This is a genomic window from Citrobacter sp. XT1-2-2 (assembly GCF_023516235.1).
GTDB classification, from domain to species: domain Bacteria; phylum Pseudomonadota; class Gammaproteobacteria; order Enterobacterales; family Enterobacteriaceae; genus Citrobacter; species Citrobacter werkmanii.
In genome coordinates this window covers 3387839-3445509 of the sequence record NZ_CP097324.1, presented here as the reverse complement: position 1 = coordinate 3445509, position 57671 = coordinate 3387839, and the positions used below count along the sequence as shown (strand labels likewise).

Sequence of the window (57671 nt, the reverse complement as noted above, 5' to 3'; positions counted from 1 at the left end):
ACGCTGATCTTCTTTTTCCAGGGAGATGAGCGAAGCATAATTCGTGCTGCGCTAACGTTAATGACACCAGAGAAGGCTATGTATTTCTATCAACCATCACAGGGACACGGCTTACCGCACGACCCGCTAAATGCCATCATTGGACCGCGCCCCATTGGCTGGATTGCGTCGCGCGACAGTAACGGGCGACATAACCTGGCGCCATACAGTTTCTTTAATTGCTTTAACTACCATCCGCCGATTATTGGTTTTGCCAGCAGCGGCTGGAAAGACAGCGTGCGGAATATTGTCGAAACCGGTGAGTTTGTCTGGAACCTGACCACCCTTGAACTGGCTGGCGCGATGAATGAAACGTCTGCCAGCTTGCCGCACGGCGAGGACGAGTTTTTTGCCGCTGGGCTGAGTAAAGCCGACAGCCGGATTGTCAGCGTGCCGCGCGTGGCGCAAAGCCCGGTTAATTTTGAGTGCCGTTTATCGCAAACTCTGCAACTGACCACTGCTGACGGCGCGCCTGTAGAAACCTGGCTGGTGCTGGGAGAAGTGGTGGGCATCCATATAGATGAAACGCTACTGGAAGAAGGCATCTACCAGACGGCGAAAGCGAAGCCGGTACTGCGTGCGGGTGGACCCACGGCGTACTATTCAATCAGTGAAACACACCGTTTTGATCTGGTTCGCCCGGACGCCCGTTTGCAACGCTAAGCATGCAGACCGACGCCCGGTTTGCGCGTCGGTCATGATTTTCAGTATCCAGCCTTGTCGATAATAAACTGTTTACCGCAGTTACCCGGATGCGGCTGCGGTAAGAATGACTGCGCAGATAGCGGTTGATTGATGGTGTCGGCTTTCAGGGATAGCTGGATCTCTGTGAGATAAGCCGGATTGCCGTGGCAGCTTAGCTTCACGGCTTTGACGTTCTCTTTGCCCCAGCTTTTGGCGATAGCGGCGTCAAATGCGTTGCGGCTGACGGTTTTGCCGTAGTTATCCGCGAGGAACTTGCCCGCTTCACTGTTTTTGAATTCATTATTCAGCCGCACCATCGTGCCAAAGTACACGTCGGGATCAAAACCAAAACAGGCGCCGTGTTTGGCATACTCGTAGCGTTCCAGGCAGGATGTTCCGCCAGCGCCTGGCATCACCGCGCTCAGTTTCGCCGCACTCTCCAGTGACAGGCCGGTTTCAGGCGCTGCACATTTACGGCTGGCGCGCGCTTCAGGCAGGTTAGGAATGGGACGCGTTGCGCAGCCAAAACGCATCCAGCGGCGGTTATCTACTCCGCGAGCGGCGATCGATTTTGGCAGGCTGGGCCACAGGCCGTGAACGGTCAGAAAATCCGCTTTGTCTGCAATCTCTTTTTGCAGACGACATTCGTCGGGTTCCTGACGATTACGCTCGTGTTGGCTTTGACAGAAACCGGTTTGCCAGGAGAGGGCCAGCACGTAGCGGTCAAAATCAGCGTACTGTTTTGCCTGAAGTTCATCGGCCTGAGCCACAGAAACTGGCAGCAGAAGCGCTGCCAGTAAAGAAGAATAACGCCACGTTGATGTCATGATGATTTCGGATACTTATATAAATTCTGAATATCATCTATTTAATCATAAAAAATGCCAGTCAGGTTTAGCTGACTGGCATCATTTTCATCAGGCGTGAGCCGGAATGATTAGCTCCACATTGCCAGAATCGGCCAGCCGACCAGCAGAAGCATAGCGATGTAGATAACGCCGAAGATAGCTCCCAGACGCCAGTAGTCTTTAGACTTCACATAACCACAACCGTAGATGATAACGCCAGGGCCGGTTGCATACGGCGTCAGGCAGCCCATGATACCGATGGACAGCACCAGCAGGATACACAGATGTTCCATTGGAACGCCCGGGATACCTTTACCGACCGCCAGGATAACCGGCAGCATGGTGGCGGTGTGTGCGGAAAGGCTGGCGAACAGGTAGTGAGCAAAGTAGAACACCAGCACCAGCACGATCACGGTCGCGTTAGGTGAGAAGCCTTCCAGGTGCGTGCTCATGGTGTTAGCGAACCAGTCGATGAAGCCTGAACGGGTCAAACCATTTGCCATAACAACCAGCGTGGCGAGGTTTACCAGTGTGTTCCATGCGCTGTTATAGCGGGTAATATCTTTCCACGGTACAACGTGTAGCGCCAGCATCAGGGAAACCGCCAACAGACCCACCGCGGTGGCATCAATCAGTTTACCCCCGAAGACCCACAGACCCAGGCTGAGCAGAACCAGACCGATCAGGGTCAGCTCTTTACGCGTCAGTTTACCCATGGTTTTCAGTTCTTCACCGGCCCATGCGGCAACTTCAGCACTGTGAGTGACTTCTGGTTTGTACAGAACATAGGACAGCCACGGCGCAACGATCAGCAAAATAATACCGACCGGCAGGAAGCTGAGGAACCATTGCAGCCAACTAATTTGAATGCCAGCAATTTTGTTGACGAATTCCAGACCCAGTACGTTCGGCGCCGCGCCGGTCACGAACATAGAGGAGCTCAGGCTGGTACTGATGACCATCATCCACATCAGATATCCGCCGATACGGCGCGCGGAAGGATCGTTTGGGAATGATTTAAACAGCGGCGGCAGGTTTTTGATAACCGGGAATACGGTACCACCGGTACGCGCGGTGTTGGACGGTGTAAACGGCGCCAGCAGGATGTCGATAATAACAATCGCATAGCCCAGCGTCAGGGTACGTTTACCCATGAATTTCACCATGAACAGCGCGATACGACGACCCAGGCCGGTAACTTCATAACCCAGTGCGAAAATAAACGCGCCAAACACCAGCCACACGGTGGTGCTGGAGAAGCCCGCCAGACCCCATTTCAGCGCTTGCTTACCCGCTTTGAATGCCGGGTCGGCCAGCTCGGATGCGTCAAACAGCAGATAGTTACTGCCGATAACGCAGATCGTCACGGCGATAAAGCTGATTGCCGTTGCCGGAATTGGCTCCAGAATCATCCCGACAATCATGGCCACGAACACGGCAAAATAGTGCCATGCCTGTGGGGGCATGCCATCAGGGACGGGGATAAGAAACATGACGCCCATGACTACCAATGGGGCCAGTAACTTCCAAATTTTATCTTTTGCTAAAGACATGTGTGTGATTCTCCGGAAAGGATCTTTAATTGTGATAATGATGAACTTGTGAAATCTGAGCTAAGAACCATGTGACGATCAGCAGATCGGCGCAGCCTCCAGGACTGAGGTTGCGTTCAATGCACTGTTGGTCGAACTGGCGTAGGTATTCGAGATCGGCAGGGGTACGAATCCCGCCTTGTTGTAACAACGTGGAGGCCTGCTGCTGTAGCCAGCGCAAACCTTCTGCGCCACCACGGGAAGCCACGTTGGTGTCGCCGTTGATAGACATCAGCAGCAGTAACGTATCGAGTAACGCCAGTTCAGGATCGCGGCCCTCAGCCAGCAGTGCACGGTAGTGCGGCAGAGCATGCTGAATGACGAGGGGATATCCTGCTTCGGCTTCGCCGCGTGCGCCGGTTAATCCCAGTTGCTGATAAAGACGTTGGCCAGCCGTGAGTTGTTGGTTGTTCTGGCGCAGTTCGCGCTCGGTCAGGCCACGGCAAAATGTTGCTGCCGTAGAGCAAAGGGTTTCAGCGGTAACGCTCAGGCGGAGCTGGAGCAGGCGGCCAATGGCGGCGCACAGTAATCCCAGCGAGAAGATGCTGCCTTTATGGGTGTTCACTCCGGCAGTAGCGCGAAACATATCGGCTTCGCAGGCCATGCCCAGCGGACGTAGTCCTGGCAGGACATCTTCCGGCGACTGCTGTGCGCTAAAGGCGCCATATTCGATAAAACGCGGCAGCCATGTCTGAATCGCTTCAGCACTGCGATAAAAATCTTCCAGCGCCATATCTTTATGCGCGCCGTTATTAATACGATCCACCAGACCCGGTTTAGGCGACAGGTTGACTTCCGTCAGCATGGCGCGCCACGCCAGCGTGGCGTAAGCGTCAGGCAGATCCAGAGGAAGAACTGCGTTATGAGTTGATGTTGCGGGAATCGGCATCATGCAGCAGTGCCTCCATCTGAGTGAGTAAGTCGGAAAGCGCGTGAGTTTTACCCCGCGCGCATTCGGCAGCGCTTTGCTCGCACAGCAGACAGCGGCGGGCAGGGAGCGCGAAATGACGCCGGGACAGAATTTCCCCTTCAGGGTTCAGGACGTCGATGTCCCATAACCGTCCCAGCGGATGTGAATGCTCAAGTCCGATAGTGGCGAGCTTGAGGTCCAGGGCCGGAGCCTCAATGGCCAGCAGGCCTTCCGGTCCGCTGGCAGAGACCAGCGCAGTTTGCTCCCTGACAATCCAGGCGGATTTTTCCGCCAGCGCGAGCAGGGCGGTGACGCCGTGATTAAAGATGCGACGGGTTAATTCGCTGTCTTTAATCGGACCTGGCGCGACCACGGTAAACGAGACCAGTGGCGCGTGATGACGCGTGAGCCAGGCATGCTGCCTTGCTTGTCTCTCATCTCGGCTGGCGAGCAGTTCAGGGATGGAAACCGCGTGGCAGGTGGCGTGTTCAGGGAGCAGGTGCATGGTTTATTCCTTCACCTGATGCACAACGTCAATTACCGAACCATCGCGGTAGCGCACAACGGCAATTACGCGATCGGTAAATTCGATGGCGCGCGGTTGACCGGTTAGCTGCTGTGCACGTTCGCGCAGCCATTCAATCGACACCACTTTCATGCCAGCTTCTTGCAGGCGTTCCGCCAGTTCAGGGCGAGCAGGGTTGACGGCGATACCATGATCGGTAACCAGAATGTCAACGCTGGAACCTGGGGTTACGCAGGTCAGCACGTTATCTACCAATGTCGGGATGCGTCCACGAACCAGCGGTGCGACGATGATAGAAAGCGCTGCGGCCACAGCCGTATCGCAGTGACCACCGGAAGCGCCACGCAGTACGCCGTCGGAGCCGGTCAGTACGTTAACGTTGAAGCTGGTGTCTACTTCTAATGCGCTCAGTACCACAACGTCCAGGCGGTCAACGGATGCGCCTTTCGAGCCCCAGTTAGCGTACTGGTTAGCGCTGATCTCAATGTGGTTTGGATTGCGGGCCAGAGATTTCGCGGCGGTACTGTCGAAGCTTTGTACATCCAGCAGTTTGCGGATTAAGCCTTTTTCATGCAGATCAACGATGGTGGCGGTGATGCCGCCCAGCGCGAAATCTGCATGGATGTCACGGCTACGCATTTTGTCTTCCAGGAAACGGGTAACGGCCAGAGACGCGCCGCCGGTTCCTGTCTGCAATGAGAAGCCTTCATTGAAGTAACCGGAGTTAGCAATGACGTCTGCCGCGCTGCGGGCGATCAACAATTCACGCGGATTGGTGGTCATACGGGTCGCGTCAGCACCAATTTTGTCCGCATCGCCGACCTGGTCGATCTGCACGATCAGATCCACTTGATCCTGGGTAATGCTGGCCGGGTTGTGCGGATAGCTCAGCAGTTGTTCTGTCAGCAGAACAACCTGCCTGGCGTTCTCGGCATCGACGCGGGCATAGCCCAGTGAGCCGCAGCACGCTTTGCCGGTATAACCGTTAGCATTACCAAACTGGTCGCACGCCGGTACGCCGAGGAATGCGACATCAATGTTGAGTTCGCCACTTTGCACCAGGTGTACACGACCACCGTGGGAGTGGATTTGCACCGGCTCAGCCAGCAGACCACGAGAGATCTCTTCTGCCAGCGGGCCACGCAGCCCGGAGGTATAAATTCGGCTGACCACGCCCTGACGGATGTGCTCAACCAGCGGCGCGTGGCAGTCGCTCAGGGAGCTTGAGGCCAGCGTCAGATTTTTAAAGCCCATGTTGGCGATGGCGTCCATCACCAGGTTAATCGTCAGATCGCCACCGCGAAATGCGTGGTGGAAAGAGATAGTCATACCATCCTGTAAACCTGAACGACGAATGGCGTCTTCCAGATTAGCGCACAGCTTTTTGTCGCGCGGTTTTTGCGCCTGCAATTCTACTTTTGCGGTGCTCTGATAAGCGGAAAGCTCGCTTTCTGCATGACGGCTCCAGGTCGCCACGCGATCCTGGCGTTGAGACTGTTCGATTTTCTGCGTCATTTTTTTGCCTTATTCTTCGCGAATGCCGGAAAGTTCTGCACGGGAGATAACCAGAAGGGCGCGCTCGATAACCGGGCTGTCGACCATCTTGCCGTTCAGGGAAACCACGCCACGACCTTCGCGGGCTGCAGCTTCAGCGGCTTCCACCACCAGACGGGCATGAGCCAGCTCTTTGCGCGTCGGGGCATAGAGGTTATGCAGAAGTTCAATCTGGCGAGGGTTGATCAGCGATTTGCCGTCAAAACCCAGTTGCTTGATGTGTGAGGCTTCGTGCAGGAAACCTGCTTCGTTGTTGGCATCGGAATAGACGGTATCGAATGCCTGAATACCGGCAGAGCGCGCAGCCTGCAAAATAGAGCAGCGGGCAAACAGCAGTTCAGTCCCTTCCGGGGAACGTTCAGTGCGCAGGTTACGCACATAATCTTCAGCACCCAGTGCAATACCAATCAGGCGCTCGGAAGCGTGGGCGATTTCTACCGCGCGGGTAATGCCTAACGGCGATTCGATAGCGGCTAACAGACCGGTGCTGCCGGGTTCGCGACCACAGGCGTTTTCGATGCGCAAGATTTCGCTTTCGATGTCGATGACATCCTGTGCGGTATCGGTTTTCGGTAAACGCACGATGTCGGCGCCGCCGCGCACAACGGCTTCGAGGTCATTGATGCCCCATTCGGAGTCGAGGGCGTTTACGCGCACGATGGTTTCTACGTCGTGATACAGCGGATGTTGCAGCGCGTGGTACACCATGCGGCGGGCGGTATCTTTTTCACGCAGCGCGACGGAGTCTTCCAGGTCGAACATCAGCGCATCAGCCGGGTAGATAAACGAGTTGCTGACCATGGCGGCATTGGCGCCCGGTACGAACAACATGCTACGGCGGGTACGGGTTTTACGTTGTTGTAAAGATTCGGCAATCACTGGCAATCCTCCCATGGCAGTGCCGGAATACCGCCAGCGCGGGCCAGTAGTGCTTCCAGTCGCGCACGTAAAATGCAGTCCAGTGCGCCTTTATCATCAACATTTAATTGCACACCGCGTACGTTGTAGCGGGACAGTACGTCCAGAATGGTGGCCCGAATGGCATCACCGAACTGCTTTTCGACGCTACTGTTAACCTGCAGGTCAATATCCTGCGAATCGAGTGGAGCGATGCGAATCATCACATCACCGGACTCGAGTGTGCCTGCGACGGCTGCCTGGTTTATTTTCATTTTTCACCTGTTGCTAATGCGGGGGTATTTTGGCGGACTGCCGCACCCGATGAGGCTCGTTCAACCATGCTTTGCAGATAGCGCAGCGTGGCGTCAGGAACCAGGGATGCGATAGCCGTGAGATCTTTTTTAACCAGCAGCTTGCGCACCCAGGAGGCGGAAATCGGCATCTCCTGGAAGCACAGCCGCTCAATTTCCACCAGTTCAATCGGTGGGGCGGGAAGCGTTGGGGTCTCCAGCCAGTAACGCATATCGTTGTTGTACTGGGAGGTGACGGTGCAATACGGCTCGGTACCCACGAAACGGTGCGTAACGCCGAGAGCCGGGGCCAGGTACTGGCGGAAGATTTTCAGGTCTATTTCGGTGTAGCAGTGGTTAATAACGCTCTGCTCTTTGATGAAGTAGCACGGGAACGTGGCGCGGGAAATGATGTATTCCGAACCGCGATGCACGGTTAAACGCGGAATGTCTTTTGTCCCTTTAAGTACCAGATCCAGTCGGTCTTCATACGGAAAACGCGAGGTATCTTCTTTCACCAAAAACAGATGCAGCCAGTCACATTGCGCGGCCGCCTGTTGGATCAGAAAACGATGACCGTTGGTGAAGGGGTTGGCGTTCATGACGATACAGCCAATTTTTTTCCCTTCATGACGCTGTTTTGCCAGCGATTCGGCGTAGCGTTTCAGCCGCGTGGTGCTGTTTTCCATCAACACCATAATGCCGGGCACGCTGGTGAGTGTGGAAAAGCCGCACTGTTTAAACAGCGATTCGTACTCGGTTTTGGTATAGATGAAGAGGTGCGTACAGTGGCGCTCATAGGCGAGGTTGATGAGTTCTGTCGCCAGCGTCAGCGCCAGGCCTTCACCGCGCACGGACTCACAAATCGCGACGCACTTAATGATATTTCCGGCGATACCGCCACAGGCAATCAGGCGATCGTCACGGGTGACGGTGATAAATACTTCGACGGTGGTATCAACGCTCAGATCATTCTCTTTCAGAAATTGCGCGATAGCCGCCATCTTTTTATTTTCTGAGCGTTTAACTTTCGTGAATATATTATTACCGAACATAGTAAATAGAGCCCCGATGCTATATTTGTTACTGGGTTTCTGTTTTTGTTGCTCTGATTAGCAACCTGATAACGTTTTGTTTGCAATTGAAGGGAATGGTTTTTTATTACGGAGTATTTCTTTTTTTCCCTGCTGCATACATCGTAAGGAGTATTTTGGAGGTAATTTTTGATTTATTTCACAATAAGTTAGAAGGTTTTAATGTGTTTTATGGTTTTAAGTTTTTTAATTAATTTAACCCGGAAATAGCGCGTGGTTTTAATTTGTTTAATTGATTTAAGGTGGGGAATCTGCAACGATCCTGTTTTATATCGTCACTTTTAAATAAAACATTTTTATTACAACTACAATAGAAAATAAGTTTCGGTAACGTCGGTGAGGAAAATTTATGGCAGAACAGAAAAATAAAACACGGTTTCCTTTTTTTCGCAGTCTGGCGTTTCCGTTACGCATTTTTCTGCTCATTCTGGTCGTTTCTGTTCTTATTATCGCAGCGTTAGCACAATACTTTACCGCCAGTTTTGAAGATTATCTGACGACTCATGTCCGCGATATGGCAATGAACCAGGCCAAAATCATCGCCTCTAATGACAGCATCATCACGGCGGTGAAGCATCGTGATTACAAGCGTCTGGCGACTATTGCCGACAAACTACAGAGCGGGACTGATTTCGATTATGTGGTGATTGGAGATACCCACTCTATTCGTCTTTATCATCCGAACCCGGAAAAAATTGGTTACCCGATGCAGTTCACCAAGCCTGGCGCGCTGGAAAAAGGTGAGAGCTACTTTATTACCGGCAAAGGATCTATTGGGATGGCAATGCGCGCCAAAACCCCTATCTTTGATGACGATGGCAAAATCATTGGCGTGGTCTCAATTGGCTATCTGATCAGTAAAATTGATAGCTGGCGATCGGATTTCTTACTGCCAATGGCTGGGGTATTTATCCTGCTGTTGTTGGTACTTATGCTGCTCTCCTGGTTTTTTGCTGCCCATATTCGTCGGCAGATGTTGGGGATGGAGCCTAAACAAATCGCGCGGGTGGTGCGTCAGCAGGAAGCGCTGTTCAGCTCGGTGTATGAAGGGTTGATTGCCGTGGATCCTGACGGATATATCACTGCGATAAACCGCAGTGCGAGGAAAATGCTGGGGCTGTCATCGCCGGGCAGAAAGTGGCTGGGCAAACCGGTAAATGAAGTCGTTCAGCCAGCGGACTTTTTCACCCAGCAGATTGCGGAACAACGCCAGGATGCGATGGTTAATTTTAATGGGTTGAGCGTTATCGCCAACCGTGAGGCGATTCGCTCCGGTGACGAACTGCTCGGCGCCATTATCAGTTTTCGTAGTAAAGATGAAATTGCTACCCTTAATGCGCAATTAACGCAAATCAAACAGTATGTTGAGAGCCTGAGAACGCTGCGTCATGAGCACCTGAACTGGATGTCGACTATCAATGGCCTGCTGCAAATGAAAGAGTATGACCGGGTGCTGGCTATGGTTCAGGGCGAGTCACAGGCACAGCAACAACTGATTGACAGCCTGCGCGGCGCCTTTGCCGATCGTCAGGTGGCGGGTCTGTTATTTGGTAAGGTGCAACGTGCGCGGGAACTGGGTCTTACGATGACCATTGTTCCTGGCAGCCAACTGCGCCAACTGCCTGAAGGGCTGGATAGCACAGAGTTTGCAGCAATTGTTGGCAATCTGCTTGATAATGCATTTGAAGCGAGTTTACGCACCCAGCAAGGCAACAAAGTCGTCGAACTTTATTTGAGCGACGAAGGGGATGATGTGGTCATCGAAGTTGCCGATCAGGGATGCGGTGTGCCGGAAGCATTGCGTGAAAAAATATTCGAACAGGGTGTAAGCACCCGTACCGATGAACCAGGCGAACATGGCATCGGTTTGTATCTGATTGCAAGTTATGTGAGGCGCTGTAACGGGGTGATTACGCTCGAAGATAACTCCCCTTGCGGCACCTTATTTTCTTTATTTCTTCCGAAAGTGAAAAAAAATAATGACGGAACCATTAACGCTACTGATCGTTGAGGATGAAACGCTACTGGCGGAAATGCATGCTGAATATATCCGCCATATACCCGGCTTCAGCCAGATATGGCTGGCGGGTAATCTTGCGCAGGCAAGAATGATGATTGAGCGTTTTAAGCCCGGTTTGATTCTTCTTGATAACTACTTGCCGGACGGTAAGGGTATTACTTTGTTGCATGAGCTGACCCAGGCGCGTTATCCGGGCGGTGTGGTCTTTACCACGGCGGCTAGCGATATGGAAACGGTCTCCGAGGCCGTGCGCAGCGGCGCGTTTGATTATCTGGTCAAACCTATCGCTTACGAGCGGTTGGGGCAGACGCTGACGCGGTATCAACAGCGCAGACGTATGCTGGCAAGCAATGACAGCGCCAGTCAAAAGCAGATTGATGAAATGTTTAACGCCTATGCGCGCGGCGAGCCGAAAGGCGATTTGCCGACCGGGATTGATGCGTTAACGCTGAATGCGGTGCTGAAGCTATTTGCCGATCCGACGGTACATCATACTGCGGAAACGATCGCCCAGGCGCTCACCATCAGTCGAACGACCTCCAGACGTTATCTGGAGTACTGCGCCAGCCGCCATTTGATTATCGCGGAGATTATTCACGGGAAGGTGGGTAGACCGCAGCGTATTTATCACGGCGGCTAATACACGTCATCCTTTAAGCTGCCTCTTTGTTGGCTGCGTGCAGAAACCCCAGTCACATAGTTATCTATGCTCCTGGGGATTTCTTTACTTGCCGCCGCGATGCAGCATAAATGATTTTGTGTATTAAGGTCAGGTATTGACAGGTATCGTTAACCGCCAATCAGGGCAGACGTTGCCGGTACCATCACTTCGGTGGCGATAATCACCACCAGCAGTCCGACCAGCACCGGAACCGAGGTACGTTTCACAACTTCGAACGGAGAAATCTTCGCCATCCCAGCCACAGCCACAACGACGCCGGAGACTGGGGAAATGGTACGCCCGAGGTTGGAGGCCTGAAGCATCGGGATAGCGAGGTAAGCCGGGTTAATGCCGGAAGAATGTGCCAGTTTCGGGATCATCTCAACGAAAGCATAGAACGGCGCGTTACCGGAACCCGTGGTCATTGCCGCCAGCATGGTCAGGATCACCAGTACCAGCATCAGAATAATACTCGCTGAGCCAAACGAGGTGGCGATAGAAATCAGGCTTTGAATAAAGCCGATGGTACTCAAGCCCTGGGCAAAAACACCCGCAGCGACGAGCAGCATCACTACGTTAGCAAAGGCGTCCGCCATGCCCCGGTAAGCGACTTCCAGACCTGAAAACACCTTTTGAGTGTTGAATCCACGAATAAATTCCAGAACGGCGGCGATGAGCATGCACAGTACCAGGATAGTAATAATGTGCAGCTGCGGACCCCATTTACCATCAAAAATCAGAACGCCTACGATCGGTGTAAACGGCAGGATGGCGTAAAACGACGGCGCGGTAGTGGTGATTTCTGCTACGTCTAACATTTCGTGAGAAATGTTCTCTTTTTTATCCAGGTAGCGCTGCCAGAAAAAGTGTGCGAGCGCCATAGCAATGATGGCGGCAATAGAAATTGGCAGTGTGGTTTTAAACGCGAAATCAATTAACGGCATTTCTGCGGCTTTTGCCGCCAGCACCACATCACCGGATGTCGGTGAAAGAATGATTGCAGCGGGGGAGGCACATATGGCCGCCGCGGCGCCACGGCTGATTCCAACGTTTACCATGACCGGGAACAGCGTTGCCATCAGCAATACACCCAGGCCGGTAGCTGACGAGACTGCCAGCGACATCAGACAGGCGACAAAATAGGCGGCAATCATCAACAGATAAGGTGAGTTGATATATTGCAGCGGTTTGGAGGCCAGCTTAACGACCATATCATTCGCGCCAATATGCGTCATGTAGGCGGCAAAACCACACAGCATCATAATCATCATGCCGAGATCGCCACCGCGGCTCATCAGCAGAATTTTAATGTATTCAACAATGTCTGTAGCAGTATAGCCCGTCGTTGCTGCGCTGGAAGGCAGAACTTTATGTCCCATCACCGCACTGATAATCAGCAAAACCAGACCGCCAACAAACAGTACGCCGGTGGCGGAATAACCTTTGATGATGTAGCGCGCTACACCCACAATAACCACAACCCCAATAAGGAGTTCAATAAATGTCAACATTGTTTCCCCTGTCGCATTGCTGCCCGGAAAGTAAAAAAACTAAAAAAAGTAAAAAGTGGTGACAGAATGTGCCTAATAAACCGATAACTATTGCTGATTGAAATCAATAAAAATACGGATTCAACAGATGGCCTGACTATTTTTTCAACATCGTGGTTTAAAAAAGAATATCCCCGGCAAAAACTGTGAAACAGCATTGCTGTTGTGTGTATTTTGATATGAGAGTGTTAAATTATTGTTTCTTTATTTGTCCATCACGTTTGAAAAGAACAATTTATTAGCAATCAAGAGAAAATTATTCCTGTAATAAAGCCCAGTAAATTGAGGGGGAATCATCTTATAAGTATTGCCCGAAGAATATTCTGATTTTTTACCTGCGCATTTTTGTTAAGTTAACATTAAGGTTGAGTTTGCTACAATTGCTAATAACTTCCAGGATGGTAATTAAGTTGTGATTGTCGCTAAACGATATTTTCTCATTTTTTCATTTCTTTTTATTCAGTTAGCTTTCATTCCCCAAGGGGCTGCTGAAGATAAAGGCTGGTTTGCCACGTTTAAAGATAATGTCAGTGAAACCTGGCAGCAACCGGAGCATTATGACCTGTATGTACCGGCTATTACCTGGCATGCCCGTTTTGCCTACGATAAAGAAAAAACGGATCGCTACAATGAGCGCCCCTGGGGGGCCGGATTTGGCCAGTCCCGTTGGGATGATAAAGGTAACTGGCACGGGCTTTATATTATGGCCTTTAAGGATTCCTACAATAAATGGGAACCGATTGGCGGCTACGGCTGGGAGAAAACCTGGCGACCGCTGCCTGATGAAAACTTCCATACCGGCCTTGGCTTTACCGCTGGTTTTACCGCACGCGATAACTGGAACTACATTCCCGTACCGGTGCTGTTACCGCTGGCGTCAATCGGTTATGGTCCGGCAACGTTCCAGATGACCTACATTCCAGGAACCTATAACAATGGTAACGTCTACTTTGCGTGGTTACGCTTCCAGTTTTGATGGACTGCCTGTATTGTCAGTCAGATTTTAAAAAAACCATTAAAAACATATGGATGGAAACGGTTACTGAAAAATAACGCGACATTTATCACTTTTTGATAAAGTTCGACTGGACAAAGCGCATCACAATTGTTGTACTGATACCCGACACAGCATTTGTGTCTATTTTTCATGTAAAGGTAATTTTGATGTCTAAGATTAAAGGTAACGTTAAGTGGTTTAATGAGTCCAAAGGATTCGGTTTCATTACTCCGGAAGATGGCAGCAAAGACGTGTTCGTACACTTCTCTGCAATCCAGACCAATGGTTTTAAAACTCTGGCTGAAGGTCAGCGCGTAGAGTTCGAAATCACTAACGGTGCCAAAGGCCCTTCTGCTGCAAACGTAATCGCTCTGTAAGCATACGACAGCAAGCATTCAAAACCCGCTTAATTGCGGGTTTTTTTCGCTCTAATGTGCGGGAGAGGCAGAAACCAGCCAGAATGCCAGGGCGGTCATCGCAAATGATCCCAGCAGATTAACCAGCACATTCACCATAGCCCAGCCAAAGCGTCCTTCCTGAAGTAAAAACACGACCTCTGCCGAGAAGGTGGAGAACGTTGTCAACCCGCCGCAAAAGCCGGTAGTAATCAGTACTTTCCACATTGGATCGATGTTTGTCATGCGATTAAACCACGCCAGACCCATACCAATGATAAACGCGCCAAGTAAGTTTGCCGCCAGCGTACCGAATGGGATAGCCTGATGCAGTGGGTTGAAGCGCATGCTCAACATCCATCTTGCTACGCTACCTGTACCACCACCGATAAAAACCGCTAAAAGAAGTTGTAACACTGCTAAATCCTGCTATTTGATTGTATATAGGATGAGTGTAACGCTGAATAATCACTGTTGGCGAGCCTGACAAACTTTTCTGGAGGGAATATGTTCGTTGCAGCAGGGCAGTTTGCCGTGGGTCCTTCGTGGGAAAAGAATGCAGAAACCTGCGCTTCATTAATGTCTCAGGCCGCAGGAGAGGGAGTATCGTTGTTGGTACTACCGGAGGCGTTGCTGGCCCGTAACGATATTGACCCTGACCTGTCAGTGAAGTCAGCGCAATTGCTGGAGGGTGGGTTCCTGACGCGTTTACTCCGAGAAAGCGCGCAAAATGAGATGACGACAATTCTGACGATTCATGTTCCTTCTGTGCCAGGTCGGGCTTTTAACATGCTGGTGGCGTTGCGGGGAGGTCGGGTTGTTGCCCATTATGCAAAATTGCATCTTTACGACGCGTTTGCGATTCAGGAGTCGCGGAATGTCGATGCAGGAGACGCCATAGCGCCGCTGCTGGACGTAGACGGATTAAAGGTAGGGTTGATGACCTGCTATGACCTGCGTTTCCCTGAGCTGGCGTTAGCGCACGCTCTGCAGGGGGCCGACATTCTCGCTTTACCTGCCGCCTGGGTGCGGGGAGCGCTAAAAGAGCATCACTGGGCAACATTGTTGGCGGCAAGGGCTCTTGATGCTACTTGCTATGTTATTGCCGCTGGAGAATGTGGTAATAAGAACATTGGGCAAAGCCGGGTTATCGATCCCTTTGGGGTGACCATTGCCGCAGCGGCAGAAACGCCGGCGCTGATTATGGCCGAGGTTTCAGCAGAGCGGGTGAAGCAGGTCAGGGCGCAACTTCCGGTGTTAATTAACCGACGCTTTGCGCCACCGCAATTATTATGACGTTTTTTTAAACAAGACTTGATTCACCTTGTTACAGATTGCTATTGTGTGCGCGCGTCGAAAGGCCGTTAATATTCTCAGGTTAATATGGCGCATTATGTAGCCTGGTTTAAGTTAAGAAGGTATCTATGGGTGAGATTAGTATTACCAAACTGCTGGTGGTTGCCGCACTGGTCGTTCTGCTGTTTGGTACCAAGAAGTTACGTACACTGGGTGGAGACCTGGGAACGGCAATTAAGGGCTTTAAGAAAGCGATGAACGACGATAATACCGATGCCAGGAAAGAGGCTGATGGTAGCGTTCAGGCGGAAAAGCTCTCTCATAAAGAGTAATATCAGGAGCATGATGCTCATACTGTGTGCTCTGTATGAAAAAAACCGGCAAATTGCCGGTTTTTTTATTGCTGATATGTAAGTGAGTATTACACGATTACTTCACTTCCAGCCCTTTGGCCTGCATATCAGCGTGGTATGAAGAACGAACAAACGGGCCGCAGGCTGCATGGGTAAAGCCCATCGCCATGGCTTCGGCTTTCATCTCGTCGAACTCATCCGGGCTGACATAGCGTTGCACCGGCAGGTGATGGCGGCTCGGCTGCAAATACTGCCCCAGCGTTAGCATGGTCACGCCATGACTGCGCAGATCGCGCATGACTTCAATAATTTCGGCATTGGTTTCACCCAGACCTACCATCAGACCCGATTTAGTCGGGATCTCCGGGTGCGCTTCCTTGAAACGCTCCAGAAGCTTCAGCGACCAGTTGTAGTCAGCTCCCGGACGTACGTTACGGTAAATACGCGGTACGTTTTCGAGGTTGTGGTTAAATACGTCCGGCGGCGTGGCCGTGAGGATATCCAACGCGCGATCCATACGACCACGGAAGTCAGGCACCAGCGTTTCGATTTTAATCGATGGGCTTTTCTCGCGGATAGCGGTGATGCAGTCAGCAAAGTGCTGAGCACCGCCGTCACGCAGATCGTCACGGTCAACGGAGGTAATGACGACATAGCGCAGCGCCATGTCCGCAATGGTCTGAGCCAGTTTCAACGGCTCGTTAGCATCAGGCGCAACCGGACGGCCATGGGCAACGTCACAGAATGGGCAACGGCGAGTACAGATTGCGCCGAGGATCATAAAGGTTGCGGTTCCGTGATTGAAACATTCAGCCAGGTTAGGGCAGGAAGCTTCTTCGCAGACAGAGTGCAGGCCGTTTTTGCGCATTGCCGCTTTGATGCCCTGGATACGGGTGGAGTCCGCTGGCAGTTTTATTTTCATCCATTCCGGTTTACGCAGCAGGGCTTCACGCTCTGTTGCCACATTTTTAACCGGGATAAGAGCCATCTTATCGGCATCGCGGTATTTAACACCGCGTTCCATCACAATGGGTTTACTCATAGCTTGCGTGTTCCAGTTGCGAATTACGAAGGAAAGCGTTTCAATTCAAGGGAATGTTGCATTTATCAACTATTTTTGAATTAGTGATACGCAGTATATCATTGAAACGGGCCAGAAAGCAGCCTGACAGGCTGGCAAAATGTAAAATAGTTGTTGTTTTGTGTCATTTGCCACAACATATGCCGTGGCAAAGTATGACAGCCTTTTTAGTCCACAACGTACTCGTGCGGTGGGTTACCCAACAGCGCCAGAATGTTGGCCAGCAGGCGTGGGCGAATGCTCTCAGTCGTGGCAGCGTTATCCCATTGCGATACTTTTGCCATCTCCATTCCGGCATAACCGCAAGGGTTGATACGCAGGAAAGGCGACAGGTCCATATCCACGTTGAGCGCTAAGCCGTGAAATGAACATCCCTTACGAATACGTAACCCTAATGAGCAGATTTTCTTCTCACCGACATAAACGCCTGGCGCATCGGCTCGCGGGTGGGCGTCGATGCCAATTTCCGCAAGGGTATTGACGACAGTTTGCTCCAGCAGCGTAACCAGTTCGCGAACGCCCAGTTTGCGGCGTTTCAGGTTCAACAGCACATACATGACCTGTTGACCTGGTCCGTGGTAGGTCACCTGACCGCCGCGATCGCTCTGAATCACCGGAATATCTCCCGGCATCAGTACATGCTCGGCTTTACCGGCCTGACCCTGGGTAAAGACAGGATAATGCTCTACCAGCCAGATTTCATCATGACTGTTTTCATCGCGGGTATCGGTAAATTCGTGCATGGCCAGAGAGACTGGCTCGTAAGGTTGAAGACCGAGCTGGCGGACCAGAATTTTATCCTGATACAAAACGGCATCTCCGTAGATACTCACACAGAGTAGAGAATGTTAAAGAGGGGAAAAGTATATCACAGGAGGAAGGGGTTACCCGAGCGGGGATGCAGCGGGTAACCGACAGGTTTTTACAGCACCATGCGTACGATATCAATATTGCCTAATTCTTCGTACAGTGTTTCAACCTGCTCAATGTGTGTAGCAGTGATGGTGATAGAGACCGAGTGGTAGTTGCCTTTGCTGCTCGGTTTTACCGTCGGAGAGTAATCACCTGGCGCATGGCGCTGTACCACTTCAACCACCTGATCAACCAGCTCAGGCAACGCCTGCCCCATTACTTTGTAAGTAAATGGAGTAGGGAATTCAAGCAGTTCGTTAAGTTTGGTTTTCATGTCAGCTCCGGCGTTACATCAAAAAATAATAACTCCCACAGCGCGTGGGAGTTATCTGGATACCTAGTATATGGGGACGTAAATCACACTTTCAAGTGTTCGATTTTTAGCCAAACCAGTGATGGAACATTAATTTAATGTAATCAATGATTTTCCCAAAGAAGTTGCCTTCCGGGATTTCCTGCAGCACGACCAGTGGGCGCTGCTCGATGGTTTTGCCATCAAGCTGGAAGTTGATGGTACCGACAACCTGGTTTTTCTGCAGCGGCGCGTGCAGTTCAGTGGTGTTCAGCACATAACTTGCTTTCAGATCTTTCATACGACCGCGCGGTATAGTCAGGTAGACATCCTTATCGACACCTAACGATGCGCGATCGGTGTTACCAAACCAGGCGGGTTCTGAGGCAAATTCTTTACCCACTTTCAGCGGGTTGACGGTTTCGAAGAAACGGAAGCCCCAGGTCAGCAGTTTTTTGCTTTCGGTTTCGCGACCTTTATAGGTGCGGCCACCCATTACGGCGGAGATCAGACGCATCTGGCCTTCGGTTGCGGATGCAACAAGGTTATAGCCAGCTTTATCGGTGTGACCGGTTTTGATACCGTCGACATTCAGGCTGTTATCCCACAGCAAACCGTTACGGTTTAACTGACGAATGCCGTTAAAGGTGAACTCTTTTTCTTTATAGATAGAGTATTCATTAGGTACATCGCGAATCAGCGCCTGACCAATCATCGCCATATCGCGGGCTGAACTGTACTGACCGTCAGCATCAAGACCATGAACGGTCTGGAAGTGGGTGTTTTTCAGACCCAGCGCGTTCACATAGCTGTTCATCAGGCCGACGAAAGCATCCTGGCTGCCGGCAGCGAAGTCAGCCATCGCCACACATGCGTCGTTCCCGGACTGCAGGTTAATACCACGGATCAACTGAGAGACAGGAACCTGCATGCCTGGCTTGAGGAACATCAGCGATGAACCTTTAAAGACCGGGTTACCCGTAGCCCATGCGTCATTGCCGACGGTGACCAGATCGGTTTCTTTAAACTTCCCGGCTTTCATTGCCTGGCCGATGACGTAGCTGGTCATCATCTTGGTCAGGCTGGCGGGGTCGCGGCGAGTGTCAGCATTCTGTTCTGCCAGAACTTTACCTGAGTTGTAATCAATCAGGATATACGACTCCGCATCGATCTGCGGAACGCCGGGGATCATGGTTTTAATATTCAGGTCATCGGCATGGGCAGCAGAGAGAGTAGCTGCGCAGAGAGCCGCGGTGAGCGCCATACGCTGCACGAAACGAGCGGAAAAAGTGGTCTTCATGGTCTGAACTACGACGTCCGTGATGAAATTAAAAAAAGTGCCCTACTATAGCAAATGCATAACGGGCAGGCATCTGACTTTCCGCGTGACTTTGTTAATGTCATTTACGGAAATTGACAATTCAGATACCCGGTTTACGTTATTACATGCCGGTGATGAAGGACTGTAATTGCGCTTCGGATTGAAGACGCTGCTGTAATGAGGAGGCTTCTGTTTTACTGGCGAATGGCCCCATCTGAATACGCCATACCGCGCCGTTTTGCACTACCCGTCCAGGGACGCCAAACTGCTGACTTAAGCGCTTTTGATACTGCTGCGCACGGGTTTGATCGCTAACGGCACCGACCTGAACGACATAGCGTCCGTTGGTCGCAGCAGCTGGCGCGGCAACGGTCGCTGGCGCGGTTACCGTGGCAGTTGATGCTGCGGGAGCGGCGGTTACAGGCTGTGGCGCAGGCGTGGGTTCGCTGCCTTCAAGTACACCGGCAGCAAGCGTTGTCGGCGCGCCGAGGAAACCACTGCTGTTGACCGGCGCACCGCTGGTATCCTCGCTTTTCAGCGTGGAATTACTGATAGGGCGGATATCGTTTTGCGCCTGACCCGCATCCGGTGCGGAAGACATCGCGCCGCCACCGCTTAAATCAGGACGAGCCGGCAGGGCATAGGTTTGTTTCGCCACAGTTGTGCAGGCCATTCCCGGGCCGGATAATGAACCATCCTGCGCGACGATGATAGGGTCGATACGCACTTTGGTGTTGTTAGACGTGTTCAGTCGATCTGCGGCGGCACGTGAAAGTGAAATGACGCGATCGTTGCCATAAGGGCCGCGATCGTTAATGCGTACGACGATCATCCTGCCGTTTGCCAGGTTGGTGATTCTGGCATAGCTTGGGATCGGCAGCGTCGGGTGCGCAGCGGTCAACTGCATTGGGTCAAACGCTTCACCAGACGCGGTTAAATTGCTTCCAGGCTCCGCATCATAAATAGCGGCAAGCCCGGCCTGGCTAAAGCGGGAGGGATCCTGGACTATTTTGTAGCTCTTACCATCACGCTGATAGTCCTGATTCGCCGTTGGGTTCAGGGGTTCAAAGCGCGGATCGGCCCCGCTGATTTCAACAATCGGACCATTACACACCGCAGGCTGCGGCGCGACAGCAACCTGTTGCTGACCATCATCATTCGAACACGCCGCGAGCATTCCTGCTGCGATGCAGATACCAAGCCACTGCTTACGCATTGCGTACCCCTTACACGCTTTTCGACAACATTTTTCTATGGGTGTGGATCGACATAACAATCCCGAACCCGGCCATCAGCACGATCAGTGCCGAGCCTCCGTAACTGACCAATGGGAGTGGAACCCCAACCACAGGTAGAATACCGCTCACCATACCAATATTTACGAAGACATAAACGAATAATATCAACATTAAACCACCCGCCATGACGCGACCAAAGGTGGTTTGTGCGCGAGCAGCGATCCACAACCCGCGCATAATCAGCAAAATGTACAGCGTCAGCAAAATCAGGATTCCCACCAGACCCAGCTCTTCCGCTAAGACTGCGAAGATAAAGTCAGTGTGGCGTTCGGGTAAAAACTCAAGCTGCGACTGCGTACCGTGCAGCCAGCCTTTACCGCGTAATCCGCCGGAACCAATAGCAATTTTAGACTGAATAATGTGATAGCCCGCGCCCAGCGGATCGGTTTCTGGATCAAGTAACATCATGACGCGCTGACGCTGGTAGTCATGCATCAGGAAGAACCACAGTATCGGAATAAACGCGGCGACCAAAACTACTGCCACACCGATTAAACGCCAGCTTAAACCGGAAAGGAACAGGACAAACAGACCAGAAAGGGCAACCAGAATTGAGGTGCCGAGGTCAGGCTGAGCGGCAACCAGCAGCGTGGGCATAAAAATCAGCACCAGCGCAATCGCGGTATTTTTTAGCGATGGCGGGCAGACGTCGCGGTTGATGAAGCGCGCGACCATCAGCGGCACGGCAATCTTGGCGATTTCAGAAGGCTGAAAGCGCACGATACCCAAATCCAGCCAGCGCTGAGCGCCTTTGGAAATAGCGCCGAAGGCGTCAACCGCCACCAACAGAATGATACAGAAGATATAGAGATAGGGCGCCCAACCTTCATAAACCCTGGGGGGAATTTGCGCCATCACCACCATGATGACCAGACCCATCGCGATCTGGCCGACCTTACGCTCCATCATGCCAATATCCTGGCCGCTGGCGCTCCAGATGACCAGCGAGCTGTAGACCAGCAGAGCCAGCAAAATAAGCAACATTGTGGGATCGATGTGGATTTTGTCCCAAAATGTTTTTTTGTTCGGATTATCCGTCACGATTATTGGTCCTCAGCTGCTGCAACCGCTGGGTTTTCCGCAGGCAGATTGGTGTTGTTGTCGCCCAACATAATGTGGTCAAGGATCTGGCGCATAATCGTCCCCACAGCCGGACCCGCGCCGCCGTTTTCAAGGATCATGGCGACAGCGACCTGGGGTTTATCATAGGGTGCGAAGGCCGTCATTAACTTGTGGTCACGTAAACGTTCGGCGATCTTATGCGCGTTATAGGTTTCATTCGCTTTCAGGCCAAAGACCTGTGCGGTACCGGATTTCGCCGCAATTTTGTAAGGCGCGCCAGCGAAATATTTATGTGCAGTCCCGTTAGGGCGGTTAGCGACACCGTACATACCGTCTTTGGCGATTTCCCAGTAACCGGAATGAATATCGCCAACGGGCGGTTCGTGCGGCTGAACCCATGGCACTTGCTTGCCATTTTCTGCCGTGCTCATCAGTAGATGCGGGACTTTTACCAAACCGTCGTTGATAAGGATCATCAGCGCTTTACTCATCTGGATAGGGGTTGCCGTCCAGTAACCCTGACCGATGCCGACCGGAATGGTATCACCCTGGTACCACGGCTTTTTAAACCGTTTTTGCTTCCATTCACGGGTTGGCATGTTCCCGGAACGTTCTTCGGCAAGATCGATACCCGTATATTGGCCATAGCCAAACTTGCTCATCCACTCGGAAAGCCGGTCTATCCCCATATCATAGGCGATCTGATAGAAAAACGTATCCGCGGACTCTTCCAGGGAGCGGGTAATGTTCAGGTGGCCGTGACCCCATTTTTTCCAGTCGCGGTAACGTTTCTCAGAGCCGGGTAACTGCCACCAGCCCGGATCGAACAGACCGGTATTGCGGGTGATGACGCCCGCGCTTAACGCAGAAACCGCCACGTAAGGCTTAACCGTCGACGCCGGAGGATAAACGCCTTGCGTGGCGCGGTTAACCAATGGGGTATTCGGATCATTGAGCAACCCGGAGTAATCTTTACTGGAGATGCCATCCACAAACAGGTTCGGGTCGTAGCTTGGCATGGAGACCAGCGCCAGAACGCCACCGGTACGCGGGTCGGTGACCACCACGGCGGCGCGGCTACCCGCCAGCAGCGTTTCAATATACTGCTGGAGCTTCAAATCCAACGTGAGGTAAATATCATGCCCGGCCTGCGGCGCGACCTCTTTCAACTGACGAATGACACGACCGCGGTTGTTGACTTCAACTTCTTCATAGCCGGTCTGCCCATGCAGTACGTCTTCATAGTAACGTTCAATACCGAGCTTACCAATATCATGCGTCGCAGCGTAGTTAGCCAGTTTGCCGTCTTTGTCCAGGCGGTCCACGTCTTTATCGTTGATCTTCGATACGTATCCAATCACGTGGGTCAGGGCGGAACCGTAAGGGTAATAGCGGCGTTTATAGCCTTTAACTTCAACGCCAGGAAAGCGATATTGATTTACGGCAAACCGTGCGACCTGAACTTCCGTCAGGTTGGTTTTTACCGGAATAGAGGTGAAGCGGTGTGAACGGGCGCGCTCTTTTTTAAACGCGGCAATATCGTCATCCGTCAGGTCTACGACGTTGCGCAGCGCGTCGAGCGTATCCTGAATGTTGTCTACCTTCTCCGGCATCATTTCAATCTGATAAATGGTGCGGTTAAGGGCAAGCGGAATTCCGTTACGGTCATAAATAATGCCGCGACTGGGAGGAATGGGTACCAGTTTAATGCGGTTTTCGTTCGAACGGGTCTGATAATCAGTAAAGCGAACGATTTGCAGATTATACAGGTTGGCGATCAGCACGCCGGTCAGCAGCAAAATCCCCAAAAAAGCCACCAGCGCCCGGCGCACAAACAGCGCGGACTCAGCCGAATAGTCGCGAAAAGAATTCTGTAGTTTCATCCGCTGCTTAATCTACTCAAGAATCAATGATCACTCACGGTGATAAGGATGGTTGGTGGTAATGCTCCACGCCCTGTACAGACTCTCTGCGACCAGAACCCGAACAAGAGGGTGAGGTAGGGTTAATGCAGAGAGTGACCAGCTTTGTTCCGCCGCGGCTTTACAGGCGGGAGAAAGACCTTCCGGCCCGCCGATCAGCAGACTGACGTCACGACCGTCCAGTTTCCAGCGCTCCAGTTCGGTCGCCAGTTGCGGCGTGTCCCAGGGTTTGCCCGGAATATCAAGGGTGACGATGCGGTTTTTGCCTGCGGCGGCCAGCATCTGCTCACCCTCTTTGTCGAGAATGCGTTTAATGTCCGCGTTCTTGCCGCGTTTTCCTGCCGGGATTTCGATCAGCTCAAAGGGCATATCTTTCGGAAACCGACGCAGATATTCGGTAAATCCGGTTTGTACCCAGTCAGGCATTTTCGTACCCACAGCGACAAGTTGCAGCTTCACGCATTAACTCCAGAGTTTTTCCAGTTCATACAGGCGACGGCTTTCTTCCTGCATCACGTGGACAATCACATCGCCGAGGTCAACGACGATCCAGTCAGCGACGTTCTCGCCTTCCACGCCGAGCGGCAGCAGGCCGGCAGTGCGGGACTCCTGAACAACGTGATCTGCGATAGACATAACGTGACGGCTGGATGTACCGGTGCAGATAATCATGCAATCAGTGATACTGGATTTACCCTGAACGTCTAAGGCGATGATGTCTTGACCTTTCAGGTCATCAATTTTGTCGATTACAAAATCCTGGAGTGCTTTACCCTGCAAGTGTTCCCCCTGGGTGAAAAGAGTTAAAAACGTCTGTTAGTATACCTGAACCAGAGGCGATATCGGGACAAATGTCTCCGAAAGCGCTTTTGAAGTGCGCTATCATCCCACCCCACGCCACAGAATGCATCGCCATTTTTGTAAAACAATTTCTGCAAAGCTCTGAAGGGCGGGAAAAGTCAGGTTGCGGAGGATAACAGCCTGTCAGGGGGTGTCAATGGGAGAGAGGCCCTTCGGCAGAAAAAACCGCGCATTCACTCCCCGTCGTGCCATACGGCCCGGCTGTTAAGCACTTTCAAAACCGCGAAATCGTCACATAAATCTATTGCGCTCCAGCAGCCTTGTTCGACGCGGAAATGCCACATTGCCGCAGCCGGCATGGACAGCAGGCGGGCGATCAACACGCTCAGCACGCCCTGATGACTCACCACCAGCAGGTTTTGACACGCTTTATAATCGGCAAGTTGGGCAATGAAGCGTTCAACCCGCTGAGAAAATGCCTGAAAGCCTTCGCCATTCGTTGGCGTTGCGTTCTGCCAGTCATTACACCATAAGGCGTAATTTTCAGCGTCTTCGCGCGCTAAATCGCGATGGTGGCGCATTTCCCAGTCACCAAAAAACATCTCATTCAGTTCAGGCATAATGCGCACAGGGAGGTCGCGATCGCCTAAGATCAACCGGGTTGTATGGCGGGCGCGTTCGAGTTCGCTGCAAAGAACATTGTCGACAGGAAGATTGCGTAATAGCTTGCCCACTGTTTGCGCCTGTGCGATCCCCCGCTCCGTTAGCGAGGTGGGGGCGTGGCCGCTGTATAATCCGGCGACATTGGCGTCGGTTTCGCCATGCCGTACTAACCAGAGTCTCATGTTTTCCTCGTGAAGCTATTCGCACAAAATATGATGTTTGCCCTGATTGCGCAGAGTTTTTTCACTAAAATACCCTTTTTTACGTGGAGCGGCACGATGTCTTTATTGAAGAGCGCGCATGGTGGTAATACCCGAGAAGCCGCCGAATTGTTGGGTATCTCGCCTGAACAATTGCTGGATTTTAGCGCGAATATTAACCCGCTGGGTATGCCGGCAAGTTTAAAACGCGCGATTATCGACAATCTGGACTGCGCGGAGCGTTACCCGGATGTCGATTACGCTCAATTGCATGCGGCGCTGGCGGATCATCATCAGATCCCGGCCTCGTGGATCCTGGCCGGAAACGGCGAGACCGAGTCTATTTTTACCCTGGTGCATGGCCTTAAGCCACGACATGCGATGATCGTTACGCCCGGATTTGCGGAATATCGTCGGGCGTTGCAATGGGGGGAGTGTGCGATTCATGAATTTGCGCTGCGTGAACAGGATGGCTGGCAGCTTACCGAGGCGATTCTTGATGCGTTAACCTCTGAGCTGGACTGCCTGTTTCTCTGTACGCCTAACAATCCCACCGGCTTACTGCCAGATAACCACCTGCTACGTGTGATCGCCACCCGTTGTGAACGGCTTGGGATCAATCTGATCCTTGATGAGGCGTTTATTGATTTTATTGCCGGTGAGCCGGGATTTATCCCGCTGCTGCACGGGAATCCACATATTTGGGTGCTGCGCTCGTTGACTAAATTCTATGCGATACCGGGATTGCGTTTGGGGTATCTGGTCAACAGTAACCAGCACGCCGTTGCACAGATGCGTAGCCAACAAATGCCGTGGTCAATTAATGCGTTTGCAGCCCTTGCAGGCGAGATTATTTTACGCGATAGCGCCTATCAGCAGGCGACGTGGAAATGGCTGGAGCAAGAGGGCGCGCGGTTTGATCAACAGTTGCAAGAACTGTCCGGCCTGACGGTGTATCCCGGCCGGGCAAATTATCGTTTATTACGCTGCGATCGGGCGGATGTTGATCTGCAACGCGCCATGCTCGAACAACATGTTTTGATCCGCAGTTGCGCTAACTATCCGGGGCTGGATACGCGCTATTATCGCGTAGCCGTTCGCAGCATGGAAGAGAATAACCGACTGCTGGCGGCATTACGCAAGGCGCTTAGCGGTACAACCCTTGTTGATTGATATAGTCAAGCACAGCGCCTGGCAGTAAGTCGTCGCACGGCTCGCCTTTTTCCAGGCGCTCGCGGATCAGCGTGGCGGAGATGTTAAACCACGGCGTTTCGGCCAGGTAAATTTTCCCGCAGGGCAGGTTGTGCAGGTCTTCCGGCGAATGGGTCAGATGATCCTCCAGCCACTGCTGGTGCTTTTCCTGCGCCATCTCGAGTGGGTAGCCCGGGCGTCGGCACACAATAAGATGCGTGTTACCCAAAATCGTGTCGTAGTCATGCCAGGACGGAAAGGTAAGCAGCGAGTCCTGACCAATAATAAACGCTAACGGCACATCCGGACCTTGCTCTTCACGCCACTCTTGTAGCGTTTGCGCGGTGTAGGAGGCGGTATCGCGTTTGAGTTCGCGTTCATCCAGAGAAAACAGCGGCTTATCAGCAATGGCCAGTTCAACCATGCGCTTACGTTGCTCGCCGGACGCTTCGGGTTGCGCGCGATGTGGCGGCACGTTATTGGGCATGATGATGACCCGGGAAAGGCCAATCAGATTAGCCAGAATTTCAACCGGTTTAAGATGACCATAATGCACCGGATCAAAGGTGCCGCCGAACAGAGCCTGCAATGATTTCATATCAACCATCAATAAAAACATCGGCCAGCGATTTATGGCAGAGCAAAAGGGAAAGTCCCTCAAGTTCCGCCCACACTGACTGACCATAGTCTTGTTTAAGCGTAATTTCCGTACGCGTTAACAGCGTCACGGCCTGACGCAGCTGTGCCGGATTTAGCCGGTTAAGCGCGTCTCCCATCATGCCACGGCGATTTTGCCACACACGATGTTTATCAAACAACGTGCGTAAGGGCGTATGGGCCGACTGCCGTTTCAGGTTGACCAGCAACAGCAATTCGCGCTGTATCGTACGCAGTAAAATAACCGGCTCGCTGCCCTCAAGGCGTAACTGTTGCAGGATGTGCAGCGCGCGCTTGCTTTTGCCCATCAGCAGCGCATCCACCCAGTGGAATGGGGTAAAGTGCGCGGCATCGTTAACGGCTTTCTCTACGCGAGGCAGCGTGAGTTTGCCATCAGGCCACAGCAACGCTAACCGCTCAAGGGCTTGCGCCAGTGCTAACAGGTTACCTTCATAGCAATAGCATAATAGCTGATTGGCTGCGTCATCCAGTTGCAGGTTGTTAAGTTTCGCTCTCGCGGCAACCCAGCGTGGGAGCTGTGCTTGTTCCGGCGTCTGGCAGCTAACCTGAACCGCGTTATTCGCCAGCCCGGTATACCATGCGCCGTTTTCCTGCGCCTTAGTCAGTTTGTTGCCGCGAACAATCAGCAGCAGATCGTCATGAAGCAGAGTGATGAGCGAAGCGAGTTGTTCGTTAATGGCGGCATTGGGGCCATTTTCAGGCAACTGCAGGAGTAGCGTTTGACGGCTGGCAAACAGGCTCATCGCCTGGCAGAGTGAAAATATTTCTCCCCAGTCGGTGCTGGTGTCCAGAGTAAAAGCGTGGTGTTCTTCGAATCCTTGCGTTGCGGCAGCCAGACGGATGGCATCCTGGCTTTCCTGCAATAAAAGGGGATCGTTGCCCAGTAGTAAATACGCCGTGCGCAGCCCTTCATTGAGCTGTGCGCGGAGTTGTTCAGGGTACAGCTTGAGCATCAGTTACCCAGCGTGGAGGAAACACGCGCCGGAGATGACGCAGGCGCTGCAGGTTTCGTCGCTGCTGGCTCAGCATCCACACTGGATGACTGAGTATCGGCCAAATGTACGCTTGGCAGCTTACGAATCAACTGTTCTGCCGCTTTGTCGTACATCTCTTTGATGATCATGTCCTGCTCGTTATCCTTCGCCAGTGCAGCCTGTGGGTTGTCAAAGAACGAACGATAAACTTTGGCGCTGATGGGGTAAATATCATGTCCCGGAATCAGTACGGTAGCGCTTACGGACATCACCATCTGGTATTCAGCCGTTTGACCATTCTGGAATACCGACGCTGTATCCTGTGATAGGCTGACCGCGCCAAGGCGTAAGGACGTCACATCTTTGCGCATGGTACCGTCTTCAAGCAGCGTAACGCCGTTCAGACGCAGCTGATTACGCACCGCGCGGCTTAATGGGCCATTCGGATCGCCAGAGTTCAGGATCATGGTTTTCATTGAGGGTGGAACCTGCGTAGTACTACGCAGATGCCAACCACACCCGGCGGTGACCAGCACCGCCAGAGATAACAACAATGTTGTCAGAAGTCGCACGCTTCCTCCCGCGCTTAGCCAACGACCAGATTGAGGAGTTTACCCGGTACGTAAATCACTTTACGCACGGTAACGCCATCAAGATATTTTGCCACCAGGTGTTCCTGGCCAGCACGTTCACGAACCTGTTCTTCGGTGGCGTTTACCGGAACGGTGATTTTGCCACGTACTTTACCGTTAACCTGAACGACAACCAGCGTTGAGTCTTCAACCATAGCGCTTTCGTCAGCTACTGGCCACGGTGCGTTATCGATATCGCCTTCGCCTTTCAGCGCCTGCCACAGGGTGAAGCAAACGTGTGGGGTGAACGGGTTAAGCATACGCACAACGGCCAGCAACGCTTCCTGCATCAGGGCGCGGTCCTGCTCGTCTTCCTGCGGCGCTTTCGCCAGCTTGTTCATCAGTTCCATAATCGCCGCAATTGCGGTGTTAAAGGTCTGACGACGACCGATATCATCGGTGACTTTAGCGATAGTTTTGTGTACGTCGCGACGCAGCGCTTTTTGATCTTCGCTCAGAGCAGCAACGTTCAGGGCAGCAACATCACCTTTAGAAGTATGCTCGTAAACCAGTTTCCAGACACGTTTCAGGAAGCGGTTAGCCCCTTCAACGCCGGATTCCTGCCATTCCAGGGTCATGTCAGCCGGAGAGGCGAACATCATAAACAGACGCACGGTGTCCGCGCCGTAACGCTCAACCATCACCTGCGGGTCGATGCCGTTGTTTTTGGACTTGGACATCTTGCTCATGCCGGTATACACCAGTTCATGACCTTCGGCGTCCTTCGCCTTCACGATACGACCTTTTTCGTCGCGTTCAACGATGGCATCAACCGGAGAAACCCAGTTACGCTCGCCGTTAGCGCCGACGTAATAGAACGCATCAGCCAGCACCATGCCCTGACACAGCAGTTGTTTAGCCGGTTCGTCAGAGTTGACCATGCCCGCGTCGCGCATCAGCTTATGGAAGAAGCGGAAGTAGAGCAGGTGCATGATGGCGTGTTCGATACCGCCAATGTAGATATCAACTGGCAGCCAGTAGTTAGCGGCCTCTGGATCCAACATGCCTTCGTTGTACTGCGGGCAGGTATAACGCGCGTAGTACCAGGAGGACTCCATAAAGGTATCGAAGGTGTCGGTCTCACGCAGCGCAGGCATGCCGTTAATGGTGGTTTTCGCCCACTCAGGATCGGCTTTGATCGGGCTGGTGATACCGTCCATGACCACGTCTTCCGGCAGAATAACCGGCAGTTGATCTTCTGGTGTCGGCAGCACGGTACCGTCTTCCAGCGTCACCATCGGAATCGGCGCGCCCCAGTAACGCTGACGGGAAACGCCCCAGTCGCGCAGACGATAGTTAACTTTACGCTCACCCACGCCTTTTGCGACCAGCTTGTCAGCAACGGCGTTGAAGGCAGCTTCGAAGTCGAGGCCATCGAACTCACCGGAGTTAAACAGCACGCCTTTTTCGGTCAGAGCTTGTTCCGACAGATCCGGCTCTGCGCCTTCGGCGGTCAGAATGACCGGCTTGATGGTCAGGCCATATTTGGTGGCAAATTCGTAGTCGCGCTGATCGTGACCCGGAACGGCCATCACTGCGCCAGTGCCGTATTCCATCAGGACAAAGTTTGCCGCCCAAACCGGGATCTCTTCGCCAGTCAGCGGGTGAACGGCTTTAAAGCCAGTGTCGACGCCTTTCTTCTCCATGGTCGCCATTTCGGCTTCAGCAACCTTGGTGTTGCGGCATTCGTCAATGAAGGCCGCCAGTTCAGGGTTGTTCGCGGCGGCTTTCTGCGCCAGCGGATGACCTGCGGCAACGGCCAGGTAGGTCGCACCCATAAAGGTGTCCGGACGGGTGGTATAGACGGTCAGCGTGTTGTCGTAACCGTTCACGTCGAAGGTGATTTCCACACCTTCAGAACGACCGATCCAGTTGCGCTGCATAGTCTTAACGGTGTCCGGCCAGTGATCCAGGTTATCCAGATCGCGCAGCAGTTCGTCAGCGTAAGCGGTGATTTTAATGAACCACTGCGGGATCTCTTTACGCTCAACTTTGGTATCGCAACGCCAGCAGCAGCCGTCGATAACCTGCTCGTTGGCAAGAACGGTCTGATCGTTCGGGCACCAGTTGACTGCAGAGGTTTTCTTATATACCAGGCCTTTTTTATACAGCTCGGTGAAGAACTTCTGTTCCCAACGGTAGTATTCCGGGGTGCAGGTCGCCAGCTCGCGGCTCCAGTCATAACCAAAGCCCAGCATTTTGAGCTGGTTTTTCATGTAGGCGATGTTGTCGTACGTCCACGGTGCCGGAGCGGTGTTGTTTTTAACCGCAGCGCCTTCCGCAGGCAGACCGAACGCATCCCAGCCAATGGGCTGCAGTACGTTTTTGCCCAGCATACGCTGGTAGCGGGCGATCACGTCACCGATGGTGTAGTTACGTACGTGGCCCATGTGTAGTCGACCAGAAGGATAGGGAAGCATAGACAGGCAGTAATACTTCTCTTTGCTCTCGTCTTCGGTCACTTCAAATGTGCGCTTCTCATCCCAGTGAAGCTGTACTTTGGATTCTATCTCTTCCGGGCGGTATTGCTCTTGCATGGCAGCCAGTGGTCCTGTTTTCAATACAGCTACAAACGTAGCTCTAGATGTGGTGTTTCAGATCCGCATAGCATAGCCCAAACGCCCGCGCCAAAACAGCCTTTCGCGCATTCAGCGTTGAATTCCCGCAAGGATAATTCTTGCACGAATTTACACACTCTGTGGACAGTCTTGCAAAGCGTAGCGTAAATAACGTCTATTATTATAGACAGTTAACGACCCAGGAGGTGAAGTGATGAACAAGGTTGCTCAATATTACCGTGAACTGGTGGCTTCACTGAGCGAACGCCTGCGTAACGGCGAACGCGATATTGATGCGCTGGTGGAGCAGGCGCGTCAGCGAGTTATGCAGACCGGGGAGTTAACGCGAACCGAGGTGGAAGAGGTCACCCGGGCCGTCAGACGCGACCTGGAAGAGTTTGCATTGAGTTATGAAGAGAGTCTCGATGAAGAGACTGACAGCGTCTTTATGCGGGTTATCAAAGAGAGCATCTGGCAGGAACTGGCCGATATTACTGATAAAACGCAGCTCGAATGGCGCGAAGTGTTCCAGGATCTTAGCCATCATGGGGTTTATCACAGCGGCGAGGTGGTCGGCCTGGGCAATCTGGTCTGCGAGAAGTGCCACTTCCATTTAGCGGTATACACCCCGGATGTACTGCCGCTATGCCCGAAATGCGGCCATGACCAGTTTCAGCGTAGACCGTTTGAGCCGTGATCGCTTATTGCCGGATGGCGACGCGAAGCGTCTTATCCGGCCTACAAACTGCACGATTTTGTAGGCCGGATAAGCGTTAGCGCCATCCGGCGTGTATTAGGCGTAAAACTTCAGCCGTTCTGCCAGCAAATCGACAAACCCCTGGCGATCAACGTCCACCATCACGGTTGCGTTAGGTTTATTGCCGCTCAGGAAATAGTAGTCCACCACCGTCATCCCTTGGGTATATTTGCCCTGCGTTTCCACGCCAACCCAACGCTCAACGGTAGTAAACAGTTCAGGTTTCAGCAGCCAGGCAATGGTACACGGGTCGTGCAGCGGCGCGCCGATGAATCCCCATTTTTCGTCTTTATGATATTCAAAGAAAAAGTCGAGTAGTTCAGCCACGATCGTCGAAACAGGGTTGCCGATAGCGCGGAATCGCTCGGTATCTTCACGATGTATTTGCGCTTTATGCGTGACGTCCAGACCTGCCATCACCACAGGGATACCCGACTGGAATACGATCTCAGCGGCTTCAGGATCAACATAGATATTGAATTCCGCCGCGGGCGTCCAGTTCCCGAGGCCCATCGCACCGCCCATAATCACGATACGGGCGATTTTGGCGTGCAGCTCAGGATGGCTGTTCAGAAGCAATGCCACGTTAGTTTGCGGCCCGGTGGAGACAATCGTGACCGGTTCCGGGCTGTCATGCAGGGTTTTCGCCATCAGTTCTACGGCGGTACAGTCCAGAGGAGCGAAAGCGGGTTCCGGCAATGCCGGGCCATCCAGCCCACTCTCACCGTGGACGTTATCGGCAATAATCAGATCGCGCATCAGCGGTTTTACGGCTCCGCCGGCTACAGGGATATCCGTACGGTTGAGTAACGTTAACATGCGTAATACGTTACGTAGCGTTTTGTCGGGCGTCTGGTTGCCGGCAGAAGAGGTGATTGCTTTCACATCCAGTTCAGGTGAGGCGAGGGCGAGAACAATTGCGATAGCGTCGTCATGACCTGGATCGCAATCAAACAGGATAGGAAGTGCCATTGTTGCTCCTTGTAAGTGGGACTTTGTGACAAGGTTAACGCTGGGCTGTACCTGTTTCGAGAAGTGAAGAGATAAAGCGTGAGGTGGCGCGCACATAGCGGTGCGCGCCAGCAAGATTAGTGCAGGATTTTCGCGAGGAAGTCTTTGGCGCGGTCCGATTTCGGATTGGCGAAGAACTCTTCTTTCGGTGAGTCTTCAACAATTTTCCCTTCATCCATGAAGATCACCCGGTTCGCCACTTTCCGCGCAAAGCCCATTTCGTGGGTAACCACCATCATGGTCATCCCTTCATTGGCCAGTTCAACCATAACGTCCAGCACTTCGTTGATCATTTCAGGGTCAAGCGCAGATGTCGGTTCGTCAAACAGCATAGCGATGGGATCCATGCACAGCGCCCGGGCGATGGCGACACGTTGTTGCTGTCCCCCGGAGAGCTGAGCCGGAAACTTTTCGGCATGGGCCGCCAGACCGACACGCTCCAGCAGCTTCTGCGCTTTTGCGCGGGCAGGCGCTTTATCGCGTTTCAGCACTTTTACCTGCGCCAGCGTCAGGTTTTCAATGATCGACAGATGTGGAAACAGTTCAAAGTGCTGGAACACCATGCCCACACGGGAGCGCAGTTTGGCCAGATCGGTTTTTTTGTCGTTCACCACGGTGCCATCAACCGTGATGACGCCCTGTTGTACCGGCTCCAGACCGTTCACGGTTTTGATAAGCGTGGATTTACCGGAACCTGAAGGACCGCAGACCACGACCACTTCACCTTTTTTCACTTCCGTAGAGCAGTCGGTCAGCACCTGAAAGTGACCATACCATTTAGAAACATTTTTCAGGGTAATCATTAAACTGTCCTTTTCTTCAAATAGCTGACCAACAACGATGCGCTCAGACTGAATACAAAATAAACGGCGCCAGCAAACAGGATCATTTCAACCTGCGTGCCGTCACGCTCGCCAATGGTGGAGGCGGTACGGAAGAAGTCTGCCAGACTTAATACATAGACCAGCGAGGTATCCTGGAAGAGTACGATACCCTGGGTAAGCAGCAGCGGCACCATCGCGCGGAAGGCCTGCGGCAGAATAATGAGCTTCATCGACTGCCAGTGGGTCATCCCCAGCGCCAGCGCGGCGCTGGACTGCCCGCGAGAAATACTCTGGATCCCTGCCCGGATAATCTCTGAGTAGTACGCGGCTTCAAACATTGAAAACGCGACCATCGCCGAGATCAGGCGAATATCGGTCTTTGGCGACAAACCCAATACGTTTTGCAGGAAGCCGGGCACAATCAAGTAGAACCACAGCAGTACCATCACCAGTGGAATGGAACGGAATACGTTGACGTAGCCTTTCGCAAACCAGGCAATCGGCGCGAAGCTGGACAGACGCATGACGGCCAGGATAGTTCCCCATACGATACCAATGACGACCGCCGTGACGGTAATTTTCAGCGTGATCATCAGCCCATCCAGCAGATACGGCAGGGAAGGGACAATAGAACTCCAGTCAAATTCGTACATTATTTGCCTCCCATATTGCCCGGCAGGCGGATCTTGCGTTCGACGAGATTCATCACCAGCATGATGACAGCGTTAATCAGCACGTAGGCCAGAGTAATGGCCGTAAACGATTCCCAGGCGTGGGCGGAGTAATCCAGCAGTTTCCCCGCCTGCGCCGCCATATCGACCAGGCCGATAGTAGAAGCGATCGCGGAGTTCTTCACCAGGTTCATCATCTCTGAGGTCATTGGCGGAACAATCACGCGGTAAGCGTTTGGCAGCAGAACATAACGATAAGCCTGCGGCAACGTCAGCCCCATCGCCAGCGCAGCGTTTTTCTGTCCACGAGGCAGAGACTGAATAGCAGCGCGAACCTGCTCGCAGACGCGCGCAGCGGTAAACAGCCCCAGACAAAGCATGGATGAAAGGAAGAACTGAATATTGGGATCCAGTTCCGACTTGAACCACATACCAATGTTTTCCGGTAACAGTTCAGGAATGACCAGATACCAGGTAAAAAATTGGACAATGAGCGGAACGTTACGAAACAGCTCAACGTACAGCGTGCCGATCCCGGCAAGGAAGCGGTTGGGAACTGTACGTAAAATGCCGAATAAAGAACCGATGAGGAAAGCGATAATCCAGGCCGTAATGGATAACGCGACCGTGACCTGGAAACCACTCCAGAGCCAGCCGAGATAGGTGGTGTTGCCGAACGGGGCTTGTTGTAAAAAAATGCCCCAGTTCCAGTCTATAGACATAAATCTACTCCAGAAAAAAAAGGGTAGCAGCGCTACCCTCGAAGATTGTTATTCAGCGTTTTGCGGTTTTCAGGCCTGATGGGGAACGACCATCAGGCTTATAGTCTGTCCGTGCCGAGTAGCAATCGAGAGGGAGGGGAAGCCTCCCATTTATTTTAGTTAGTTAAGCGCTTTATCATTCGGTTCTTTGAACAGAGCTTTCATCTCATCTGACAGTTCGAAATTCATGTTCAGGTTCTTCGGTGGAATTGGGTTTTTAAACCACTTATCAAACCATTTTTCCGCTTCGCCTGAGGTCTGCGCCTTGGCGATCGTGTCGTCCATCAGCTTTTTGAACTCTGGGTCATCTTTACGCAACATGCAGCCGTAGGCTTCCTGAGACTGCGGCTTGCCGACGATCTCCCAGTTGTCTGGTTTCTTCGCCTTCGCGCGTTCACCAGCCAGCAGGGCGTCATCCATCATAAAGGCAACGGCGCGACCGCTTTCCAGAGTACGGAAAGAGTCACCATGGTCTTTCGCGCTGATGATGCGCATGTCCATTTTTTGTTCTTCGTTCAGCTTGTGCAGCAGCACTTCTGAGGTGGTACCCGAAGTCACGACCACGGCTTTGCCTTTCAGGTCAGCGAAATCTTTGACATCGCCGCCTTTTTTCGCCAGCAGACGGGTGCCGACAACGAAAATGGTGTCAGAGAATGCCGCTTGTTTTTGACGCTCGACGTTGTTGGTGGTGGAACCACATTCAAAGTCGAAGGTACCGTTTTGCAGCAGCGGGATACGGTTCTGTGAGGTAATCGGGATCAGTTTTACCTGCAGGTCAGGCTTGTTGAGTTTTTTCTTCACGGCTTCAACGATGGCGTTGGAGTAATCCTGTGAATAACCGACCACTTTTTGCTGATTATCGTAGTAAGAAAACGGTACCGATGATTCACGGTGACCGACAACGATAACGCCATTTTTGGCGATCTTGTCCAGCGTGCTGCCTGCCGCTGGTGCCGCATCTTCTGCGTGCGCCAGACCGGCGGACATTCCCATGACCAGCATGGCAGTGGCGAGCTTACGTAATTGCATATCCAACTCCTTTATCGTCTGCGCCAGGGACGCATTGATACCCATTGTGATGTTGTTATTGTTTGCTACTTAAACGTGCAGTCTTGTATATGTTTGTTAACATTTAGTTTGGATGAATGTAAAGAATTTGCTGTGTTATTGTTTATTTTTGCGAAGTGCGCCGCACCATTTGGGGGCAAAAATATCTTGTTGCACGTTTCAGGTGCTACCAAAGATCAACTTTGGTGCGACCAGGTTGCACATTCAGCCAAAACTGCGTTTGCCTTGTATAACAAAGCAATAGACGTGCCAGAATGGGCAAGGTAGGGGAGTTTGTCGGCCGGATAAACACATCGTTATCCGGCCTGGGGAAGGAAGGTTATTTACGACGCTGGCGCAGGCTCATTACCAGCGCGCCAAAGCCAAACAGTGCGGTAAGCAGCCATAGCGACCAGTTACCGGTACGGGCATACGGGGTTAAGCCCGTGGTTGGCGTTACGCTGGTGGTCAGAACCTGGCGGGTAAACTGCGGGATCATCGCCTGAATTTCACCCTGTGGACCAATCACCGCCGTAATACCGTTGTTGGTGCTACGCAGCAGCGGGCGCGCCAGTTCCAGGGAACGCATACGCGCCATCTGGAAGTGCTGCCATGGGCCGATAGACTTACCAAACCACGCATCGTTAGAGATGGTGAGCAGATAGTCCGTATCCGGGCGGAAGTTATCACGAACCTGTTCGCCAAGAATGATTTCGTAGCAGATTGCTGCGGTCAGCTTAAAGCCGTGCGCATGCAACTGTGGCTGCACATACGGCCCGCGGCTGAACGACGACATAGGCAGGTCAAAGAACGGCGCTAATGGGCGCAGGATCGATTCCAGCGGGACAAACTCGCCAAACGGTACCAGATGGTTTTTATTGTAGCGGTTACTGGAGTCGTAGCTGTACGGGCTGTCTTTACCCAGCGTGATGATGGTGTTGTAGGTGTCGTAACGGTTCTGCTTATTCAGCCGCGCGTCTACGATACCGGTAATCAACGTGCTGTTTTTCGATTTCAGCAGATCATCCATCATGCTCAAAAAACGCTGCTGGTTAATTTCCAGGTCCGGGATAGCGGACTCCGGCCAGATGATCAGCTGTGATTTACCCATTTCGGGCTGGGTGGCGTCGAGATAAATTTTCAGCGTGTTAAGTAGCTGACCCTCATCCCACTTCAGTGACTGCGGAATGTCACCCTGTACCATCGAAACCTGAGTTGTTTTTTCCGGCTCAAGCGTATACCACTGGATATAGCGCAGCGGGAAGGGCAGAGCGAAAAGCACCACGCCAGCAATCAGCGGTTTCCAGTTGCGCGTCACCAGCGCCAGCGCCAGCAGGCCACTGACCATCATCAGCAGGAAGTTAATCGCTTCAACGCCCATCACCGGCGCCAGCCCTTTTAACGGGCCGTCAATCTGGCTGTAACCAAACTGCAGCCACGGAAAGCCGGTCAGGACCCAGCCGCGCAGGAACTCGGTTATCTGCCAGACAACCGGCGCGGCAATGGCGACGCGTAGCCAGGTTGTTTTCGGCCACAGGCGTGACAACACGCCAGCAAACAGACCGGTATAGAGTGAAAGGTAGGCGGCAAGCAGTACCACAAGGAAAACGTTAACCGGACCTGGCATACCGCCAAACTGCGCGATGCTGACGTAGACCCAGTTAATGCCGGAGCCAAACAATCCCAGGCCCCAGAAGTAGCCGATAGCGGCTGACTGAAGTGGACGGCGGTTGAGGGTGAGAGCCTGCAGGCCCATCAGCGATACGATCGCCGCAGGCCAGATGTCATACGGAGAGAAAGCCAGCGTCCCGCAGGCACCGAATAATAACGCCAGCAGCAGGCGAATGCGCTGGCGTTCAATTAGTGAGGCAAATGCCATGTAGTCTTAGATCCAGTTTCGGGTTTATTCGTCCAGTTTGGGCTGGGGTGAGTCGTCCGGAATTCTGACATGAACCTGAATAATACGACGGCTGTCGGCCATTGCCACTTTGAACTGGTAACCATCAATGTCGATAGTCTCCCCACGAGCGGGAAGATGACCAAAGGCCTGCATAACCAGACCGCCAATGGTATCGACTTCTTCGTCGCTAAAGTGGGTGCCAAAGGCTTCGTTGAAGTCCTCAATTGGCGCCAGCGCGCGAATGGTCCAGGTGTGGCGACTGAGCTGACGGAAATCAATATCGTCTTCTTCGTCGTACTCATCTTCGATTTCACCAACGATCAGTTCAAGGATGTCCTCAATGGTCACCAGACCAGAGACACCGCCGAACTCGTCGATGACGATAGCCATATGATAACGCTGGGAGCGGAACTCTTTCAGCATGCGGTCAACACGCTTGCTTTCCGGTACGACAACCGCCTGGCGTAACACTTTCTCCATGCTGAAGGCTTCGGCATCGCTGCGCATAAACGGCAGCAGATCTTTGGCCATCAGAATCCCTTCAATGTGATCTTTGTCTTCGCTGATCACCGGGAAACGCGAGTGGGCTGACTCGATAATGACATCGAGGCATTCATCCAGGGTCTGGTTGCGTTTCAGGGTAATCATTTGAGAGCGGGGGATCATGATGTCGCGAACGCGCTGGTCCGCAATGTCCATCACCCCTTCGAGCATATCTCGCGTATCTTCATCGATAAGGTCGTTCTGCCCGGAATCACGGATCAGCTCCAACAGTTCGTCGCGGTTTTTGGGTTCACCGTGGAAAAGTTGGCTCAGTAACAGGGAAAAAAATCCCTTTTTGCTGGTTAACGTGTCACTACTGTGTGAATTGTCGTCGCTCATGGCGTCGTATGGGTTCTCATGTTAGTTAATAGGTCGCTCAATGCGCGTAAACTCAGCGCATGGCTTCATGGGAAGCCCGGGCAGATGCCCGACGGCTTATTCCTTCTCGGCAATGTACGGATCCTCATAGCCCAGAGCAAGCATAATCTCTGTTTCAAGGGATTCCATTTCTTCCGCTTCATCATCTTCGATATGGTCGTAGCCGAGTAAATGCAGGCTACCGTGCACCACCATGTGCGCCCAGTGGGCCTCAAGCGGTTTACCTTGCTCCTGCGCTTCTTTCTCAACCACCTGGCGGCAGATGATCAGATCGCCCAGCAGTGGCATCTCAATGCCCGGCGGGGCTTCAAACGGGAAAGAGAGCACGTTGGTTGATTTATCTTTCCCGCGATAGGTCAGGTTCAGCTCGTGGCTTTCCGCGTCATCAACCAGGCGAATCGTCACTTCAGACTCTTCCTGAAACTGCGGGATTACCGCATCCAGCCAGCCCTGAAACTGACTTTCTGTGGGTAAACCAGATTCGTCTTCACATGCCAGCTGTAAATCGAGAATAACCTGACTCATTTTTGCTCCTGCTCCTGAGCTTCGCGCTTGCGTTCCGCTGCCAGCTCGGCTTTTCGTTTCTGTTCTGCTTCTTCCCAGGCTTCATACGCCGTGACGATACGGGCGACTACCGGGTGGCGAACCACGTCTTCGCTATGGAAGAAATTAAAACTAATCTCGTCGACTTCGGCCAGCACCTCAATGGCATGACGCAGACCGGACTTAGTGCTACGCGGCAGGTCAATCTGCGTGATATCGCCGGTGATGACCGCTTTGGAGTTAAAGCCGATACGGGTCAGGAACATTTTCATCTGTTCGATGGTGGTGTTCTGGCTCTCATCAAGGATGATGAACGCATCGTTTAAGGTACGACCGCGCATATAGGCCAACGGTGCCACCTCAATGACGTTACGCTCGATCAGCTTTTCGACCTTCTCAAAACCGAGCATTTCGAACAGCGCGTCATACAGCGGACGTAAATAGGGATCGACTTTCTGACTCAGATCGCCTGGCAGGAAGCCCAGTTTTTCGCCGGCTTCCACTGCCGGACGGGTCAGCAGAATTCGACGGATCTCCTGGCGCTCAAGCGCATCGACCGCAGCGGCAACCGCAAGATACGTTTTACCCGTACCCGCAGGGCCAACGCCGAAGGTGATGTCGTGATCGAGGATGTTAGCGATGTACTGCGCCTGGTTCGGCGTACGCGGTTTAATCACTCCGCGCTTGGTTTTGATATTCACCGCTTTGCCAAATTCCGGCACGCTGTCCGCGCTTTGCTCAAGCACACGCGCTTCTTTAATCGCCAGATGAATTTGCTCAGGTTCAATGTCCTGCGTCTGACCGCGCATTGGGGCGGTATCGACATACAGGCTGCGTAAAATATCAGCCGCAGCGGTGACGCAAATTGGGCGACCGGTCAGCTTAAAGTGGTTATCCCGACGGTTAATTTCGATGCCGAGGCGACGTTCCAGCTGTTTGATGTTGTCATCAAATGGACCGCAAAGGCTCAACAGACGGGCGTTGTCTGCGGGTTCAAGGGTGATTTCGCGAGTGTCTATGTTCAAACTGTTCCTCTTTAGCATGTCTCGCCGGACGCTGAACATTTACCGGCATCTAAGGAAATTATTCACGCCATAGGGAAAAGGCGCAAGCATTGCAATAAATATGGGGATTGCGGGAGGAAATACAAGGCCCGTCAGAGCTGACGGGCCAGAAGATTAAGGCTGGTAAATACCGACGCCCAGATCGTTTTCTTTGCGGGTACGCGCAATGACCGACTCAGGGGATTCTGCGATGCGCAGGCCCATTTCGTCTTCGGTGCGCACCACTTTACCGCGCAGGGAGTTCGTCCAGACATCGGTAATTTCAACATCCACAAACTTACCGACCATTTCCGGGGTGCCTTCAAAGTTCACCACGCGGTTGTTTTCGGTACGCCCTGACAACTCCATGATGCTCTTACGTGATGTGCCTTCAACCAGAATACGCTGGGTTGTGCCGACCATACGGCGGCTCCAGGCCATGGCCTGCTGGTTAATACGCTCCTGCAGGATATACAGACGCTGTTTTTTCTCTTCTTCCGGTACGTCGTCAACCATATCGGCAGCCGGGGTGCCAGGACGCGCAGAGAAGATAAAGCTGTAGCTCATGTCAAAATTCACGTCAGCAATCAACTTCATGGTCTGCTCGAAATCCTGTGTGGTTTCGCCAGGGAAGCCAACGATGAAATCTGAGCTAATCTGAATGTCCGGACGCGCCGCGCGCAGTTTGCGAATGATCGCTTTATATTCCAGCGCGGTATGGGTGCGTCCCATCAGATTCAGTACGCGATCTGAACCGCTCTGTACCGGCAGGTGCAGGAAACTCACCAGCTCCGGCGTATCGCGATAAACTTCAATGATATCATCGGTGAACTCGATCGGATGGCTGGTGGTGAAGCGGATACGGTCAATGCCGTCGATCGCCGCAACCAGGCGCAGCAGGTCAGCAAACGATCCTGTCGTGCCATCATAGTTCTCACCGCGCCAGGCGTTCACGTTTTGCCCCAGCAGGTTCACTTCACGCACGCCTTGCGCCGCAAGCTGAGCGATTTCAAACAGGATGTCATCCGCCGGGCGGCTGACTTCTTCACCGCGGGTGTAGGGCACCACGCAGTAGGTACAATATTTATTACAGCCTTCCATGATGGACACAAACGCGCTTGGACCTTCAGCACGCGGTTCCGGCAGGCGGTCAAACTTTTCGATCTCCGGGAAACTGATATCAACTACCGGGCTACGGCTAGTGCTTCCACGTACTTTGTTGATCATTTCCGGCAGGCGATGCAGAGTCTGCGGCCCAAAAATAATATCGACGTAGTGGGCGCGCTGGCGAATATGATCGCCTTCCTGAGATGCGACACAGCCACCGACACCGATGATGAGATTGGGGTTTTTCTCTTTTAACAGCTTCCAGCGGCCCAACTGATGGAAAACTTTTTCCTGAGCCTTCTCACGGATTGAGCAGGTATTCAGCAGCAGCACATCCGCTTCTTCCGCCACGTCGGTCAGTTGATACCCATGAGTGGCATCCAGCAGATCGGCCATCTTCGATGAATCGTATTCGTTCATCTGACAGCCCCAGGTTTTAATATGGAGTTTTTTGGTCATCGACTTGCTCTTGCGAAATTGTGGCTGAAATGCAGGGCGCATAGTGTACTGCTTTGGCGCGGTTGTGACCAGTATGACGGATGTCAGCCTCAAGGGGTAAAAAATCCTGTAAACTTACACAATACATGTAACAGGATGATTGACCACATGACAAATCAACCAACGGAAATTGCCATTGTCGGCGGGGGGATGGTCGGCGGCGCGCTGGCGCTTGGACTGGCGCAGCATGGATTTACGGTAACGGTCATTGAACATGCCGTTCCCGCGCCGTTTGTGGCTGATGGACAGCCCGATGTCAGAATTTCCGCCATTAGCTCCGCCTCGGTGTCGTTGCTGAAAGGGCTGGGGGTCTGGGATACGGTTCAGGGTATGCGCAGTCATCCTTACCGTCGTCTGGAAACGTGGGAATGGGAAAATGCCCATGTAATGTTTGATGCCGCCGAGCTTAAGTTACCTTTGCTGGGTTATATGGTGGAAAACACGGTTCTGCAACAGGCACTCTGGCAGGCGCTGGAAGCCCACCCGAAAGTCACGCTGCGCGTACCGGCGTCATTGATCTCTCTGCATCAGCATGATGATCGTCACGAGCTTGAACTGGCTGGCGGTGAGAAAATCAGCGCGAAGCTGGTGATCGGCGCGGACGGCGCAAATTCTCAGGTGCGGAAAATGGCCGGGATTGGTATTCATGCCTGGCAGTACGCGCAGTCCTGCATGTTAATCACCGTACAATGCGAGAACGTACCTGGCGACAGCACCTGGCAACAATTCACGCCTGACGGTCCGCGCGCATTTTTACCGCTGTTTGATAACTGGGCCTCGCTGGTGTGGTATGACTCACCGGCGCGTATCCGCCAACTGCAGGGTTTGAGCATGTCGCAACTGCAGGTGGAGATCGCCAAACACTTCCCGTCGCGACTCGGAAACGTTACGCCTGTGGCGGCGGGGGCATTCCCGCTTACGCGTCGTCACGCGCTACAATATGTCCAGCCAGGTCTGGCGTTGGTGGGCGATGCCGCGCATACCATTCATCCGCTGGCGGGGCAGGGCGTTAATCTGGGGTTCCGTGATGTGGATGCGCTGATTGACGTGCTGGTTAATGCGCGCAGCTACGGTGAATCCTGGGCCAGTCAGCCGGTACTGAAGCGCTATCAGAATCGTCGTATGACTGATAATTTCATTATGCAGAGTGGGATGGATCTGTTCTACGCCGGATTCAGCAACAACCTGCAACCGCTGCGTATCATGCGTAATCTCGGGTTAATGGCCGCAGAGCGCGCAGGCGTACTGAAACGTCAGGCCTTGAAGTATGCGTTAGGATTGTAATTCAGGCAGGCCTACGGGGGAAATACGTAGGCCTGATAAGCGGAGCGCCATCAGGCGATAAACGCAGAAAAGCAAAAAGCTCGCCGAAGCGAGCTTTTTTAATATGGCTGGGGTACGAGGATTCGAACCTCGGAATGCTGGTATCAGAAACCAGAGCCTTACCGCTTGGCGATACCCCAACGGGCGCACCCACAATGTGGACGACTTTTGAAATTGGCTGGGGTACGAGGATTCGAACCTCGGAATGCCGGAATCAGAATCCGGTGCCTTACCGCTTGGCGATACCCCAACAATATTTTGGCTTTACCGAACGAGTCGATACGTCCTTAATATGGTGGCTACGACGGGATTCGAACCTGTGACCCCATCATTATGAGTGATGTGCTCTAACCAGCTGAGCTACGTAGCCTGATACTATTATATTCTTCGATGGCTGGGGTACCTGGATTCGAACCAGGGAATGCCGGTATCAAAAACCGGTGCCTTACCGCTTGGCGATACCCCAATGACCGTTGCGGTGAACCGCTATATCGAAGAAAAAATGGCTGGGGTACCTGGATTCGAACCAGGGAATGCCGGTATCAAAAACCGGTGCCTTACCGCTTGGCGATACCCCATCCGTGCAACGCTTACGGGTGAATGGTGCGGGAGGCGAGACTTGAACTCGCACACCTTGCGGCGCCAGAACCTAAATCTGGTGCGTCTACCAATTTCGCCACTCCCGCAAAAAAGATGGTGGCTACGACGGGATTCGAACCTGTGACCCCATCATTATGAGTGATGTGCTCTAACCAGCTGAGCTACGTAGCCATCTTTTTTTCGCGTAACCTTATCGGCGTTGCGGGGCGCATTATGCGTATTGAGCCTTGAAGCGTCAACCCCTTTTTCATTGAAAACAGCTGGAATGTGACTGTTTGGTTAGGTTGCGAACAGCATGGCGCAATATTCGGCAATTATTAGTTATTAATTGTTTTTTTGCACAGAAAACAGACATAAAAAAAGAGCCCCGTAGGGCTCTTTTCTAAGGATTAACTTATTTATAAGCGGACTGATGTACGCCAACCGCACGACCAGAGGGATCGTTCATGGTTTTAAACGCTTCATCCCATTCAATCGCTTTGGCGGAAGAACAGGCTACTGATGGTCCGCCAGGCACGCATTCCGCCGCGCTGGCAACCGGGAACAATTCTTCAAAAATCTCACGGTACAAATACGCTTCTTTAGACGATGGCGTGTTGTAAGGGAAACGGAAGCTGGCGGTTTCCAGTTGTTGGTCAGAAACTTGCTCAGCAGCCACCTCTTTCAAGGTATCGATCCAACTGTAACCGACACCATCAGAGAACTGCTCTTTCTGACGCCATGCGACGCTGGCAGGCAGGTAAGATTCAAAACATTCGCGCAGCACATGTTTTTCCATTTTGCCGTTGCCGCACATTTTATCCTGCGGGTTGATGCGCATCGCCACATCAAGGAATTTCTTATCCAGGAAAGGCACGCGAGCTTCCACACCCCAGGCAGACATCGCTTTGTTGGCGCGGGCGCAGTCGAACATATGCAGCGCCTGCAGCTTACGCACGGTTTCTTCATGCAGCTCTTTCGCGTCTGGCGCTTTGTGGAAATAGAGATAGCCGCCGAATACTTCGTCAGAGCCTTCACCCGACAGCACCATTTTAATGCCCATCGCTTTAATTTTACGCGACATTAAGTACATCGGCGTTGAGGCGCGGATCGTTGTGACATCGTAGGTTTCGATGTGATAAATCACGTCGCGGATAGCATCCAGACCTTCCTGCACGGTGAAGTGGATCTCATGGTGCACGGTACCCAGATGGTTCGCGACCTCTTGCGCGGCTTGCAGATCCGGTGCGCCTTCCAGGCCGACGGCGAAGGAGTGCAACTGTGGCCACCAGGCTTCGCTACGTTCCTGATCTTCAACACGGCGCGCCGCGTATTTTTTCGTAATCGCGGAAATGACCGAGGAATCCAGACCACCGGACAGCAGTACACCATAAGGAACATCTGACATCAGATGGCTTTTCACCGCATCTTCCAGCGCCTGACGCAGCTCGTTTTTATCGGTCACGTTGTCTTTGACCGCATCGTAATCAAACCAATCACGCTGATAATACTGACGAATTTCGCCGTCCTTACTCCACAAATAGCTACCGGCCGGGAATTCTTTGATTGTGCGACATACCGGAACCAGAGCTTTCATTTCAGACGCGACGTAGAAGTTACCGTGTTCGTCGTACCCCATATACAGTGGGATGATCCCGATGTGATCGCGACCAATCAGATAAGCGTCCTGTTCGCTGTCGTACAGGGCAAAAGCAAACATGCCTTGTAGGTCATCCAGGAACTCCGGGCCTTTTTCCTGATACAGCGCAAGGATAACTTCGCAGTCTGAACCGGTCTGGAACTGATAGCGATCGCCGTATTCCGCGCGCAGCGCCTGATGGTTATAAATTTCACCGTTAACCGCCAGGATATGCGTTTTCTTCACGTTGTACAGCGGCTGAGCACCGGCATTGACGTCGACGATGGACAGACGTTCGTGCGCCAGAATGGCGTTATCACTGGCGTAAATACCTGACCAGTCCGGGCCGCGATGGCGCATCAGACGAGATAATTCCAGGGCTTTTTTACGCAGTTCAACTGCGTCAGTTTTAATATCGAATACGCCAAAAATAGAACACATAACCTTCTCCGTTAACCTGTTGCGTGATGCTTTTTATGTTTGCTTGATAAAGAAAATGCCGCAAAGCGGGAGAGGGCGCAAGCGAATTACGGTGCGGAAAATAAAAAACGCAATGGTCATTGCTGATTGGTGAAAAAAGATTACGTAATGAGCGCTATTATTGATGAATCAGCAGTGAAAAGATGAATTTATTGAATGGGTGTGTTTTTCAGGCCGGATAACTTGCAGGTATTGTTATCCGGCCAAAGAGATTAAATGACGTCTATCTCAGCAACGGATGGATAAATCCAGCTCGGTCTGAACGGCATGCTGTCGATGTCGTCAAGCGTTGAGACGCCAGACAATACCAGAATGGTTTCCAGACCGGCCTGGAAGCCCGCCAGAATATCGGTACGCAGGTTATCGCCAACGATAACGGTCTCTTCCGAGTGCGCCTGCATTTTGTTGAGCGCCGCGCGAATAATCCACGGACTGGGTTTGCCGACATAAAACGGCTTACGGCCAGAGATTTTCTCGATACCGGCGCACAGTGCACCGCAGGCGGGATAAAAGCCGCGGCCGTGAGTATCCGGGTTTGTGGCGATGAAACGCGCGCCGTTAGCGACAAAATATGCTGCTTTATGCATCATGTCCCAGTTATAGGAGCGCGTCTCGCCAACAATCACAAAATCGGGGTTCACGTCGGTAATGGTAAACCCGGCTTTATACAGCTCATGAATTAACGCGCCTTCACCTACCACGTAGGCTTTTTTGCCTTCCTGGCGACGAAGAAAATCAGCGGTAGCCATGGCGGAAGTATAAAAGACGCTATCGGGGACATTCACTCCCGCGGTGGCGAAGCGGTTTGCCAGATCTTGCCCGGTCTGTGAAGGATAGTTAGTCAGCAGAACTAACGGCAGGCCTTTTTCCAGGATCCCGGTCAGAAATTCTGCCGCACCCGGTACGGCGACATTGTCGTGCATCAGCACGCCGTCGATATCACAAATTACATTCTTAATGGTCATGAACAACCTAGGGAATAAGTTATGAGTCTTATAGTAATCCACTACTATATGAGAGCATTAGTTTTCCAGCAAACGTTGCAGCAGTGTACCGTTGAGCATCGCACGCTTCACCAGCGCAAAGGCGCCAATGGCGGAACGGTGATCCAGCGTGGAACGAACCACCGGTAAATTGTGGCGAAACGCTTTCAACGCCTGCGTGTTGATACAGCTTTCTATTGCAGGCAGCAGCACTTTATCTGCCTCAGTAATTTCGCCTGCAATGACGATTTTTTGTGGGTTAAACAGGTTGATGGCGATGGCGATGGTTTTACCCAAGTGGCGACCAACGTGTTCAATCACTTCTGCTGCCAGGTTATCGCCCTTATTTGCCGCCTTACAGATAGCTTTAATATTGCAATCATCCAGCGTGAGTCGGCTGGGATAACCCTGTTTCAGTAAGTTTTGCACGCGGTGCTCGATAGACGCATTGGCGGCAATGGTTTCCAGACAGCCGAAGTTACCGCAGTGACAGCGCTCACCCAGCGGTTCAACCTGAATGTGACCAATCTCGCCCACGTTGCCATTGCGACCGATGAAAATTCGGCCATTGGAAATAATTCCCGCCCCGGTTCCGCGGTGAACTCGCACTAAAATGGAGTCTTCGCAATCCTGGCTTGCCCCGAAATAGTGCTCGGCCAGCGCCAGGCTGCGGATATCATGACCGACAAAGCAGGTAACCTTGAAGCGTTTTTCGAGCGCCTCGACCAGCCCCCAGTTTTCGACCTGAATGTGCGGCATATAGCGAATGACGCCGCTTTCAGGATCAACCAGGCCGGGCAGGATGACGGAAATCGCAATCAGCTCGCGGATTTTCCGCTGGCAGCTGTCAATAAAAGTGGCAATGGTGTTGAGCAGCGCATACTCCAGCGTTTCCTGGGTGCGCTCCGGGAGAGGGTAATGCTCTTCAGCGACCACTTTACTGCTCATATCATAGAGCGTGAGCGTCGTGTCGTGACGGCCCAGACGTACGCCAATGGCGTGGAAATTGCGGGTTTCGGTGACGATAGAGATAGCGCGGCGGCCCCCGGTGGAGGCCTGCTGATCGACTTCTTTGATCAGCCCGCGTTCGATCAACTGACGCGTAATTTTGGTTACGCTGGCGGGGGCAAGCTGGCTTTGCTCGGCAATTTGAATACGCGAGATTGGCCCATGCTGGTCAATCAGGCGATAAACCGCCGCGCTGTTAAGCTGTTTTACGAGATCAACATTACCTATTTGAGCTTGTCCGCCTGGTGTCATTCTTTCTCTTACTCAGTAACGACCTCGTTGCCATTAACGATGGTCTTGATGATTTTAAAGTCGTGCGTAAACGCAGTCAGGTTGGCTACTTTGCCTGGCGCGATGCTGCCGAGTCGTTTGTCGACGCCAATGGCGCGAGCAGGGTAGAGCGTTGCCATGCGTAACACTTCGTCGAGAGCGATATTCGCATGTTCGACCAGATTGCGTACGCCTTCAATCATGGTTAATGATGAACCGCTCAATGTCCCGTTCTCATCAACGCACAATCCATTCCGGTAGTATATTGTTTTACCAGCGAAAATGAACTGTTCAATATTGGCACCTGCCGGCGCGGTCGCGTCGGTGACCAGGCACAGCTTGTCGCCTTTCAGGCGCTTGGCATTACGGATGTTAACGTAGTCAACATGCAGACCATCAGCGATGATACCGCAATAAATATCGGCTTCGTCAAGAATAGCGCCCGCCAGGCCTGGTTCGCGGCCCGTTATATAAGGCATGGCGTTAAACAGATGCGTTGCAAAGGTAATCCCTGCGCGGAAGCCGATTTTGGCCTCTTTTACCGTCGCATTGGAGTGACCGGCGGAAACCACGATACCTGCATTTACCAGTTTGGTGATGACCTCTACCGGGACCATTTCTGGCGCCAGCGTCACTTTGGTTATCACGTCAGCATTATCGCACAGGAAATCAACCAACGCAGCGTCCGGTTGACGGACAAATCCCGGATTATGGGTGCCTTTTTTCACCAGATTGAGCCACGGACCTTCCAGATGAAGTCCTAATGCCTGATTCGGGTGTTTCGCCAGGTATTCACGCATGACGCGAACGCCTTGTTTCATCAGGTCATCGCTGGTGGTGATAAGCGTAGGCAGATAGTTGGTGCAGCCTGATTTTTCATTGGCTTTCTGCATGATTTCCAGCGTTTCGACGGTCACGGCTTCTGCCGTATCGTTAAACTGTACGCCACCGCAGCCGTTTAGCTGTACATCGATAAAACCGGGGGAAATAATGGCCCCATTCAGTGAGCGCTGTTCAATTCCTGACGGTAACTCAGTCAGTGGGCAAACGCTGTCAATCAGGCCATTGGCGACAACAATCGCATGGTCATCAAGAATTTCGTGACCGGTAAAGATCCGGCCCTGGGTTAAAGCATACATTCCGACCCCCGATTTCAAAAAATGCCGCCCTGCAACTTATCGACAGGGCGGAGACATCAATTACAGACCTTTAATATTTTCCGCTTCTAACTCGTTAAAGTATTTCAGCGTTTTCACTTTCAGTTCCATGGTGGAAGGCTCATCGCACACCACAACGGCTTTTGGATGCAACTGCAGACAGCTGATGGTCCACATGTGGTTAACGTTGCCTTCAACGGCGGCTTGCAGCGCCTGCGCCTTCTGGTGACCCAGTACCAGGATCATCACCTCTTCGGCATCCAACAGGGTGCCCACGCCCACGGTCAGGGCATATTTCGGCACCTGGTTTACGTCGCCGTCAAAGAAGCGTGAGTTAGCAACACGCGTGTCGTGAGTCAGCGTTTTGATACGGGTACGGGAAGCCAAAGAGGAGGCTGGTTCGTTGAACGCGATGTGACCATCGTTGCCTACACCGCCCATAAACAGGTGGATTTTACCGTAAGAACGGATTTTTTCTTCATACTGACGGCATTCTGCATCAATATCCGGCGCGTTACCATTGAGGAGGTTGATGTTTTCTGCTGGAATATCAACGTGATCAAAGAAGTTACGATGCATGAAGCTGTGATAGCTTTCCGGATGCTCTTTCGGCAGGCCAACATATTCGTCCATATTGAAAGTGACAACATGCTTGAAGCTCACCTGGCCCGCTTTATGCATTTCAACCAATGCCTTATAAGCTGTCAGCGGAGTACCGCCCGTCGGCAGGCCCAGAACGAACGGGCGATCTGCCGTTGGTTTGAACGCGTTAATACGGTTAACGATATGGCGAGCAGCCCATTTGCCGACTTGTTCAGCGGTATTCAGGGGGATCAGTCTCATTCTTCACCTCAAAAGTAAATGTAAGCAATTGGCGGATTGAGTCTCTGTGCAGTATTAAGCGTAACCTGGTTTTGCATCGGTAAGGATCAATCCGTTTCGATTTTTTGAATGATAAAATAAGTTTTCGTAGTTAGCCAGTGAAAGGGAGGGTTAATAACGATATTTGGTGACTGGAATCACAAAAAACACGCGTTTAATTTGCGATACGAATTAAATTTTCACACACTCAGTATGTAGATGAATGGTTAATATCGTTGATCCAGAATCTTGCTGTCAGGAATGGTCGCACAATAAAAATATGGCTTCAAAGAAGCCTAATCGGGGTCTCGTAGGGGGAATAAAATGAATATTTTAGGTTTTTTCCAGCGGCTGGGTAGGGCGTTACAGCTCCCCATCGCTGTGCTGCCAGTCGCGGCACTGTTGCTGCGATTCGGCCAACCAGATTTACTAAACGTACCTTTTATCGCGCAAGCGGGTGGGGCTATCTTCGATAACCTGGCGCTGATTTTCGCTATCGGTGTGGCTTCCAGCTGGTCAAAAGACAGCGCGGGTGCGGCAGCGCTGGCAGGTGCGGTCGGTTACTTCATATTGACCAAAGCAATGGTTACCATTAACCCGGCCATCAATATGGGTGTACTGGCGGGTATCATCACCGGTCTGGTTGGCGGTGCGGTGTATAACCGTTGGTCTGGTATCAAACTGCCTGACTTCCTGAGCTTCTTTGGCGGCAAACGCTTCGTGCCGATCGCCACTGGCTTCTTCTGTCTGGTGCTGGCTGCTATCTTCGGTTACGTGTGGCCGCCGGTGCAGAACGCCATCCATGCGGGTGGTGAGTGGATCGTAGGCGCTGGCGCGTTGGGTTCCGGTATCTTTGGTTTCATCAACCGTCTGCTGATCCCAACCGGTCTGCATCAGGTTCTGAATACCATCGCCTGGTTCCAGATTGGCGAATTTACTAACGCCGCTGGCACCGTTTTCCACGGTGACATCAACCGCTTCTATGCGGGTGACGGCACTGCGGGTATGTTCATGTCTGGTTTCTTCCCGATCATGATGTTTGGTCTGCCGGGTGCGGCGCTGGCGATGTACTTCGCTGCTCCGAAAGCGCGTCGCCCGATGGTTGGCGGCATGCTGCTGTCCGTTGCGATCACCGCGTTCCTGACCGGTGTTACCGAGCCGCTGGAATTCCTGTTCATGTTCCTGGCGCCACTGCTGTATCTCCTGCACGCACTGTTAACCGGTATCAGCCTGTTCGTTGCGACGATGCTGGGGATCCACGCGGGCTTCTCCTTCTCCGCAGGTGCTATCGACTACGTGTTGATGTACAACCTGCCGGCAGCAAGTAAGAACGTCTGGATGCTGGTCGTGATGGGTCTGGTCTTCTTCGTCATCTACTTTGTGTTGTTCAGCGCGGTTATTCGTATGTTTAACCTGAAAACGCCGGGCCGCGAAGATAAAGAAGACGATATCGTTACAGAAGAAGCGAACAGCAATACTGAAGAAGGTCTGGCTCAACTGGCAACCAGCTACATTGCTGCGGTTGGCGGTACCGATAACCTGAAAGCGATTGATGCCTGTATCACCCGTCTGCGTCTGACTGTGGCCGATTCTGGTCGCGTAAACGATGCGATGTGTAAACGCTTAGGCGCATCGGGTGTCGTTAAGCTGAACAAACAAACTATCCAGGTCATCGTAGGTGCGAAAGCGGAATCCATCGGCGACGAAATGAAGAAAGTTGTGGCGCGTGGCCCGGTTGCGGCAGCGTCTGCTGAAAGTGCACCAGCAGCAGCGGCCCCGGTGGCAAAACCGCAGGCTGTAGCGAACGCAGTCACCGTTGAAGCGCTGGTTTCTCCGATTACCGGTGACGTCGTTGCGCTGGAGCAGGTTCCTGATGAAGCCTTCGCCAGCAAAGCGGTAGGCGACGGCGTTGCGGTGAAACCAACAGATAAAATCGTGGTTGCTCCGGCTGCGGGCACTATCGTGAAAATCTTCAACACCAATCATGCGTTCTGTCTGGAAACCGTTAAAGGCGCGGAAATCGTAGTCCATATGGGTATCGATACCGTCGCGCTGGAAGGTAAAGGCTTTAAACGCCTGGTTGAAGAAGGTGCGGAAGTGACGGCGGGTCAACCGATTCTGGAAATGGATCTGGATTTCCTGAACGCCAATGCACGTTCCATGATTAGCCCGGTTGTGTGCAGCAACAGCGATGATTTCGGCGCTCTGGTCATTAAAGCCGAAGGTCATGTGGTTGCCGGTCAGACACCACTGTATGAGATTAAAGGTAAATAACTGCTCCTGAGTAAAGTGAGTTAAATGCCTTAAGCGGCGGGGGATATTCCTCCGCCGCTTTTTTTTGCAGCAATTGGCCCCAATATTTTCGATTGATACATATTTTGCGTAACTAAAGGTTGTCAGTCTGCCTGGCTTATAAGATCATATTCCGTTATACGTTGTTTACGCTTTGAGGAATCCACGATGAGTGAGGCTGAAGCCCGCCCGAGTAACTTTATTCGTCAGATCATCGATGAAGATCTGGCCAGTGGTAAGCACACCACGATCCATACCCGTTTTCCGCCGGAGCCAAATGGCTATCTGCACATTGGCCACGCGAAATCCATTTGTCTGAACTTTGGTATTGCGCAAGATTACCAGGGCCAGTGCAACCTGCGTTTTGATGATACGAACCCGGTTAAAGAAGATATCGAGTACGTTGAGTCGATTAAAAACGACGTTGAATGGTTAGGTTTCCACTGGACTGGTGACATTCGCTACTCGTCGGATTACTTCGATCAGCTTCATGCCTATGCGGTAGAGCTTATTAATAAAGGTCTGGCGTACGTTGATGAACTGTCAGCGGACGAAATTCGCGAATACCGCGGTACGCTGACTCAGCCGGGTAAAAACAGCCCGTTCCGCGATCGCAGCGTCGAAGAGAACCTCGCGCTGTTCGAAAAAATGCGTACCGGTGGCTTTGAAGAAGGTAAAGCCTGCCTGCGCGCGAAAATCGACATGGCGTCGCCGTTTATTGTGATGCGCGATCCGGTGCTGTACCGTATTAAGTTCGCTGAACACCACCAGACCGGCAACAAGTGGTGCATCTACCCGATGTACGACTTTACCCACTGCATCAGCGATGCGCTGGAAGGCATTACCCACTCGCTGTGTACGCTGGAGTTCCAGGATAACCGTCGTCTGTATGACTGGGTGCTGGACAACATCACCATCCCGGTTCACCCGCGTCAGTATGAATTCTCGCGCCTGAATCTGGAATACACCGTGATGTCCAAGCGCAAGCTGAACCTGCTGGTGACCGACAAGCACGTTGAGGGCTGGGACGATCCGCGCATGCCGACCATCTCTGGCCTGCGTCGTCGCGGTTATACCGCGGCCGCTATCCGTGAATTCTGCAAACGCATTGGCGTGACCAAGCAGGACAACACCATTGAGATCGCCTCTCTGGAATCCTGCATTCGTGAAGATCTGAATGAAAACGCGCCGCGCGCGATGGCGGTTATCGATCCGGTGAAACTGGTTATCGAAAACTACCCGCAGGGCGAGAGCGAAATGGTAACCATGCCTAATCATCCGAATAAACCGGAAATGGGCAGCCGTGAAGTGCCGTTCAGCGGTGAAATCTGGATCGATCGCGCTGACTTCCGCGAAGAAGCGAACAAGCAGTACAAGCGTCTGGTGATGGGCAAAGAAGTTCGTTTGCGTAATGCTTACGTGATCAAGGCCGAGCGTGTAGAGAAAGATGCGGAAGGGAATATTACCACCATTTTCTGCACTTACGATGCCGATACTCTGAGCAAAGATCCGGCCGATGGTCGTAAAGTAAAAGGTGTTATTCACTGGGTCAGTGCGGCACATGCGTTACCGATTGAAATCCGCCTGTACGATCGTTTGTTTAGCGTACCGAACCCAGGTGCGGCAGAGGACTTCCTGTCCGTGATTAACCCGGAATCCCTGGTGATTAAACACGGCTACGGCGAGCCATCGCTGCAGGCCGCGGTCGCAGGCAAAGCGTTCCAGTTTGAACGTGAAGGTTACTTCTGCCTTGACAGCCGCTACGCTACGGCTGACAAGCTGGTGTTTAACCGCACCGTTGGTCTGCGCGATACGTGGGCTAAAGCGGGCGAATAAGCCGCAACACATCCTGTCTAAACGCCGCTTCATGCGGCGTTTTTTTACGCCAAAACGTTTTCCAGGCTCCATTTGCGGAGCGAATTAATTACATGCCTGTAATAATGAATCGGCTGAATGTTTTTACCTTTAAATAACTTACCGCAATATGAAATCGGCTGAAACCGATTTCATCCCCATGGAAAACAAGCGGTTTTTTCTTTTTTTCAACGCTTTTTTATCTCCCGATGAAAATGTAACAGAAAGCAATGAAATATGTGCGGTTGCTCATACTATTACATACTCGTTACAGAAAGAGATTGATAATTCGCGTCGCGAAAAATAGTCTATTCATTGTAGTCACTGAGGTTTTCTTAGCACTACTTTTTTAATTTTTGTTTTTTCGCTGACCGCTTTTATCGGCAGCATTTTTATGTCAAAGAGGATTAACATATGCGTACGTTTAGTGGCAAACGTAGTACGCTGGCGCTGGCTATCGCCGGTATCACAGCAATGTCGGGTTTCGTTGTCGCTCCTCAGGCTCACGCCGAAGGTTTCATTGATGACTCCACTTTAACCGGCGGCATCTATTACTGGCAGCGTGAGCGTGACCGTAAAGATGTCACCGATCATGACAAATACAAAACCAACCTTTCTCACTCCACATGGAACGCCAACCTCGACTTCCAGTCCGGTTATGCGGCCGATATGTTTGGTATTGATATCGCAGCATTCACCGCGATTGAAATGAACGAAAGTAGCGAAAGCGGCCATCCAAACGAAATCGCATTCTCTTCAAAAAATAAAGGCTACGACGAAGATTACTCCGGCGATAAGAGCGGAATTAGCCTGTATAAAGCAGCAGCCAAATTTAAATACGGCCCAACCTGGGCGCGCGCCGGTTACATTCAACCAACCGGGCAGACGCTATTGGCTCCGCACTGGAGCTTTATGCCTGGTACTTATCAGGGTGCCGAAGCCGGTGCCAACTTCGACTATGGTGATGCCGGCGCACTGAGCTTCTCCTATATGTGGGCCAATGAATATAAAGCGCCGTGGCACACCGAAGTCGATAAATTCTATCAGGCCGATAAAAAGACCAGCGTAGATTACCTGCACTCAATCGGCGCGAAATATGACTTCAAAAATAACCTGTTGCTGGAAGCGGCATTTGGTCAATCTGAAGGCTACGTCGATCAGTACTTCGCGAAAGCCAGCTACAAATTCGATTTAGGCGGTAACCCGTTTACCACCAGTTATCAGTTCTACGGCGCGCGCGACAAAGTTGATGACCGCACCGTGAACGATATTTATGACGGCACGGCCTGGCTGCAGGCGTTGACCTTCGGCTACAAAGTGGCGGAAGTGGTTGACCTGCGACTGGAAGGGACCTGGGTTAAAGCGGACGGGCAGCAGGGGTACTTCCTGCAGCGTATGACCCCGACCTACGCCTCATCAAACGGTCGTCTGGATATCTGGTGGGACAACCGCTCCGACTTCAACGCCAACGGCGAAAAGGCCGTCTTCTTCGGCGCAATGTATGACCTGAAGAACTGGAACCTGCCGGGTTGGGCAGTCGGCGCGTCCTACGTTTACGCCTGGGATGCCAAGCCATCTACCTGGCAGCTCAATCCGGATGCGTACTACGACAAAAACCGGACTATCGAAGAGTCTTCTTACAGCCTGGATGCGGTCTATACCCTGCAGGACGGTCGTGCGAAGGGCACCATGTTTAAACTGCACTTCACCCAGTACGACAACCATTCAGACATTCCGAGCTGGGGCGGTGGTTATGGCAACATCTTCCAGGATGAACGCGACGTGAAGTTCATCGTTATTGCTCCGTTCACCATCTTCTAATGCCAACAGCGGCAGACCAGACGTCTGCCGCTCCGTTGAGGAAAGTGCTATGAAAAAACTGATACTCATCGCCATTATGGCATCAGGGCTGGTGGCTTGTGCGCAATCCCCTTCGCCGAAAGAAGACAGTCGCCTGAAAGAAGCCTACAGCGCGTGTATTAACACCGCGCAAGGATCGCCGGAGAAAATTGAAGCCTGCCAAAGCGTGCTGAATGTGTTGAAGAAAGAAAAGCAGCACCAGCAGTTTGCTAATGAAGAAAGCGTACGCGTACTGGATTATCAGCAGTGTATCCAGGCCACGCGCACGGGTAACGATCAGTCCGTTAATGCTGATTGTGACAAGGTCTGGCAGGAAATTCGTAGCAAGAACGCTGCGCAGTAATTCGAAAAATGCTACGGGCGGAGAATTTTCCGCCCGTTTGCTTTTCAGAGCTTATGTTCCACTGGTTGATAGCCCCGACTCAGTCGGACAAACAGCATTGCCGTGGCGGCGAGTCCACAAAGTGCTGCGCACATCAGCCACCATCCAGGTGAGCTTTTATCCCCGGTTAGCTGGACCAGCGCCGTGGATATGACTGGTGTAAGGCCGCCAAAAATCGCCGTGGCAAGACTGAATGCCAGTGAAAAGCCCACCGTACGGACATAGACAGGCATCACCTCGGTGAGTGCCGCGACCATTGCCCCGTTGTACATGCCAAAAAAGAACGAGAACCAAAGCAGGACCAGCGTCATGCGCATGAAGTCTGGCGCGGCGGTGAGCCAGTGCATTACCGGCCAGGTGGTAAGCAGTGCGAGTACGGTAATCCCCATCAATACCGGACGACGACCAATTCGGTCAGATATCGCTCCGCCAATCGGCAGCCAAATAAAGTTAGAAATACCGACCAGCATGGTGACTACCAGGCTATCGCGCGCGCTCAGGTGGAGTACGGCCCTGCCGTAGGTTGGGGTGTAGACGGTAATAAAGTAAAACGTCGTGGTGGTCATCGCTACCAGCAGCGTACCCGCAGCGATCAGACGCCAGTTT

At 52.4% G+C, this 57671-nt stretch carries 54 protein-coding genes and 7 tRNA genes (1 of these 61 cut by a window edge); 14 read left to right on the top strand and 47 right to left on the bottom strand.

Going from position 1 to position 57671, the window contains the following annotated elements; translation table 11 throughout:
* Positions 1-78: 78 nt before the first annotated feature.
* Positions 79-702 (top strand): flavin reductase family protein, encoded by a 624-nt coding sequence (locus tag M4I31_RS16515; protein WP_085047527.1) that lies wholly within the window; start codon positions 79-81, stop codon positions 700-702.
* 41 nt (positions 703-743) lie between these two features.
* Here M4I31_RS16515 and rna read toward each other — a convergent pair whose 3' ends face one another.
* From rna to citC, 8 genes are all read right to left on the bottom strand, one after another.
* Positions 744-1550 (bottom strand): ribonuclease I, encoded by an 807-nt coding sequence (gene rna / locus M4I31_RS16510; RefSeq protein WP_038638702.1) that lies wholly within the window; start codon positions 1548-1550, stop codon positions 744-746.
* 110 nt (positions 1551-1660) lie between these two features.
* Complete coding sequence (citT, locus tag M4I31_RS16505; protein WP_038638704.1) at positions 1661-3124, bottom strand: citrate/succinate antiporter CitT; 1464 nt, start codon at positions 3122-3124, stop codon at positions 1661-1663.
* Between the two features lie 25 nt (positions 3125-3149).
* Positions 3150-4055, bottom strand: a complete 906-nt coding sequence (gene citG / locus M4I31_RS16500; protein ID WP_069323151.1) for a triphosphoribosyl-dephospho-CoA synthase CitG — start codon at positions 4053-4055, stop codon at positions 3150-3152.
* Entirely contained in the window at positions 4024-4578 is a 555-nt protein-coding gene (gene citX, locus M4I31_RS16495; RefSeq protein WP_085047526.1) for a citrate lyase holo-[acyl-carrier protein] synthase, read from the bottom strand. Before citX ends, citG begins: the two co-directional genes overlap by 32 nt.
* Positions 4579-4581: 3 nt before the next feature.
* Complete coding sequence (gene citF, locus M4I31_RS16490; RefSeq protein WP_085047525.1) at positions 4582-6114, bottom strand: citrate lyase subunit alpha; 1533 nt, start codon at positions 6112-6114, stop codon at positions 4582-4584.
* A 9-nt stretch (positions 6115-6123) separates the two neighbouring features.
* Positions 6124-7032, bottom strand: coding sequence for an aldolase/citrate lyase family protein (locus tag M4I31_RS16485; protein WP_069323153.1), 909 nt, complete (start codon positions 7030-7032; stop codon positions 6124-6126).
* Positions 7029-7325, bottom strand: coding sequence for a citrate lyase acyl carrier protein (gene citD / locus M4I31_RS16480; protein WP_003831276.1), 297 nt, complete (start codon positions 7323-7325; stop codon positions 7029-7031). The genes M4I31_RS16485 and citD overlap by 4 nt, the downstream gene beginning before the upstream one ends.
* Positions 7322-8398 carry a [citrate (pro-3S)-lyase] ligase gene (gene citC, locus M4I31_RS16475; protein WP_085047524.1) on the bottom strand — a complete coding sequence of 359 codons (1077 nt, stop codon included), beginning with the start codon at positions 8396-8398 and terminating at the stop codon, positions 7322-7324. The genes citD and citC overlap by 4 nt, the downstream gene beginning before the upstream one ends.
* Before the next feature lie 388 nt (positions 8399-8786).
* Here citC and dpiB point away from each other — a divergent pair, with 388 nt between their 5' ends.
* Entirely contained in the window at positions 8787-10448 is a 1662-nt protein-coding gene (gene dpiB / locus M4I31_RS16470) for a sensor histidine kinase DpiB (protein ID WP_038638721.1), read from the top strand.
* Positions 10417-11097: a two-component response regulator DpiA gene (gene dpiA, locus M4I31_RS16465; RefSeq protein ID WP_085047523.1), complete on the top strand. Its 681-nt coding sequence runs from the start codon at positions 10417-10419 to the stop codon at positions 11095-11097. Before dpiB ends, dpiA begins: the two co-directional genes overlap by 32 nt.
* Before the next feature lie 149 nt (positions 11098-11246).
* On the opposite strand, the gene dcuC is transcribed toward dpiA, so the two are convergent.
* Positions 11247-12629, bottom strand: coding sequence for an anaerobic C4-dicarboxylate transporter DcuC (dcuC, locus tag M4I31_RS16460; protein ID WP_085047522.1), 1383 nt, complete (start codon positions 12627-12629; stop codon positions 11247-11249).
* 451 nt (positions 12630-13080) lie between these two features.
* Here dcuC and pagP point away from each other — a divergent pair, with 451 nt between their 5' ends.
* Positions 13081-13644, top strand: a complete 564-nt coding sequence (gene pagP, locus M4I31_RS16455) for a lipid IV(A) palmitoyltransferase PagP (RefSeq protein ID WP_038638726.1) — start codon at positions 13081-13083, stop codon at positions 13642-13644.
* Positions 13645-13832: 188 nt separating this feature from the next.
* The gene (gene cspE, locus M4I31_RS16450) at positions 13833-14042 is read left to right on the top strand and encodes a transcription antiterminator/RNA stability regulator CspE (protein ID WP_000034825.1); all 210 of its coding nucleotides are present in this window, start codon (positions 13833-13835) and stop codon (positions 14040-14042) included.
* Positions 14043-14093: 51 nt separating this feature from the next.
* Here the strand turns inward: cspE and crcB are convergent, their stop codons facing one another.
* On the bottom strand, positions 14094-14477 hold the full coding sequence (crcB, locus tag M4I31_RS16445; protein WP_003831281.1) for a fluoride efflux transporter CrcB: 384 nt from the start codon (positions 14475-14477) through the stop codon (positions 14094-14096).
* A gap of 90 nt (positions 14478-14567) precedes the next feature.
* Here crcB and M4I31_RS16440 point away from each other — a divergent pair, with 90 nt between their 5' ends.
* Entirely contained in the window at positions 14568-15356 is a 789-nt protein-coding gene (locus M4I31_RS16440; protein WP_038638732.1) for a deaminated glutathione amidase, read from the top strand.
* 128 nt (positions 15357-15484) lie between these two features.
* Positions 15485-15688: a twin-arginine translocase subunit TatE gene (tatE, locus tag M4I31_RS16435; protein WP_038638735.1), complete on the top strand. Its 204-nt coding sequence runs from the start codon at positions 15485-15487 to the stop codon at positions 15686-15688.
* A gap of 97 nt (positions 15689-15785) precedes the next feature.
* On the opposite strand, the gene lipA is transcribed toward tatE, so the two are convergent.
* The 10 genes from lipA to M4I31_RS16385 all read right to left on the bottom strand — a co-directional run bounded on the left by lipA (position 15786) and on the right by M4I31_RS16385 (position 25243).
* Positions 15786-16751 carry a lipoyl synthase gene (gene lipA / locus M4I31_RS16430; protein WP_003022702.1) on the bottom strand — a complete coding sequence of 322 codons (966 nt, stop codon included), beginning with the start codon at positions 16749-16751 and terminating at the stop codon, positions 15786-15788.
* A gap of 206 nt (positions 16752-16957) precedes the next feature.
* On the bottom strand, positions 16958-17599 hold the full coding sequence (gene lipB, locus M4I31_RS16425) for a lipoyl(octanoyl) transferase LipB (protein WP_085047521.1): 642 nt from the start codon (positions 17597-17599) through the stop codon (positions 16958-16960).
* A 113-nt stretch (positions 17600-17712) separates the two neighbouring features.
* Positions 17713-17976: a DUF493 family protein YbeD gene (gene ybeD / locus M4I31_RS16420; protein ID WP_003022706.1), complete on the bottom strand. Its 264-nt coding sequence runs from the start codon at positions 17974-17976 to the stop codon at positions 17713-17715.
* Between the two features lie 106 nt (positions 17977-18082).
* The gene (dacA, locus tag M4I31_RS16415; protein WP_038638745.1) at positions 18083-19294 is read right to left on the bottom strand and encodes a D-alanyl-D-alanine carboxypeptidase DacA; all 1212 of its coding nucleotides are present in this window, start codon (positions 19292-19294) and stop codon (positions 18083-18085) included.
* 142 nt (positions 19295-19436) lie between these two features.
* Positions 19437-20531: an endolytic peptidoglycan transglycosylase RlpA gene (gene rlpA, locus M4I31_RS16410; protein WP_085047520.1), complete on the bottom strand. Its 1095-nt coding sequence runs from the start codon at positions 20529-20531 to the stop codon at positions 19437-19439.
* A gap of 10 nt (positions 20532-20541) precedes the next feature.
* Positions 20542-21654 carry a peptidoglycan glycosyltransferase MrdB gene (gene mrdB / locus M4I31_RS16405; protein ID WP_006685529.1) on the bottom strand — a complete coding sequence of 371 codons (1113 nt, stop codon included), beginning with the start codon at positions 21652-21654 and terminating at the stop codon, positions 20542-20544.
* A gap of 2 nt (positions 21655-21656) precedes the next feature.
* Complete coding sequence (mrdA, locus tag M4I31_RS16400) at positions 21657-23558, bottom strand: peptidoglycan DD-transpeptidase MrdA (RefSeq protein WP_006685528.1); 1902 nt, start codon at positions 23556-23558, stop codon at positions 21657-21659.
* Positions 23559-23588: 30 nt separating this feature from the next.
* The gene (rlmH, locus tag M4I31_RS16395; protein ID WP_003022725.1) at positions 23589-24056 is read right to left on the bottom strand and encodes a 23S rRNA (pseudouridine(1915)-N(3))-methyltransferase RlmH; all 468 of its coding nucleotides are present in this window, start codon (positions 24054-24056) and stop codon (positions 23589-23591) included.
* A 3-nt stretch (positions 24057-24059) separates the two neighbouring features.
* Positions 24060-24377 (bottom strand): ribosome silencing factor, encoded by a 318-nt coding sequence (rsfS, locus tag M4I31_RS16390; protein ID WP_003022728.1) that lies wholly within the window; start codon positions 24375-24377, stop codon positions 24060-24062.
* Positions 24378-24631: 254 nt separating this feature from the next.
* A complete protein-coding gene (locus M4I31_RS16385; RefSeq protein WP_085047519.1) occupies positions 24632-25243 on the bottom strand; it encodes an adenosylcobalamin/alpha-ribazole phosphatase in 612 nt (203 codons plus the stop codon).
* A gap of 96 nt (positions 25244-25339) precedes the next feature.
* Between M4I31_RS16385 and cobD the strand changes: the two genes are divergently transcribed.
* On the top strand, positions 25340-26434 hold the full coding sequence (gene cobD / locus M4I31_RS16380; RefSeq protein WP_085047518.1) for a threonine-phosphate decarboxylase CobD: 1095 nt from the start codon (positions 25340-25342) through the stop codon (positions 26432-26434).
* Here cobD and nadD read toward each other — a convergent pair.
* From nadD to leuS, 4 genes are read right to left on the bottom strand one after another with little or no spacing between them, the layout of a single operon-like run.
* On the bottom strand, positions 26409-27050 hold the full coding sequence (gene nadD / locus M4I31_RS16375) for a nicotinate-nucleotide adenylyltransferase (protein WP_087857163.1): 642 nt from the start codon (positions 27048-27050) through the stop codon (positions 26409-26411). The genes cobD and nadD overlap by 26 nt on opposite strands.
* 1 nt (position 27051) lies before the next feature.
* Positions 27052-28083, bottom strand: a complete 1032-nt coding sequence (gene holA / locus M4I31_RS16370; protein ID WP_085047517.1) for a DNA polymerase III subunit delta — start codon at positions 28081-28083, stop codon at positions 27052-27054.
* Positions 28083-28676 (bottom strand): LPS assembly lipoprotein LptE, encoded by a 594-nt coding sequence (gene lptE, locus M4I31_RS16365; RefSeq protein WP_085047516.1) that lies wholly within the window; start codon positions 28674-28676, stop codon positions 28083-28085. Before lptE ends, holA begins: the two co-directional genes overlap by 1 nt.
* Before the next feature lie 14 nt (positions 28677-28690).
* Positions 28691-31273, bottom strand: a complete 2583-nt coding sequence (leuS, locus tag M4I31_RS16360) for a leucine--tRNA ligase (protein ID WP_087857134.1) — start codon at positions 31271-31273, stop codon at positions 28691-28693.
* Positions 31274-31508: 235 nt separating this feature from the next.
* Between leuS and M4I31_RS16355 the strand changes: the two genes are divergently transcribed.
* Positions 31509-31991, top strand: a complete 483-nt coding sequence (locus M4I31_RS16355) for a zinc ribbon-containing protein (RefSeq protein WP_006685521.1) — start codon at positions 31509-31511, stop codon at positions 31989-31991.
* Positions 31992-32087: 96 nt separating this feature from the next.
* On the opposite strand, the gene rihA is transcribed toward M4I31_RS16355, so the two are convergent.
* The 10 genes from rihA to miaB form a co-directional block, all read right to left on the bottom strand.
* Positions 32088-33023: a pyrimidine-specific ribonucleoside hydrolase RihA gene (gene rihA, locus M4I31_RS16350; RefSeq protein ID WP_085047514.1), complete on the bottom strand. Its 936-nt coding sequence runs from the start codon at positions 33021-33023 to the stop codon at positions 32088-32090.
* Between the two features lie 116 nt (positions 33024-33139).
* Positions 33140-33865, bottom strand: a complete 726-nt coding sequence (gene gltL / locus M4I31_RS16345; protein WP_000631392.1) for a glutamate/aspartate ABC transporter ATP-binding protein GltL — start codon at positions 33863-33865, stop codon at positions 33140-33142.
* Entirely contained in the window at positions 33865-34539 is a 675-nt protein-coding gene (gene gltK, locus M4I31_RS16340; RefSeq protein ID WP_038638772.1) for a glutamate/aspartate ABC transporter permease GltK, read from the bottom strand. Before gltK ends, gltL begins: the two co-directional genes overlap by 1 nt.
* A complete protein-coding gene (gene gltJ, locus M4I31_RS16335) occupies positions 34539-35279 on the bottom strand; it encodes a glutamate/aspartate ABC transporter permease GltJ (protein ID WP_038638776.1) in 741 nt (246 codons plus the stop codon). Before gltJ ends, gltK begins: the two co-directional genes overlap by 1 nt.
* Positions 35280-35438: 159 nt before the next feature.
* On the bottom strand, positions 35439-36347 hold the full coding sequence (gene gltI, locus M4I31_RS16330) for a glutamate/aspartate ABC transporter substrate-binding protein GltI (RefSeq protein WP_003022762.1): 909 nt from the start codon (positions 36345-36347) through the stop codon (positions 35439-35441).
* Between the two features lie 358 nt (positions 36348-36705).
* On the bottom strand, positions 36706-38244 hold the full coding sequence (lnt, locus tag M4I31_RS16325) for an apolipoprotein N-acyltransferase (protein ID WP_085047512.1): 1539 nt from the start codon (positions 38242-38244) through the stop codon (positions 36706-36708).
* Between the two features lie 24 nt (positions 38245-38268).
* The gene (gene corC, locus M4I31_RS16320) at positions 38269-39147 is read right to left on the bottom strand and encodes a CNNM family magnesium/cobalt transport protein CorC (RefSeq protein WP_038638785.1); all 879 of its coding nucleotides are present in this window, start codon (positions 39145-39147) and stop codon (positions 38269-38271) included.
* Between the two features lie 96 nt (positions 39148-39243).
* Positions 39244-39711, bottom strand: coding sequence for an rRNA maturation RNase YbeY (gene ybeY, locus M4I31_RS16315; protein ID WP_003835559.1), 468 nt, complete (start codon positions 39709-39711; stop codon positions 39244-39246).
* Entirely contained in the window at positions 39708-40754 is a 1047-nt protein-coding gene (locus tag M4I31_RS16310) for a PhoH family protein (RefSeq protein WP_019076268.1), read from the bottom strand. Before M4I31_RS16310 ends, ybeY begins: the two co-directional genes overlap by 4 nt.
* A gap of 153 nt (positions 40755-40907) precedes the next feature.
* A complete protein-coding gene (gene miaB / locus M4I31_RS16305) occupies positions 40908-42338 on the bottom strand; it encodes a tRNA (N6-isopentenyl adenosine(37)-C2)-methylthiotransferase MiaB (protein WP_085047762.1) in 1431 nt (476 codons plus the stop codon).
* A gap of 147 nt (positions 42339-42485) precedes the next feature.
* On the opposite strand from miaB, the gene ubiF reads away from it, so the two are divergent.
* Positions 42486-43661 carry a 3-demethoxyubiquinol 3-hydroxylase gene (gene ubiF / locus M4I31_RS16300; protein ID WP_085047511.1) on the top strand — a complete coding sequence of 392 codons (1176 nt, stop codon included), beginning with the start codon at positions 42486-42488 and terminating at the stop codon, positions 43659-43661.
* 104 nt (positions 43662-43765) lie between these two features.
* Here ubiF and M4I31_RS16295 read toward each other — a convergent pair.
* From M4I31_RS16295 to nagB, 12 genes are all read right to left on the bottom strand, one after another.
* Positions 43766-43840 (bottom strand) — tRNA-Gln (locus M4I31_RS16295).
* A 35-nt stretch (positions 43841-43875) separates the two neighbouring features.
* Positions 43876-43950, bottom strand: a tRNA-Gln gene (locus M4I31_RS16290).
* Between the two features lie 43 nt (positions 43951-43993).
* A tRNA-Met gene (locus M4I31_RS16285) sits at positions 43994-44070 on the bottom strand.
* Between the two features lie 21 nt (positions 44071-44091).
* A tRNA-Gln gene (locus M4I31_RS16280) sits at positions 44092-44166 on the bottom strand.
* A 37-nt stretch (positions 44167-44203) separates the two neighbouring features.
* A tRNA-Gln gene (locus M4I31_RS16275) sits at positions 44204-44278 on the bottom strand.
* Between the two features lie 23 nt (positions 44279-44301).
* Positions 44302-44386: transfer RNA gene (locus M4I31_RS16270), tRNA-Leu, on the bottom strand.
* A gap of 8 nt (positions 44387-44394) precedes the next feature.
* Positions 44395-44471: transfer RNA gene (locus M4I31_RS16265), tRNA-Met, on the bottom strand.
* 223 nt (positions 44472-44694) lie between these two features.
* Positions 44695-46359 (bottom strand): asparagine synthase B, encoded by a 1665-nt coding sequence (gene asnB, locus M4I31_RS16260; protein ID WP_038638793.1) that lies wholly within the window; start codon positions 46357-46359, stop codon positions 44695-44697.
* A gap of 251 nt (positions 46360-46610) precedes the next feature.
* Positions 46611-47363 carry a ribonucleotide monophosphatase NagD gene (gene nagD, locus M4I31_RS16255; RefSeq protein WP_038638796.1) on the bottom strand — a complete coding sequence of 251 codons (753 nt, stop codon included), beginning with the start codon at positions 47361-47363 and terminating at the stop codon, positions 46611-46613.
* Positions 47364-47420: 57 nt separating this feature from the next.
* Positions 47421-48641, bottom strand: a complete 1221-nt coding sequence (locus M4I31_RS16250) for an N-acetylglucosamine repressor (protein WP_038638799.1) — start codon at positions 48639-48641, stop codon at positions 47421-47423.
* 8 nt (positions 48642-48649) lie between these two features.
* Positions 48650-49798, bottom strand: coding sequence for an N-acetylglucosamine-6-phosphate deacetylase (nagA, locus tag M4I31_RS16245; RefSeq protein ID WP_085047510.1), 1149 nt, complete (start codon positions 49796-49798; stop codon positions 48650-48652).
* 60 nt (positions 49799-49858) lie between these two features.
* Complete coding sequence (gene nagB, locus M4I31_RS16240) at positions 49859-50659, bottom strand: glucosamine-6-phosphate deaminase (protein ID WP_085047509.1); 801 nt, start codon at positions 50657-50659, stop codon at positions 49859-49861.
* A 342-nt stretch (positions 50660-51001) separates the two neighbouring features.
* Here nagB and nagE point away from each other — a divergent pair, with 342 nt between their 5' ends.
* From nagE to chiQ, 4 genes are all read left to right on the top strand, one after another.
* Positions 51002-52951 (top strand): PTS N-acetyl glucosamine transporter subunit IIABC, encoded by a 1950-nt coding sequence (gene nagE, locus M4I31_RS16235; RefSeq protein WP_085047508.1) that lies wholly within the window; start codon positions 51002-51004, stop codon positions 52949-52951.
* Positions 52952-53137: 186 nt separating this feature from the next.
* Complete coding sequence (gene glnS / locus M4I31_RS16230) at positions 53138-54805, top strand: glutamine--tRNA ligase (RefSeq protein WP_038638804.1); 1668 nt, start codon at positions 53138-53140, stop codon at positions 54803-54805.
* A 432-nt stretch (positions 54806-55237) separates the two neighbouring features.
* Positions 55238-56644, top strand: a complete 1407-nt coding sequence (gene chiP, locus M4I31_RS16225) for a chitoporin (protein ID WP_038638807.1) — start codon at positions 55238-55240, stop codon at positions 56642-56644.
* Between the two features lie 49 nt (positions 56645-56693).
* Positions 56694-57026 carry a ChiQ/YbfN family lipoprotein gene (chiQ, locus tag M4I31_RS16220; RefSeq protein WP_038638809.1) on the top strand — a complete coding sequence of 111 codons (333 nt, stop codon included), beginning with the start codon at positions 56694-56696 and terminating at the stop codon, positions 57024-57026.
* A gap of 44 nt (positions 57027-57070) precedes the next feature.
* Here chiQ and M4I31_RS16215 read toward each other — a convergent pair whose 3' ends face one another.
* Positions 57071-57671, bottom strand: the 3' end of a protein-coding gene (locus tag M4I31_RS16215; RefSeq protein ID WP_038638812.1) for an MFS transporter. Its footprint extends 695 nt past the window's final position; the window shows 601 of its 1296 coding nt (coding positions 696-1296); the start codon falls outside the window, past its right edge — the gene reads right to left on this strand; it ends in the stop codon at positions 57071-57073.

Excerpts from the sequence above, each read along its gene's own strand:
- mrdA (WP_006685528.1), bottom strand. The coding sequence starts at position 23,558 with ATGAAACTACAGAATTCTTTTCGCGACTATTCGGCTGAGTCCGCGCTG.
- lnt (WP_085047512.1), bottom strand. The coding sequence starts at position 38,244 with ATGGCATTTGCCTCACTAATTGAACGCCAGCGCATTCGCCTGCTGCTG.
- leuS (WP_087857134.1), bottom strand. The coding sequence starts at position 31,273 with ATGCAAGAGCAATACCGCCCGGAAGAGATAGAATCCAAAGTACAGCTT.
- rna (WP_038638702.1), bottom strand. The coding sequence starts at position 1,550 with ATGACATCAACGTGGCGTTATTCTTCTTTACTGGCAGCGCTTCTGCTG.
- nadD (WP_087857163.1), bottom strand. The coding sequence starts at position 27,050 with ATGAAATCATTGCAGGCTCTGTTCGGCGGCACCTTTGATCCGGTGCAT.
- ybeY (WP_003835559.1), bottom strand. The coding sequence starts at position 39,711 with ATGAGTCAGGTTATTCTCGATTTACAGCTGGCATGTGAAGACGAATCT.
- gltI (WP_003022762.1), bottom strand. The coding sequence starts at position 36,347 with ATGCAATTACGTAAGCTCGCCACTGCCATGCTGGTCATGGGAATGTCC.
- M4I31_RS16385 (WP_085047519.1), bottom strand. The coding sequence starts at position 25,243 with ATGAGACTCTGGTTAGTACGGCATGGCGAAACCGACGCCAATGTCGCC.
- gltK (WP_038638772.1), bottom strand. The coding sequence starts at position 34,539 with ATGTACGAATTTGACTGGAGTTCTATTGTCCCTTCCCTGCCGTATCTG.
- citG (WP_069323151.1), bottom strand. The coding sequence starts at position 4,055 with ATGATGCCGATTCCCGCAACATCAACTCATAACGCAGTTCTTCCTCTG.
- corC (WP_038638785.1), bottom strand. The coding sequence starts at position 39,147 with ATGAGCGACGACAATTCACACAGTAGTGACACGTTAACCAGCAAAAAG.
- asnB (WP_038638793.1), bottom strand. The coding sequence starts at position 46,359 with ATGTGTTCTATTTTTGGCGTATTCGATATTAAAACTGACGCAGTTGAA.
- nagD (WP_038638796.1), bottom strand. The coding sequence starts at position 47,363 with ATGACCATTAAGAATGTAATTTGTGATATCGACGGCGTGCTGATGCAC.
- dpiA (WP_085047523.1), top strand. The coding sequence starts at position 10,417 with ATGACGGAACCATTAACGCTACTGATCGTTGAGGATGAAACGCTACTG.
- M4I31_RS16515 (WP_085047527.1), top strand. The coding sequence starts at position 79 with ATGTATTTCTATCAACCATCACAGGGACACGGCTTACCGCACGACCCG.
- rlpA (WP_085047520.1), bottom strand. The coding sequence starts at position 20,531 with ATGCGTAAGCAGTGGCTTGGTATCTGCATCGCAGCAGGAATGCTCGCG.
- miaB (WP_085047762.1), bottom strand. The coding sequence starts at position 42,338 with ATGACCAAAAAACTCCATATTAAAACCTGGGGCTGTCAGATGAACGAA.
- nagA (WP_085047510.1), bottom strand. The coding sequence starts at position 49,798 with ATGTATGCTTTAACCCAGGGCCGGATCTTTACCGGTCACGAAATTCTT.
- citX (WP_085047526.1), bottom strand. The coding sequence starts at position 4,578 with ATGCACCTGCTCCCTGAACACGCCACCTGCCACGCGGTTTCCATCCCT.
- glnS (WP_038638804.1), top strand. The coding sequence starts at position 53,138 with ATGAGTGAGGCTGAAGCCCGCCCGAGTAACTTTATTCGTCAGATCATC.
- tatE (WP_038638735.1), top strand. The coding sequence starts at position 15,485 with ATGGGTGAGATTAGTATTACCAAACTGCTGGTGGTTGCCGCACTGGTC.
- M4I31_RS16250 (WP_038638799.1), bottom strand. The coding sequence starts at position 48,641 with ATGACACCAGGCGGACAAGCTCAAATAGGTAATGTTGATCTCGTAAAA.
- holA (WP_085047517.1), bottom strand. The coding sequence starts at position 28,083 with ATGCTCAAGCTGTACCCTGAACAACTCCGCGCACAGCTCAATGAAGGG.
- chiP (WP_038638807.1), top strand. The coding sequence starts at position 55,238 with ATGCGTACGTTTAGTGGCAAACGTAGTACGCTGGCGCTGGCTATCGCC.
- cobD (WP_085047518.1), top strand. The coding sequence starts at position 25,340 with ATGTCTTTATTGAAGAGCGCGCATGGTGGTAATACCCGAGAAGCCGCC.
- gltJ (WP_038638776.1), bottom strand. The coding sequence starts at position 35,279 with ATGTCTATAGACTGGAACTGGGGCATTTTTTTACAACAAGCCCCGTTC.
- ybeD (WP_003022706.1), bottom strand. The coding sequence starts at position 17,976 with ATGAAAACCAAACTTAACGAACTGCTTGAATTCCCTACTCCATTTACT.
- citD (WP_003831276.1), bottom strand. The coding sequence starts at position 7,325 with ATGAAAATAAACCAGGCAGCCGTCGCAGGCACACTCGAGTCCGGTGAT.
- ubiF (WP_085047511.1), top strand. The coding sequence starts at position 42,486 with ATGACAAATCAACCAACGGAAATTGCCATTGTCGGCGGGGGGATGGTC.
- nagB (WP_085047509.1), bottom strand. The coding sequence starts at position 50,659 with ATGAGACTGATCCCCCTGAATACCGCTGAACAAGTCGGCAAATGGGCT.
- citC (WP_085047524.1), bottom strand. The coding sequence starts at position 8,398 with ATGTTCGGTAATAATATATTCACGAAAGTTAAACGCTCAGAAAATAAA.
- dcuC (WP_085047522.1), bottom strand. The coding sequence starts at position 12,629 with ATGTTGACATTTATTGAACTCCTTATTGGGGTTGTGGTTATTGTGGGT.
- rihA (WP_085047514.1), bottom strand. The coding sequence starts at position 33,023 with ATGGCACTTCCTATCCTGTTTGATTGCGATCCAGGTCATGACGACGCT.
- nagE (WP_085047508.1), top strand. The coding sequence starts at position 51,002 with ATGAATATTTTAGGTTTTTTCCAGCGGCTGGGTAGGGCGTTACAGCTC.
- gltL (WP_000631392.1), bottom strand. The coding sequence starts at position 33,865 with ATGATTACCCTGAAAAATGTTTCTAAATGGTATGGTCACTTTCAGGTG.
- chiQ (WP_038638809.1), top strand. The coding sequence starts at position 56,694 with ATGAAAAAACTGATACTCATCGCCATTATGGCATCAGGGCTGGTGGCT.
- M4I31_RS16355 (WP_006685521.1), top strand. The coding sequence starts at position 31,509 with ATGAACAAGGTTGCTCAATATTACCGTGAACTGGTGGCTTCACTGAGC.
- citF (WP_085047525.1), bottom strand. The coding sequence starts at position 6,114 with ATGACGCAGAAAATCGAACAGTCTCAACGCCAGGATCGCGTGGCGACC.
- dpiB (WP_038638721.1), top strand. The coding sequence starts at position 8,787 with ATGGCAGAACAGAAAAATAAAACACGGTTTCCTTTTTTTCGCAGTCTG.
- lipA (WP_003022702.1), bottom strand. The coding sequence starts at position 16,751 with ATGAGTAAACCCATTGTGATGGAACGCGGTGTTAAATACCGCGATGCC.
- dacA (WP_038638745.1), bottom strand. The coding sequence starts at position 19,294 with ATGAAGACCACTTTTTCCGCTCGTTTCGTGCAGCGTATGGCGCTCACC.
- cspE (WP_000034825.1), top strand. The coding sequence starts at position 13,833 with ATGTCTAAGATTAAAGGTAACGTTAAGTGGTTTAATGAGTCCAAAGGA.
- M4I31_RS16440 (WP_038638732.1), top strand. The coding sequence starts at position 14,568 with ATGTTCGTTGCAGCAGGGCAGTTTGCCGTGGGTCCTTCGTGGGAAAAG.
- citT (WP_038638704.1), bottom strand. The coding sequence starts at position 3,124 with ATGTCTTTAGCAAAAGATAAAATTTGGAAGTTACTGGCCCCATTGGTA.